The 57,438-nt window shown below is 69.8% G+C and carries 49 protein-coding genes, 1 other RNA gene and 3 pseudogenes (2 of these 53 running past the window's edge); 23 read left to right on the top strand and 30 right to left on the bottom strand.

Annotated features, from left to right (window positions below):
• A protein-coding gene (locus CES90_RS12865; protein WP_189784278.1) for a type I polyketide synthase crosses the window boundary here: on the bottom strand, positions 1-3,453 show its 5' portion. Its footprint begins 2,682 nt before the window's first position; the window shows 3,453 of its 6,135 coding nt (coding positions 1-3,453); it begins with the start codon at positions 3,451-3,453; its stop codon lies off the left edge, out of view.
• 348 nt (positions 3,454-3,801) lie between these two features.
• Between CES90_RS12865 and CES90_RS12860 the strand changes: the two genes are divergently transcribed.
• A complete protein-coding gene (locus CES90_RS12860) occupies positions 3,802-4,533 on the top strand; it encodes a DUF2306 domain-containing protein (protein ID WP_189784277.1) in 732 nt (243 codons plus the stop codon).
• Here the strand turns inward: CES90_RS12860 and CES90_RS12855 are convergent.
• Positions 4,515-4,760, bottom strand: coding sequence for a hypothetical protein (locus CES90_RS12855; RefSeq protein ID WP_189784276.1), 246 nt, complete (start codon positions 4,758-4,760; stop codon positions 4,515-4,517). The two genes, CES90_RS12860 and CES90_RS12855, sit on opposite strands and share 19 nt — an antisense overlap.
• Before the next feature lie 160 nt (positions 4,761-4,920).
• Between CES90_RS12855 and CES90_RS12850 the strand changes: the two genes are divergently transcribed.
• Together CES90_RS12850 and prcB are read left to right on the top strand one after the other, a co-directional pair.
• Positions 4,921-5,961, top strand: coding sequence for a ketoacyl-ACP synthase III family protein (locus tag CES90_RS12850; RefSeq protein WP_189784275.1), 1,041 nt, complete (start codon positions 4,921-4,923; stop codon positions 5,959-5,961).
• An 84-nt stretch (positions 5,962-6,045) separates the two neighbouring features.
• Positions 6,046-6,900: a proteasome subunit beta gene (prcB, locus tag CES90_RS12845; RefSeq protein WP_189784274.1), complete on the top strand. Its 855-nt coding sequence runs from the start codon at positions 6,046-6,048 to the stop codon at positions 6,898-6,900.
• An 83-nt stretch (positions 6,901-6,983) separates the two neighbouring features.
• Here the strand turns inward: prcB and CES90_RS12840 are convergent, their stop codons facing one another.
• The 11 genes from CES90_RS12840 to CES90_RS12790 form a co-directional block, all read right to left on the bottom strand.
• Complete coding sequence (locus CES90_RS12840) at positions 6,984-7,181, bottom strand: ferredoxin (protein WP_189784273.1); 198 nt, start codon at positions 7,179-7,181, stop codon at positions 6,984-6,986.
• A 437-nt stretch (positions 7,182-7,618) separates the two neighbouring features.
• Positions 7,619-8,827 carry a cytochrome P450 gene (locus CES90_RS12835; protein ID WP_189784272.1) on the bottom strand — a complete coding sequence of 403 codons (1,209 nt, stop codon included), beginning with the start codon at positions 8,825-8,827 and terminating at the stop codon, positions 7,619-7,621.
• Positions 8,828-9,008: 181 nt separating this feature from the next.
• A complete protein-coding gene (locus CES90_RS12830) occupies positions 9,009-9,893 on the bottom strand; it encodes a PhzF family phenazine biosynthesis protein (RefSeq protein ID WP_229913958.1) in 885 nt (294 codons plus the stop codon).
• Positions 9,890-10,177, bottom strand: coding sequence for a DUF1330 domain-containing protein (locus tag CES90_RS12825; protein WP_189784271.1), 288 nt, complete (start codon positions 10,175-10,177; stop codon positions 9,890-9,892). The genes CES90_RS12830 and CES90_RS12825 overlap by 4 nt, the downstream gene beginning before the upstream one ends.
• A 31-nt stretch (positions 10,178-10,208) precedes the next feature.
• On the bottom strand, positions 10,209-11,198 hold the full coding sequence (locus CES90_RS12820) for an ornithine cyclodeaminase family protein (protein ID WP_189784270.1): 990 nt from the start codon (positions 11,196-11,198) through the stop codon (positions 10,209-10,211).
• A gap of 25 nt (positions 11,199-11,223) precedes the next feature.
• The gene (locus tag CES90_RS12815) at positions 11,224-11,841 is read right to left on the bottom strand and encodes a prephenate dehydratase domain-containing protein (RefSeq protein WP_208921420.1); all 618 of its coding nucleotides are present in this window, start codon (positions 11,839-11,841) and stop codon (positions 11,224-11,226) included.
• Positions 11,838-12,824, bottom strand: a complete 987-nt coding sequence (locus CES90_RS12810; protein ID WP_189784269.1) for an aminotransferase class IV — start codon at positions 12,822-12,824, stop codon at positions 11,838-11,840. The genes CES90_RS12815 and CES90_RS12810 overlap by 4 nt, the downstream gene beginning before the upstream one ends.
• Positions 12,824-14,239: a phenylacetate--CoA ligase family protein gene (locus CES90_RS12805; RefSeq protein WP_189784268.1), complete on the bottom strand. Its 1,416-nt coding sequence runs from the start codon at positions 14,237-14,239 to the stop codon at positions 12,824-12,826. The genes CES90_RS12810 and CES90_RS12805 overlap by 1 nt, the downstream gene beginning before the upstream one ends.
• A gap of 145 nt (positions 14,240-14,384) precedes the next feature.
• Positions 14,385-15,380: a beta-ketoacyl-ACP synthase 3 gene (locus tag CES90_RS12800; RefSeq protein ID WP_189784267.1), complete on the bottom strand. Its 996-nt coding sequence runs from the start codon at positions 15,378-15,380 to the stop codon at positions 14,385-14,387.
• Positions 15,380-17,149, bottom strand: coding sequence for a fatty acyl-AMP ligase (locus CES90_RS12795; RefSeq protein ID WP_189784266.1), 1,770 nt, complete (start codon positions 17,147-17,149; stop codon positions 15,380-15,382). The genes CES90_RS12800 and CES90_RS12795 overlap by 1 nt, the downstream gene beginning before the upstream one ends.
• 179 nt (positions 17,150-17,328) lie before the next feature.
• Entirely contained in the window at positions 17,329-18,282 is a 954-nt protein-coding gene (locus CES90_RS12790; protein WP_189784265.1) for a helix-turn-helix transcriptional regulator, read from the bottom strand.
• 918 nt (positions 18,283-19,200) lie between these two features.
• Between CES90_RS12790 and CES90_RS12785 the strand changes: the two are divergent.
• Positions 19,201-19,856, top strand: a pseudogene (locus CES90_RS12785) (IS701 family transposase); the annotation flags it as partial.
• Between the two features lie 155 nt (positions 19,857-20,011).
• Here CES90_RS12785 and CES90_RS12780 read toward each other — a convergent pair.
• Complete coding sequence (locus CES90_RS12780) at positions 20,012-21,577, bottom strand: alpha-L-arabinofuranosidase B (RefSeq protein ID WP_189784264.1); 1,566 nt, start codon at positions 21,575-21,577, stop codon at positions 20,012-20,014.
• A gap of 405 nt (positions 21,578-21,982) precedes the next feature.
• Positions 21,983-23,407: a glycoside hydrolase family 43 protein gene (locus CES90_RS12775; RefSeq protein ID WP_189784263.1), complete on the bottom strand. Its 1,425-nt coding sequence runs from the start codon at positions 23,405-23,407 to the stop codon at positions 21,983-21,985.
• Between the two features lie 1,372 nt (positions 23,408-24,779).
• Here CES90_RS12775 and CES90_RS12770 point away from each other — a divergent pair.
• A complete protein-coding gene (locus CES90_RS12770; protein ID WP_189784262.1) occupies positions 24,780-27,083 on the top strand; it encodes a beta-L-arabinofuranosidase domain-containing protein in 2,304 nt (767 codons plus the stop codon).
• A gap of 158 nt (positions 27,084-27,241) precedes the next feature.
• A pseudogene (locus CES90_RS12765) lies at positions 27,242-27,766 on the top strand (IS701 family transposase); the annotation flags it as partial.
• Between the two features lie 108 nt (positions 27,767-27,874).
• On the opposite strand, the gene CES90_RS12760 reads toward CES90_RS12765, so the two are convergent.
• The 3 genes from CES90_RS12760 to CES90_RS12750 are packed head-to-tail and all read right to left on the bottom strand — an operon-like array spanning position 27,875 to position 29,270.
• Positions 27,875-28,291: a YeeE/YedE thiosulfate transporter family protein gene (locus CES90_RS12760; RefSeq protein ID WP_189784261.1), complete on the bottom strand. Its 417-nt coding sequence runs from the start codon at positions 28,289-28,291 to the stop codon at positions 27,875-27,877.
• Entirely contained in the window at positions 28,291-28,956 is a 666-nt protein-coding gene (locus tag CES90_RS12755) for a YeeE/YedE family protein (protein WP_189784260.1), read from the bottom strand. The genes CES90_RS12760 and CES90_RS12755 overlap by 1 nt, the downstream gene beginning before the upstream one ends.
• A complete protein-coding gene (locus CES90_RS12750) occupies positions 28,953-29,270 on the bottom strand; it encodes a hypothetical protein (RefSeq protein ID WP_189784259.1) in 318 nt (105 codons plus the stop codon). The genes CES90_RS12755 and CES90_RS12750 overlap by 4 nt, the downstream gene beginning before the upstream one ends.
• A 335-nt stretch (positions 29,271-29,605) precedes the next feature.
• On the opposite strand from CES90_RS12750, the gene CES90_RS12740 reads away from it, so the two are divergent.
• From CES90_RS12740 to CES90_RS12730, 3 genes are all read left to right on the top strand, one after another.
• Positions 29,606-29,995, top strand: a complete 390-nt coding sequence (locus CES90_RS12740; RefSeq protein ID WP_189784258.1) for an ATP-binding protein — start codon at positions 29,606-29,608, stop codon at positions 29,993-29,995.
• A gap of 211 nt (positions 29,996-30,206) precedes the next feature.
• Entirely contained in the window at positions 30,207-30,884 is a 678-nt protein-coding gene (locus CES90_RS12735) for a TylF/MycF/NovP-related O-methyltransferase (protein WP_189784257.1), read from the top strand.
• 767 nt (positions 30,885-31,651) lie between these two features.
• A complete protein-coding gene (locus CES90_RS12730) occupies positions 31,652-32,143 on the top strand; it encodes a GAF domain-containing protein (RefSeq protein WP_189784256.1) in 492 nt (163 codons plus the stop codon).
• A 348-nt stretch (positions 32,144-32,491) separates the two neighbouring features.
• Here the strand turns inward: CES90_RS12730 and CES90_RS12725 are convergent, their stop codons facing one another.
• Complete coding sequence (locus tag CES90_RS12725; protein ID WP_189784255.1) at positions 32,492-32,854, bottom strand: group II intron maturase-specific domain-containing protein; 363 nt, start codon at positions 32,852-32,854, stop codon at positions 32,492-32,494.
• A gap of 662 nt (positions 32,855-33,516) precedes the next feature.
• Between CES90_RS12725 and CES90_RS12720 the strand changes: the two genes are divergently transcribed.
• Positions 33,517-34,275, top strand: a complete 759-nt coding sequence (locus CES90_RS12720; protein ID WP_208921419.1) for an amidohydrolase family protein — start codon at positions 33,517-33,519, stop codon at positions 34,273-34,275.
• Positions 34,241-34,465, top strand: a complete 225-nt coding sequence (locus tag CES90_RS51235; protein WP_208921418.1) for an amidohydrolase family protein — start codon at positions 34,241-34,243, stop codon at positions 34,463-34,465. The genes CES90_RS12720 and CES90_RS51235 overlap by 35 nt, the downstream gene beginning before the upstream one ends.
• Positions 34,466-34,745: 280 nt before the next feature.
• Here CES90_RS51235 and rnpB read toward each other — a convergent pair.
• The 3 genes and pseudogenes from rnpB to CES90_RS12695 all read right to left on the bottom strand — a co-directional run bounded on the left by rnpB (position 34,746) and on the right by CES90_RS12695 (position 36,903).
• An RNA gene (gene rnpB, locus CES90_RS12710) (RNase P RNA component class A) lies at positions 34,746-35,161 on the bottom strand.
• Between the two features lie 118 nt (positions 35,162-35,279).
• Positions 35,280-35,996, bottom strand: a pseudogene (locus tag CES90_RS51945) (DMT family transporter); the annotation flags it as partial.
• Positions 35,997-36,078: 82 nt separating this feature from the next.
• Complete coding sequence (locus CES90_RS12695; protein ID WP_189784254.1) at positions 36,079-36,903, bottom strand: helix-turn-helix domain-containing protein; 825 nt, start codon at positions 36,901-36,903, stop codon at positions 36,079-36,081.
• A gap of 127 nt (positions 36,904-37,030) precedes the next feature.
• On the opposite strand from CES90_RS12695, the gene CES90_RS12690 reads away from it, so the two are divergent.
• Positions 37,031-37,807, top strand: coding sequence for a MerR family transcriptional regulator (locus tag CES90_RS12690; RefSeq protein ID WP_189784253.1), 777 nt, complete (start codon positions 37,031-37,033; stop codon positions 37,805-37,807).
• Positions 37,804-38,463: a hypothetical protein gene (locus CES90_RS12685; RefSeq protein ID WP_189784252.1), complete on the top strand. Its 660-nt coding sequence runs from the start codon at positions 37,804-37,806 to the stop codon at positions 38,461-38,463. The genes CES90_RS12690 and CES90_RS12685 overlap by 4 nt, the downstream gene beginning before the upstream one ends.
• On the opposite strand, the gene CES90_RS12680 is transcribed toward CES90_RS12685, so the two are convergent.
• Positions 38,414-39,904, bottom strand: a complete 1,491-nt coding sequence (locus tag CES90_RS12680; protein WP_189784251.1) for an RNB domain-containing ribonuclease — start codon at positions 39,902-39,904, stop codon at positions 38,414-38,416. The genes CES90_RS12685 and CES90_RS12680 overlap by 50 nt on opposite strands.
• A 163-nt stretch (positions 39,905-40,067) precedes the next feature.
• Between CES90_RS12680 and yaaA the strand changes: the two genes are divergently transcribed.
• Together yaaA and CES90_RS12670 are read left to right on the top strand one after the other, a co-directional pair.
• A complete protein-coding gene (yaaA, locus tag CES90_RS12675) occupies positions 40,068-40,850 on the top strand; it encodes a peroxide stress protein YaaA (protein WP_189784250.1) in 783 nt (260 codons plus the stop codon).
• Positions 40,851-41,040: 190 nt separating this feature from the next.
• The gene (locus tag CES90_RS12670) at positions 41,041-41,682 is read left to right on the top strand and encodes a bifunctional 4-hydroxy-2-oxoglutarate aldolase/2-dehydro-3-deoxy-phosphogluconate aldolase (protein ID WP_189784249.1); all 642 of its coding nucleotides are present in this window, start codon (positions 41,041-41,043) and stop codon (positions 41,680-41,682) included.
• On the opposite strand, the gene CES90_RS12665 is transcribed toward CES90_RS12670, so the two are convergent.
• Genes CES90_RS12665 through CES90_RS12655 form a run of 3 tightly spaced genes read right to left on the bottom strand, consistent with a single transcriptional unit; the run spans position 41,668 to position 44,547 of the window.
• A complete protein-coding gene (locus CES90_RS12665) occupies positions 41,668-42,915 on the bottom strand; it encodes a bifunctional RNase H/acid phosphatase (RefSeq protein WP_189784248.1) in 1,248 nt (415 codons plus the stop codon). The two genes, CES90_RS12670 and CES90_RS12665, sit on opposite strands and share 15 nt — an antisense overlap.
• Before the next feature lie 22 nt (positions 42,916-42,937).
• Positions 42,938-43,681, bottom strand: coding sequence for a zinc ribbon domain-containing protein (locus tag CES90_RS12660; protein ID WP_189784335.1), 744 nt, complete (start codon positions 43,679-43,681; stop codon positions 42,938-42,940).
• Positions 43,678-44,547 carry a Nif3-like dinuclear metal center hexameric protein gene (locus CES90_RS12655; protein ID WP_189784247.1) on the bottom strand — a complete coding sequence of 290 codons (870 nt, stop codon included), beginning with the start codon at positions 44,545-44,547 and terminating at the stop codon, positions 43,678-43,680. The genes CES90_RS12660 and CES90_RS12655 overlap by 4 nt, the downstream gene beginning before the upstream one ends.
• 231 nt (positions 44,548-44,778) lie before the next feature.
• Here CES90_RS12655 and CES90_RS12650 point away from each other — a divergent pair, with 231 nt between their 5' ends.
• Together CES90_RS12650 and CES90_RS12645 are read left to right on the top strand one after the other, a co-directional pair.
• Entirely contained in the window at positions 44,779-46,140 is a 1,362-nt protein-coding gene (locus CES90_RS12650) for a hypothetical protein (protein WP_189784246.1), read from the top strand.
• Positions 46,141-46,274: 134 nt separating this feature from the next.
• Positions 46,275-46,436: a hypothetical protein gene (locus CES90_RS12645; protein ID WP_189784245.1), complete on the top strand. Its 162-nt coding sequence runs from the start codon at positions 46,275-46,277 to the stop codon at positions 46,434-46,436.
• 107 nt (positions 46,437-46,543) lie between these two features.
• Here the strand turns inward: CES90_RS12645 and CES90_RS12640 are convergent, their stop codons facing one another.
• The 3 genes from CES90_RS12640 to CES90_RS12630 form a co-directional block, all read right to left on the bottom strand.
• Positions 46,544-47,488: a 3-oxoacyl-ACP reductase gene (locus CES90_RS12640; RefSeq protein ID WP_189784244.1), complete on the bottom strand. Its 945-nt coding sequence runs from the start codon at positions 47,486-47,488 to the stop codon at positions 46,544-46,546.
• Positions 47,489-47,497: 9 nt separating this feature from the next.
• The gene (locus CES90_RS12635; protein ID WP_189784243.1) at positions 47,498-48,574 is read right to left on the bottom strand and encodes a Zn-dependent alcohol dehydrogenase; all 1,077 of its coding nucleotides are present in this window, start codon (positions 48,572-48,574) and stop codon (positions 47,498-47,500) included.
• 114 nt (positions 48,575-48,688) lie between these two features.
• Positions 48,689-49,549, bottom strand: a complete 861-nt coding sequence (locus tag CES90_RS12630; protein ID WP_189784242.1) for a MaoC/PaaZ C-terminal domain-containing protein — start codon at positions 49,547-49,549, stop codon at positions 48,689-48,691.
• A 271-nt stretch (positions 49,550-49,820) separates the two neighbouring features.
• Between CES90_RS12630 and CES90_RS12625 the strand changes: the two genes are divergently transcribed.
• Together CES90_RS12625 and CES90_RS12620 are read left to right on the top strand one after the other, a co-directional pair.
• On the top strand, positions 49,821-51,305 hold the full coding sequence (locus tag CES90_RS12625) for an MFS transporter (protein ID WP_189784241.1): 1,485 nt from the start codon (positions 49,821-49,823) through the stop codon (positions 51,303-51,305).
• Between the two features lie 193 nt (positions 51,306-51,498).
• Entirely contained in the window at positions 51,499-52,149 is a 651-nt protein-coding gene (locus CES90_RS12620; RefSeq protein WP_189784240.1) for a class I SAM-dependent methyltransferase, read from the top strand.
• A 10-nt stretch (positions 52,150-52,159) separates the two neighbouring features.
• Here CES90_RS12620 and CES90_RS12615 read toward each other — a convergent pair whose 3' ends face one another.
• Positions 52,160-54,262, bottom strand: coding sequence for a restriction endonuclease (locus CES90_RS12615; RefSeq protein WP_189784239.1), 2,103 nt, complete (start codon positions 54,260-54,262; stop codon positions 52,160-52,162).
• Positions 54,263-54,482: 220 nt separating this feature from the next.
• On the opposite strand from CES90_RS12615, the gene CES90_RS12610 reads away from it, so the two are divergent.
• From CES90_RS12610 to CES90_RS12595, 4 genes are all read left to right on the top strand, one after another.
• On the top strand, positions 54,483-55,166 hold the full coding sequence (locus CES90_RS12610; RefSeq protein WP_189784238.1) for a hypothetical protein: 684 nt from the start codon (positions 54,483-54,485) through the stop codon (positions 55,164-55,166).
• A gap of 10 nt (positions 55,167-55,176) precedes the next feature.
• Positions 55,177-56,148 (top strand): N-acetylmuramoyl-L-alanine amidase, encoded by a 972-nt coding sequence (locus CES90_RS12605; RefSeq protein ID WP_189784237.1) that lies wholly within the window; start codon positions 55,177-55,179, stop codon positions 56,146-56,148.
• 173 nt (positions 56,149-56,321) lie between these two features.
• Entirely contained in the window at positions 56,322-57,161 is an 840-nt protein-coding gene (locus CES90_RS12600) for a hypothetical protein (RefSeq protein ID WP_189784236.1), read from the top strand.
• A gap of 131 nt (positions 57,162-57,292) precedes the next feature.
• Positions 57,293-57,438, top strand: the start of a protein-coding gene (locus CES90_RS12595; protein ID WP_189784235.1) for an LLM class F420-dependent oxidoreductase. It continues 865 nt past the right edge of the window; 146 of the gene's 1,011 nt are visible here — the first part of the coding sequence; its start codon is at positions 57,293-57,295; the stop codon falls past the right edge of the window.

Here is a 57,438-nt window from a genome sequence, read left to right as displayed (position 1 = left end):
GACGAGCGCCACGGGTGCGACGCCGAGATCGGTCCACAACCGGGCCAGGGAGACCTGGAGGGCGAACAGCACCGGCTGCTGGATGTCCCCGTCGTACAGCCGTGACGTCTGAGGGGGCGCCAGCATCTCGTCCAGCACCGACCAGCCCGTCACCGTGCGCACGGCGGCGTCGCACTCCTCCATCCGCTCCCGGAAACCGGTGTGCCACTGGAGCAGTTCGCGGCCCATACCCGGCCATTGGGTGCCGCTTCCGGAGAAGACGAACGCCACCCGCCGCTCGCGGTGCCCCTCGACCACGCCCCGCGTGACGGCGAGGTCCGGCTCTTTGGCGCTCACCCGCGCGAGTCCGTCCAGGAGATCCTGCCGGTCGCGGGCCAGGATCGCCACGCGGTGCCTGTGGTGGGTGCGCCGCTCCGCGAGCGTGTGGGCGAGGTCGGGCAGCCAGAGCCCGCCATCTCGTTCGACGTGCTGGGACAACGCCCGGCAACTGTCCAGCAGGGCCTGCTCCGAGTGGGCGGTCACGGGGACGAGCTGCATCCGCTCGGTGGGCACGGACGCCTGGCCGGCGTGGGTGAGCGCCGCCCGCCGGCCCGGCTCCAGATGGCGTCCCCGAGTCCCGGAGACGGAGGGGCCGACGGTGACGGGGAGCCCGGCGGCGTGCAGTTCGCCCAGCGTGCGGAACATGCTCCGGCCGTCGTCCACGCCGCGCTGGAGCGAGGGGAGGCAGCGGACCTCCCGCTCGTCCAGCGTCTCGCGCACCGGCTTCAACAGCACCGGGTGCGGGCTGAGTTCCACGACGGCGTCGACACCCTGCTCAGCCAGCGTGAACACGGCACGCATGAGCTTGGTCCCGCTCCGGACGTTCCGCGTCCAGTATTCCGGGCCGAGGAGGTCGTCCGGCCCGATCAGCTCGCCGGTGACGGTGGAGATCAGGGGAACACGAGGCCGGACCGGTCTGATCCCTTCGAGCGCGGCGCGCAACGGCTCCAGTACGGGCTCCACCTGAGGCGAGTGCGACGCGTAGCCCATGCGTACGCGATGGCAGGTCACGCCCTCGGCCGTCAGCAGCTCGGTCAGCGCCTGCAGCTCCGCGCTCCCGCCGGAGACCAGCAGGGACGTGGGGCCGTTGTGCCCGGCCACCGTGAGGTCGCCGCCCACGGCGGCGAGATGCGGCGCCACCCGCTCCTCGTCGGCCGCCACCACCATCGTGTCGCCGCGGCCCACGGCGAGCCGCTGCACGAGCCGCGCGTGGTGCACCGCCAGCAGCGTCGCGTCCTCGAAGTCGAGCGCCCCCGCGACATGGGCGGCGGCGAACTCGCCGATGCTCTGGCCGAGCACGACGTCGGGCTCCACGCCCAGTGAGCGCCAGGCGTCCGCGAGGCCGATCTGCACGGAGAACAGCAGCGGTTGGACGATCTCCATGTCGTCGAGCCGCGCGTGTGCGGCGTCCGCGAGCAGTTCGTCGACCACGGAGAAGCCGGCCAGCTCCCGAATACGCGCGTCCGAGCGCAGCAGGGACCGGCGGAACGCGGGCATGCCCGCGAGCAGCCGCCGCCCCATCCCCACCCACTGGCTGCCGGTCCCGGAACACAGGAACGCCACCCGCGGCCGACCCTCACCGCCCTCGCCCGTGGCCAGGCCCGGGTGGGGGCGGCCGGCCGTGAACGCGTCGAGCTGGGCCCGCAATTCGGCCCGGTCGTCGGCTGTCGCCGCGAGCCGGAACCGGCCGCTGCCGCGCGTACCGGACTCCTCCCGGCACAGGGCCGGCAGGTCGGCCGGGGTGTCGTCGTCCAGCTCGGCGCGGAGCGCGGTGACCCGGTCGGCGAGTGCCTGCGCGGAGTCCTCGCCCAGCAGCAGGAGGGAGTTCTCCGTCTGGGGGAACTCCTCGGCGACGACATGGCAGTTGGTGCCGCCGAAGCCGAACGCGCTGACTCCGGCGCGCCGCACGTCCGAGCGCCGGGGCCACAGGGTGGTCCGGTCCTGCACGCGCAGACCGGCCTCGGCGAACGGGATCCGTGGATTGGGGCTCGTGTAGTGCAGGCTGGCCGGGAGAACTCCGTTGCGCAGGGCGAGGGCCACCTTGACCAGGCCCGCGATGCCCGCGGCGGGTTCGAGGTGCCCGATGTTCGTCTTCACCGAACCGATCCGCAGGGCGTCCTCGGGCGCACGGCCACGGCCCAGTACGGTCCCCAGCGCCTTCGCCTCGATCGGATCGCCCAGCGGGGTGCCCGTGCCGTGGCACTCGACGTAGTCCACCAGGTCCGGTGCGACCCCGGCCCTGCGGTAGGCGGTACGCAGCAGGGCTTCCTGGGCGCGGGGGTTGGGAGCCGTGAGCCCGTTGCTCAGACCGTCGTTGTTGACGGCGCTGCCGCGGATGAGGCAGTACACGGGCAGCCCGCGCTCCAGGGCGACGCGCAGCGGCGCGAGAACGACCACCGCCGCCCCCTCGGAGCGCACGGCGCCGTCGGCACGGGCGTCGAAGGCCTTGATCCGGCCGTCCGAGGACAGGGCTCCGATCTGGTCCATGGCCAGGAAGTGGTCGGTGAAGAAACTCAGATTGACCCCACCGGCGAGGACCAGCTCGCTCTCGCCACTGCGGATCGCCTGGCAGGCCAGGTGGACCGCGACGAGCGAGGCCGAACAGGCGGTGTCCACGGCCATGCTGGGACCTTGCAGCCCGAGGGTGTACGAGACCCGGTTGGCGATGATGCTGTCGTGCGTGCCCGTCGCCGTATGGGGTCCGATGTCCTGCCGGAAGCCGGACTGATGCGCCATCGCCGCGTAGTCGCTCCAACTGGAGCCCATGAAGACACCGGTGTCGCTGCCGACGAGGCTGCCCGGCGGAACACCGGCGTCCTCCAGCGCCTCCCACGCCAGCTCCAGCACCAGACGCTGCTGGGGGTCCATGGCGACCGCCTCACGGGGTGAGATCCCGAAGAACAGCGGATCGAACATGTCGATGTCGTCGAGGTAACCGCCCCAGCGGAACGAGGCCGCCACGTCGTCGGGCCCCAGCGCGCGCCGCGCGGATCGCACCCTGTCCACGGCGTCCCCGCCGTCCACGAGCAGCCGCCAGTAGGACGCCGGATCCGGCGCTCCCGGCAGCCTGCACCCGATCCCCACGAGGGCGACCGGCTCCTGGGGGCCGTACGTCCTCGCCGGGCGTGTCGCCCCGTCCGCCGCGGCACCGGTGTCGTCCGGGCCCTTTGCGAGTGCGCGGCACAGTTCCTCCGGCGTCGGGTGGTCCCACACCAGGGTGACCGGAACCGTACGGCCGAGGAATTCCGACAGCGCGGTGACAAGTGCCGTGGCCTTCACCGAGTCCAGGCCGAGGCGATGCAGGGGCGCCCGTGGATCCACCTCGTCGCGGGGAACGCCGAGCGACTCGGCGAGCCGGGAAAGAAGAAAGTCTCTGATCCCATGGATATCGAGCGGACTGGAATCAGTCGGCATATCTCTTCCTCCGTCGTTCGGATGGCCCGCTCACATCATCAGCGAGAGCAAGTGGGCCTTCAAACGCGCTTTTTCGATGCCATGGAACACCTGACGTGATGCCCGGCCGAACGCATTCGGGACAACCGCATATCCGTGTACGCGTTCCGAGTCATCTGATCAATGGATCCACGGCATCGGGAAATCGCGATTGAAGCGGGTGAAGGGAGCCGACATGCTTACCGCGAGGACTTCCGCCACAGAGATCTCGCTGTTGGGACGCCCAGTGTGCTGTGAGGTAGTGCCCGCACCGTCATGCCCTCTCCATACGAGCTTGTTGTCCTAACCGTCCGTCAGGAGCGCGACATCATGACCTCTGGCCTGGTTCCCGGTAAGTCGGCCGTGGAGACGCCGTCGTCTGCACGTACGCGGAAGAAATCCACCGGCTACCTTGTGTGGTTGGGGTTCGCCGGCTTCGTTTCCTGCGCGGTGGCGGTGTTCTCCGTGAGCGCCTATGTGACCTTGGACATCGACCAGAGCAGAACGCCAGTCCGCGGCATGCTGGACTACGGGCTGCTGGTGATGCACGTCGCCACCGCCGTTGTCGCGCTCGCTGTCGGTGTGCTGCAGTTCGTGCCGTCGTTGCAGACCCCTCGCCGACCAGTGCACCGGTGGGTCGGCCGCCTCTATTTCGCGTGCGTCATACCCGGCTCGATCTTTGCACTGCCCGTTGCAGTCATGTCGCTGCAGGGGCTGGCCGCCAGCGCGCCCCTGTCCGTTCTTTGCGTGCTGTGGTTCATTACTGGCGTCCAGGGGCTACGTACCGCACTTCGCCGGGACTTCCGTATGCACCGCATCTGGATGATCCGCTCATTTGCCCTGACCGCGGCGGCAATCACCGGACGCCTTTACATCGTAATAATGCTGGCAATCATCCCGGACAGTTACGGAGCGACCGACCAGGACATCTCTGCCGCGGCGAACTGGTTTTCGTTCGTGGGGAACCTGCTGATCGCGGAGTGGTGGATTCAGCGCGGCAACGCACTGGGACGCCCAAGGAACGAAGGACAGCGGCGACCGGTTCAGGGAAGCGCGAAGTAGGAGGGCTCGTCGGCAATGACTACCTCAACCACAACATCCTTCCAGCCCTCTGCCGCAAGGCCGGCGTCCCGCAGACCGACTCCCGCGGTGCGCTGACCAGTCACCGGGTCCTGTTGGACGCCCTTGGTGTCAGGGATGAGATGGTCGGCGTCGGTCGGTTCGATGCACGTTTCCCCAAAAAACTCAGTCCGGCGTGGACCGGCTCCGGTGACCTGTGTGTCCACCACGGACCTCCACCGTCAGGACGACTCTTCGACAGTCCGCTGGACGATCCTCCTGTCCCCTTCCGTACGTTCTGGGTCAAGGGGAGGGCGAGGGAGTCAAATGCTCGCCCGCAGGATCTGTGGAAAAAACAAAACGAGAGCCAACTGGGAGGATTCGCCCCCCATGCGATGGAACGACATCTGGATCGCGGGAACCGGCGCTTGTCTGCCGGACCGGGTGACCGTGGAGAGGGCGATACGTGATGGTCACTACGCCCAAGAGGACGCCGACCGTACCCAATATGCCGGGATCGCCGTCGCCGACGAGGGCCAGAGCGCCCCTGACCTCGCTGTCGCAGCGGCACGTACGGCACTGAGGAGGTCCGGGTCCCGGCCCGAGGACATCGGGGCGCTGCTGCACGCCGTCGTTCTGCACTCCGGCCTCGATATCTGGAACGCGGCGGCCTATATCCAGCAGAAGGTGCTGACCCCCCAGTGTCTGCCGACCGAATTGCGCGGCGGCTGCAATGGACTTGTGGCTCTGGAGTGGGCCTGCTCCCATCTCAATTCGCATCGTGACCAGTCCGCTGTCATGGTGACCACGGCGGACCGTTTCCAGCCCGCGGCCGTGATCGATCGCTGGCGGGCCGATAGCGCGGTCGTCTTCGCGGACGGCGGGACGTCTTTGGTCCTCTCCCGGGACAAGGGCTTCGCGCGGATCCTCTCCCTGACCACGAACGCCCTTCCCCAACTGGAGCTGATGCACCGAGGGGACACACCCATGGCACCTGCCGCACTGAGTGACGCGTACCCCGTCGACCTGGCCGGACGCATCCGTTCGTTCTTCGGGGGCGGGCCGATGTCGGTGGACGAGTTCTGGCACCGGCAGGAAACTCTGGTGCGCACGACCGTCGAGCAGGCGACGGCGGAAGCGGACGTCGACATGCGCAAGGTCGACCACTTGGTGCTGCCGTTCATCGGAATCGACGTGATCCAGCGGCTGTTCATCGACGCGTTCGGACTGGATGCCGCGCGCACGGTATGGGACTTCGCCCGGCAGACCGGTCACCTTGGTGCCGGGGATCCTTTCGCGGGGCTCAACCACCTCGTCGAATCAGGGCGGCTGGCCCCCGGAAACCGGGTGCTGCTGGTGAGTCAGGGAGTGGGCATCATCATGACCGCGATGGTTCTCGAGGTGACGGAGGATCCGGCCGACCGGCTCTGAGCCGCCCGGGAGTCGGCCTGGTTTCCCCGACAAACCGATCATGCTAACTTGCGACGGTTGAACCATGGACCGAGGGGACGCGTTATGACATCGCGCGAGAGCGCAGGCCATTTAGGCACGGATCTGTTCGCGACCGGAAGTTCTTCTTTCATCGAGTTCCTCCAGACCCATCGGCCCGAGCTGCTCGGCACGGAAGGGCTCCTGCCGGACGGCGTCCGGGCCGCACCCGACCAGGTCCCGCACGGCACCACGGTGCTCGCCCTCACCTACCGCGACGGTGTGATGATCGCCGGCGACCGTAGGGCCACCATGGGCAACCTCATCTCCCAGCGCGATCTGGAGAAGGTGCACCCGGCAGACGACTACACGGCCCTCGCCTTCGCCGGCACGGTGGGCCTCGCGCTGGACCTCGTGAAGCTCTACCAGGTCGAGCTGACGCACTTCGAGAAGATCGAGGGCATTCCGATGACCCTCAGCGCGAAGGCGACCCGGCTGGCCCACCTGGTTCGGCAGAACCTCGGCCAGGCCATGCAGGGCCTCGCCGTGGTGCCGCTGCTCGTCGGATACGACCCGTCGGCCCCCGAGGGCGAGCGCGGCCGGGTGTTCGGCTTCGACGTCACCGGCGGCCCGTACGAGAAGACGGACTTCCATGCCGAGGGCTCCGGATCGCCGTACGCCCGGGGCTCGTTGAAGAAGCTGTACCGCCGAGGCATGTCCCGGCGTGAGGCGGCCCTGGCCGCTCTTCAGGCCCTGTACGACGCGGCCGACGACGACTCGGCCACCGGTGGCCCGGACCTCAGCCGCCGGATCTTCCCCATCATCTCGGTGATCACCGACGACGGCTTCGAGCACCTCTTCGAAGAGGAGACGGAAGGTCTGGCGCGCGAGATGGTCGAACAGCGCCACAATCAGCCGAACGGGCCGGTCGCCGCGTTCTGAGCCCACGCACATGGGCCGCTGGGCAGTACGTGCCCAGCGGCCCATGTGTGCTCGCGGGTCTCACGGCAGTGTCTGCGGCAGGGTCACCCCTCGCGCAGGGTGATCACCCCACCGGGGCAGAGCGTGGCGGCGTCGCGGACCCCGTCGTGGAGCTCCCGCGGTGGGGCCTCCGCCAGCAGTTCCACGAGGGCGTCCTCGTCGCTCTGGTCGAACACCTGCGGTGCGTACAGCTGGCACTGGCCGGCCCCCAGGCACTGTTCCTTGTCGATCTCGATCCTCATGGGTGCTGCTCTCCTCCGTGCTCTTCTGCGCCACCAGGTGACGGGGATGTCGTGGACACCGAGGAACAGGTGATTCTCACGGAAGTCACGGCGTCGGGACTTCGTCGGCGCTGGGCAGGGGACAGCCCGGGCCGGTCACGCTCGGAGCTCAGCCGGTTGGCGCCGTGGGCGGTCCGTGCGTCCTCGTGGCGGGTCACCAGCCAGGCCGTGCGGCCGCCCGGCACCGAGATCCGGCGAACCGGTTCCTCCTCCCGCCACCTGGCGAGAGCAGGGGGCGGAGCCAACGGAGAGGTGCCCTCGTCGCCGGGGTTCGGCAAGGTGTCGAGGGTGGCGTCGGCTGTGGCGAAAGGGCAGGTGCTCCGGTCGCCGGGATGCAGCGGGTTATCGCGGGCGACAACGGTCATACGAATCTCCGTGGGCGATGCAGGGCGCGGCCGTCACCAGGCGACGGGAAGCTTGTGCACGCTGAAGAACAGGGCCTTGTCCCGGAAGTCGATCTCCTCGAAGGGGACGGCGAGCCGCAGCCCGGGGAACCGCTCGAACAGGGCCGGCAGAGCGATCTGCAACTGGGCCCGCGCCAGCGACTGCCCCAGGCACTTGTGAATGCCGTGTCCCCAGGCCAGGCTGGAGCGCCCGACCCGGTCACGGTCGAAGTCGAGCCGGTCGGCCCGGTCGTGGACCCGAGGGTCGCGGTTGGCCGCGTTGAGGGCCATGATCACGCCCTCGCCCGCCCGGATCGTCACCCCGCCGATCTCCAGGTCGGCGGTGGCGATCCGGCGTACTCCGGTGTGCAGGCCGGGCAGATAGCGGAGCAGCTCCTCGACGGCGCCGGGGACGGTGTCGGGTTCGGCGAGCAGACGGCGCAGTCGGTCGGGCTCGCGCAGCAGGGCGATGGTGCCCAGGCTGATGCTGGTGGCGGTGGTGTCGTGGCCGGAGATGAGCAGCAGCGCGATGACGCCGATGGCCTCCACCTTCGTGAGTTCGCCGGTGGCCACCCGCTCGACGGCGAGTTCGCTGACGAGGTCGTCCTGCGGGGCGAGTCCCTTGGCGTCGAGCAGTTCGCCGATGTAGGCGAGCATGCGCTCGTAGGCGGCGGTCACCTCGGCACCGGGGAGTCCGAGGTTCAGGATGGCCTGGGTGTTCTCCTGGAAGACGGCCCGGTCATCGTAGGGAACACCCAGGAGTCCGCACATCGTCAGCGTGGGCAGCCGCAGCGCGAAGTCGCGGTACAGGTCGGCGGGTTGCGGCTGCCGCTCCATCGCGTCCAGCAGCTCGTCGACGGTCTCGCGGATGAGCGACTTCAGCTTCTCCACGTTCTTCGGCATGAACGCCTTGGTCAGCATGCGCCGGATGCGGGTGTGCTCGGGCGGGTCGTACTGGGCGAACGTCCCCGGCGGCATCGGGGGTTCGTCCGCCCGGAGGTGGGGGAAGCCGGGCCGGTTGCGGTCGGCGCTGAGCCGGTGGTCGCCGAGGGCGGTCCGTACGTCCTCGTGGCGGGTCACCAGCCAGGCGGAGCCGCCGCTCTCCACGGAGATCCGGCGGACCGGTTCCTCCTCCCGCCACTTGGCGAGAGCAGAGGGCAGATCGAAGGGGCAGGTGCCCTCGTCGCCGGGGTTCGGCAGAGGTTCCAGGGCGATGTCGGTCATACGGGTCTCCGTGGGTGTTTCGGGCAAGGTGAGCGGGCTGGACGGGGGTGCCCGGGGGCTGGGGCGAAGGCGGGTCAACGGGATGCGAGGGCGACGGGGTGTCGCCGGGGACGGGAGTCGGCGGCGGTTCTCCGGGGTCCGGAGCCGGCGGGGTTCTCCGCCAGGCCGGAGCGGGCCGGTGTCAGATGTGGGCGGTGCCACGCACGCAGGTGATGCTCTCGCCGCCGATCCACACGTCCTGGCCGTGGGCTTCCGCGGTGACCACTCCATGCCGCCCGAGCCGGGCGCCCTGGCCCGCCCGGTACGACCGCGGAGCGGTACCGTCGCCGACCAGCCACTGGGCGACCCCGGCGTGCAGACTGCCGGTCACCGGATCCTCACGCACCCCGGCCGGCAGGCCGAACGCCCGCATCTCGAACCGCAGGGGCCCACCCTCCGGATAGGCACCGACGACACCGAGCATCAGGTCCCGCATGGACCGGTCGTCCGGCTCCAGCGCCAGCACCTCCGCCGCCGAGGCGAGGCGTACGGCGGCCCAGCCCGGACCGTTGTCCACCCACTGGTGGTCGACGATCCGCGCCCGGTCGATCCGCAGCCCCCGGGCGATCCGGTCGAGGTGCGCGGAGTCCAGCGGACCGGCGCGGGTGAGCTCGGGGGCACGGAAGGCGAGCCGGGTGCCGGACCGCCGTACTTCCACCACCCCGGCCCCGCACTCCTGCCGGACCGTCCCGGGTGTCCTCGGGACCCCGCCCGCTTCGAGCCACGCGTGGGCGGAACCCAGGGTGGGATGGCCCGCGAACGGGATCTCCCCGCCCGGGGTGAAGATGCGCAGCCCGTAGTCGGCCTCGTCGGACGAGGGCGGAACGAAGAACGTGGTCTCGGAGAGATTGGTCCAGGCGGCGAATCGCGCCATGTCCAGGTCGCTGATCCCGCCGCCGTCGAGCACGACCGCCACGGGATTGCCGAGCCAGGGGGTCCCGGAGAACACGTCGACCTGTGCGAAGGAACGCGCGCGCCGGTCCGACATGTCGGCCACGCCCTCCTCGACGAGGTCGGGCTGTGTCACTCCCCCTCCACCAGGATGAGGTCCATGTGGGTGCCCTCCCGGAGCGGGACGATGGCGCGGTACTCGGGCGAGGTGTACCAGCGGCGGGCGAGATTCGCCGTCGGGAACACCATCACCGACAGATGCGTGGGGATCCAGTCACCCTCCAGCGCCTCGAACTCGCCCCCGCGGATCATGAATCCGCCGCCGTACAGCTCCAGCGTGTGGAGCACTTTCGCGCGGTATTCCGCCATCCGCTGTTCGTCGCCGATCGCCCCGACGTTGCCGATCAGTAGTGCCGTCATTCGAAAGGTCAGCTTCCCCGTGTAGTAGTGGTCAGCAAGTGAAATCGGTCTCGGTGCCGATACCGAGGCGTCGCGCGGCGCGGGCCACGGCGAATCCGGACGCGACGTCCTGCGCGGCCATCCCCAGCGACTTGTAGAGCGTGCGTTCTGCCGGGTCCGTACGGCCGGGATGCTTGCCGAGCAGCACCTCGCCGATCTCGGGCAGGTCCCGGTCGGCCGGGACCAGCCCCTCCTCGACCGGCGCGGCCAGCTCGGAGGACTCCCGCAGGGCACCCGCCCTGCTGTCCACGAAGACCGAACAGGAGGCCACCGCGGCCGAGTCGAGTTCGCGCTTGCCGGGCACGGACGAACCGACGGCGTTGATGTGCACCCCTTCGGCGAGGTCCGCCGCCCGCACGACCGGCTCGGCCGTGTCCACCGTCGTACACACCAGATCGGCGCCGCGCAGCGCGTCGGCGGGCGTGTCCACCAGCTCGATGTCCACCCCGACCCGGGGCCGCGCCCACGTCAGGAACTCCTCGGCCCGCGAGGAGCCGCGGTTCCAGAGCCGCACCCGGCTGAGCGGCCTGACCTCGTTCATCGCGATGAGGTGGCTGCGCGCCTGGGCGCCCGCCCCGATCAGGGCCAGGACGCCGGCATCGGGCCGGGCCAGCGCGTCGGTCGCCACGGCCGACGCGGCGGCCGTGCGGAGCGCGGTCACCGCCGCCCCGTCCATCATGGCCAGCGGCTGCCCGGTCTCCGGATCGAACACCAGCACCGCGCCCACATGCGTCGGCAGTCCGCGGGCGGCGTTGCCGGGGGCGTGCAGGACCGCCTTGAAGCCGTAGCCGGAGTCCGTCTCACCGGCCACATGGCACGGCATGGCGGCGAAGAGAGAGGCGTCACGGCCCGACGCCAGCACGGTACGCACCGGCTGGACGACATCGCCCGCGCTGTAGCGGCGCATCACCTCGGCCACCACGCGGTACGCCTCCGACGCCGGGAAGACCTTGCGCACCTGGTCGCCGTTCAACAGCAGCATGGATCTCCTCCTTTCTGACGCGGACTCAGGCCGCGGGGTTGGAGAGGGCGTCCGGGACGGCCTTGGTGAACACCGACCAGACCATGCGGATGGGCCTGGTCCGCGAGACGAACTCCAGGCCGTACCGCTCCGCCGCGGGCACGGTGGTGAGCGCGAGGTCGGCGGTCCCGTCCACGGCCGCGATGGCGGCGGCGCTGGTCGAGTCGGAGTGCAGCACCTTGTACGTGACGTGCCTCGGCGACAGGAGCTCCGCGATGATCGGTTCCGGCGAGGGGTGACTCGCGATGGTGGGGGCGTCCGTGACCGGCACCGCACCCTGGGGTGCGGCGATGCCGTACAGCGGGGTGTCCATCACGAACACGTTGGTCAGTGCCAGCGAGGGGTCCATGTAGATGCGGTAGACCGATCGGTAGGCGTTGGCCACCACCACATGGGTCACCGCGTCGTCGCGCAGTGCGTCGACCGCTCCTTCATAGGTGTCGAACAGGTGGACGGCGGCGGGTGGTCCGGCCTCCTCGGCGACCTGGCGTGCGAACAGGGTCGCGGCCTGCTCGCTGCTGGTGCCGTGCGGGCCGAGGGTGCCCACGGCGGCTATTTCTTCCGGGGCCGGATGTGGGACCGTGCTGAAGCTGAGGAGCGTCATCCTTGTCTCCCTGAGGTCGGCGTCGGGTGGGGGGCGACGGGCGTGAGCCACTCGGGATGCGCTCCGTCGGCGGCGGTGGCCGCGGTGTAGAGCGCCACCGCCCGGGTCGTGACCGGGCCGACGGTCGCTTCTCCCACGTCCCTGCCGGACAGACCGACCACTGCGGCCACGCCCTTGGCGGTGGAGGAGAGGAAGATCTCGTCGGCGGTGAACAGCTCTGCCGGGCTGAGCACACGCTCCTCGACCTCCATACCGGCCTCCCGGCACAGCGTGATCAGGGAGTCCCTGGTGATGCCGGCCAGCAGGTCGCCGGTGGCGGGCGGGGTGACGACCCGGTCGCCGAACACGGCGAAGACGTTCGCGGTGGTCGCCTCGGCGACGTTGCCCGCGCGGTCCAGCAGGATGGCGTCGTCGTAACCGGCGGCCCGGGCCTCGTCACCGGCGAGCGCGGTGGTCGCGTAGCCGGCGGTGATCTTGGCCTGGGTGGGCAGGGTGTCGCGGGGCGGCCGGCGCCAGTTGCTGATCAGGCAGCGCATGGCCCGTACCGTCTTCGGGGTGGGGTAGCCGAACGTGGTGATGGACAGCCCGTCGGACACCCCCGCCAGCTGGACACCGGGGGGTGTGTCCGGCAGCAGGGAGAGCTTGTGCGCCAGCGGCCGCACATAGACGTCGCCGTCGTGGCCGTTGCGTCGCAGCAACTCGACCGTGAGACGGACGAGTTCGTCGACGTCATGTGGTATGTCGACGATGCGCAGGATCCGGCAGGCGCGCAGCAGGCGTTCGTAGTGTTCGCGCACCCGGAACAGAAGGAGCCCGGCGTCGGACCGGTAGGCGCGGATGCCCTCGAACGCGCCGGTGCCGTAGTGCAGGCCCTGCGTGGAGAGCGGCAGCCTCGGCGCGGTCGCCGGGACGAACTCGCCCCGGTCGTAGGCCCACTCGCCCAGTCCGAGCGCCGAGCGGGTGAGGTCGTCCTGATGTGCCATCAGACCCTCGTCGCGGCGATGCGCTCGGCCGAGGAGTCCTCGCCGGAGGGCGCCTTGCGCAGGTCCACGACCCGGGCCGCCTTCCAGCTCACCATGGCGCCGGTGCTGGTGATGGGACCGGGGTCGCCGAACTCGACGGTCAGCGGGGTGTCCAGGGCGACCAGGCACTCCCCGGCGGCCTGCTCGATGCCGTCCCGGTGGCTGTCGGGGTCGGCCTTCAGGGTCAGGGTGAGCAGATCCTTGCCGAGCTCGTCGCGGCTGACGGTGATCCGGTAGTCGTGGTAGCCGCGGAACCTGCGCAGCAGCAGGTCCTCCAGGTCGTAGCCGTTGACGAGGGTGCCGTTGAGGAGGAGCTGGTCGCGTACGCGGCCCACCACCTCCAGCGCCGGAGCCCGCACCGCGGCACCGGGCGCGGGGTCCGTCATCCTGACGAGGTCGCCGGTGCGGTACCTGATGAGCGGCTTGGCGCCCATGTAGAGGTTCGTCACGACGAGTTCGCCGTACCGCACCCCGTCGGCGTCCGGTTCGACCGGTGCGAGGGTCTCGGGTTCGATCACCTCGTAGTGGTTGATCAGCGGGACCGTGCGCAGCGAGCCGTCCGAGGTGGCCGCGGCCAGCACCGAGGCCTCCTGCGAGGCGTAGAGGGCGTTGCGGGCCTCGGCGCCCCAGAGCACGCCGATGTTGTCCAGCAGGCTGGGCGACATCAGTTCACCGGTGAGCATCAGGACGTCGAGCGAGAAGTCCCGCCGGGGGTCCAGGCCCGCCTCCACGGCTTTCTGGGCGAGCCGCATCGCCATGCCGGGCGTACAGAACAGCCCCGTTATCGGCAGCAGCCGCATGACTTCAAGGGCACGGTCGAACCCGATCACGGGGGAATGCGGCCACATCTTGGCCACCGAGTGGCCGAGGTTGCGGCAGACGTCCCCGAAGGTGTCGCCCGTGGCGTGCAGTTCGGTAGGACCGGAGACTCCGATGACCTGCCGGTCGCCGTGTACGGCGAGGACGTCACGGTAATACGCGGTGAGCGCGGAATTGTTGTGGATGGTGTCCGCGTTGGTGCGCGGGCACGGCGTCGCGGCGCCCGTCGTGCCGGTGGTCTCGTAGAAGATCCAGGCTTTGGCGATGGGCTGGGAAAGGATGTCGAACTGGGCCTGCCTCAGGTCCTCTTTCGTCGTGTAGGGCAGGCTCCGCAGGTCGTCGACGCGCAGCCCGGCCATGTGCTCGTCGGTGAGGCCCGACAATTTCTTTCGGTAGAAAGGGGAATTGGCGCGTGCGTACGCGAGAACCTCGCGCAGCTTCTGGTTCTGATGCGACGCCAGGAATTCGGCGTCCCAGCGTCCCGCTGTGAACGAGTCGAACTGGTCGCGCAGTTCGGCCGTGAGTGCTGCGGAATCGGGATCGTATTGCGTGAACACGGGAGCTTCCCATCGGATTGGCCGCCTCTGGCGCGAAGCGAGACGTGGAAGTTCTTCAGGAATGATCGTGCCGATGTCGTCGATACGTTTCAATCACGCTTTTTCGATGTGCTGGATCGAGCGATGTGGGGCGAGCCCGGTCCCGTCAGGGCAGCGCCACTACCTGGGCGGCGTAGGTCAGCCCGGCACCGAAGCCGACGAGCAGGGCCGGATCTCCGGAGGTGAGCCCGCCCTGGGACAGCAGGGCGTCCAGAGCCAGCGGGATCGAGGCGGCCGAGGTGTTCCCCGCCCGCACGACGTCCTTGGCCACCGCGGTGTGCGGCGCGAGCCCCAGGGACCTCGCGACGGAGTCGATGATCCGGACGTTGGCCTGGTGAGGGACGAACGCGGCGAGGTCTGTGATGTCCAGGCCCGTCGCCCTCACGGCCTTCCGCGATATCTCCGGCACCACACGGGTCGCCCAGCGGAAGACCTCGGGCCCGGCCATCCGCAGGGTCGGCCACGGCCCGGACCTGTCGCGTGTTTCCAGCCATGAGCCGTTGTGGGCGATCATGCCGTGCCGCTCCCCGTCGGAGCCCCAGACGACCGGACCGATACCCGGCGTCGCCGAGGGACCGACCACGACGGCACCCGCGCCGTCACCGAAGAGGAACGCACTGCCGCGGTCCTCCGGGTCGACGATGTCGCTCATCTTCTCCGAGCCGACGACCACGACGGTGCCGACCTCGCCCGAGCGGACGAGGGAGTTCGCCAGCGCCAGACCGTAGGAGAAGCCCGAGCAGGCGGCGCTGACGTCCACGGCCCCGGCGCCCGTCCCCAGCAGATGGGCGACCCGGGGGGCGGCGGCCGGCGACTGTTCCAGGAAGGACATCGACGCCAGTAGCACCATGCCGACGTCCCACGGGTCGGTGCCGGCCTGGGCGAGCGCCTTGCGGGCCGCCTCCGCCGCCATCGAGACGACGGTCTCGTCCGGTCCGGCGAAGTGCCGGGTGACGATGCCGGAGCGCCTGCGGATCCACTCGTCGGTCGAATCGATACGGGCACAGATCTCGTCGTTGCCCACCACCCGCGACGGCCGGTACGCGCCGACCCCGAGGATCCGCGCACCGGCATGGGCCGGGGGCACACTGAACCGCGCCATCACGCCTCCCGCCCGGCCGAGGCGACGGCGGCCAGTTCGCCGCGCCGGTACAGCGTCCGGCACGCGTGTCGCTGCACCTTGCCGCTGGAGGTCTTCGGCAGGGAGCCGCGGCGCACCACGAGCACGTCGTCCGGGGTGATCCCCTGTTCCTCCCTTACGGCGTCGTACACGCGCTTGCTCAGGGCCCGCGCGCCGACCGACTTCAGCACGCGCCCGTCCGTCTCGACGACCACCACCAGCGACTCCCGGTCGCCGTCGTCGTCGGCGAAGGCCGCCGCGCAGTTGGGTTGCAGGCCCGGCGCGGATCGTTCGGCCGACAGTTCGATGTCCTGCGGGTAGTGGTTACGGCCCTTCCTGATGATGACGTCCTTGAGCCGGCCCGTGACATACAGCTCACCGCCGTGCAGAAACCCCAGGTCCCCGCTGCGCAGATGGGCGAGGCCGGAACCGCCGTGCTCCTCGGCGACGCGGGCCCGGAAGGTGTCCTCGCTCGACTCGGGTCTGCCCCGGTAGCCGCCCGCCACACAGGGGCCGGTGATCCAGATCTCCCCTACGCGCCCCTCCGGACAGGCCTGCCGAGTGACGGGGTCCACGATCCGCACCCGGGTGCCGGCCACCGTGTGCCCGCTGCCGACCACCGGGACGGTGCCGTGGGCGGACGCTCCGCGGGGCTCCGCCCGGCCCTCTCGCAGAGCGTCGGAATCCAGCCACAGGACGGAGGGTTCCCGGTCCTGGGGGCTGCCGGTGACCTTGAGCGTGTTCTCCGCGAGACCATAGCCGGGGCACATGGCACGGGGGTCGAACCCGTACGGCGCGAACGCGGTGGTGAAGGACCGGATCGTGCTCCAGCGCACCGGTTCGGCGCCGTTGACGGCCACGCGCCAGGACGACAGATCGCCTACGCCGGTGGTCCTGCCCTCCTCCGCGGCACGCACGCACAACTCGTAGGCGAAGCTCGGCGCGGCCGAGTGGGTTCCGCGGAACCGGGATATCGCCTCCAGCCAGCGCGCCGGCCTGCGGATGAAGGACGCAGGGGCCATCAGATACGAGGGGATGCCCGCCCACAGCGGCAGTACGACGCCGAACAGCATCCCCATGTCGTGGAAGAGCGGCAGCCAGTTCACGACCGTGCCTCGGGGCTCGCACGGCCAGAGCGCGTCGGTCTCGACGACGTTGGCGAGGAAATTGGCGTGGCTGACCATGACGCCCTTGGGGGTGCCGGTGGAGCCGGAGGTGTACTGGAGCAGGGCGATGTCCTGCGGGGCGGCGGAAGCGGCGGTCACCGTGTGCTCCCCGGCGGGCAACGCGCGCGGATCGTCGGTGGCAACGAGGCGGAGGCCGTCGAGCTCGGGCAGATCACCGAAGCGCTCGGCCAGTTCGAGGATGACGTCCGTGGTCGTCAGGACGGTCGAGGTGCCCGCGTCATCGGCGATGCGACGGAGCCGGGACACCTCGCTGCGCCGGCGGGGGACCTGGACCGGGGCACCGGCCACACGTCCGTACATACAGCCGAGGAGAGTCCGTACGAACTCCAGACCCGACGGGTACAGCAGGACGACGCTGCGTCCGGCGAGCCCGGCGGCGGTGAGCGCTCCAGCGCGCAGGCAGGCCGCCTCATGGAGTTCCCGGTAGGTCATCGCCTCCTGGGGTTCCTCGCCATCGCGTAAGAAGACATAAGCAGTTCTGGTGGGCTGCTGCTCACTGCGGAACCTCAAGGCGTCGGGAAGAGTACGGACGTCCACGTGCGGATCCAGCCCGGTAGTGGTCACGTTTTAGAACTCCTTGCAGGCATCGGAGCGCCGTCTTCAAACGGAGGTCCCTGCGCGGCGAAGCGTCATGGGCCTTTTGAAACGATCATTCTGATGCCTGCGAAGGTTTTCAATCGTGAATCATCGATGCCATGAATTGAGTGATGTGATACGGCGGTGCGGGTTTCGTCGATCGCAGGTCAGCCCAGGTCCCCGCTGAGACGGGCTGCCAGGACGCCGGCCTGGAAACGGCTTTCGGCGCCGAGCTGTTTCATGATGTCGGCGATGTGACGACGTGTGGTTCGCAGGGACATACCAAGTCGACGCGCGATCGTCTCGTCCTTCAGCCCCTCCCCCAGCAGCTGGATAATGGTCCGGTCCAGTTCCTTGGCGACCTGTTCGAGGTCGTTCGACGTGGGGCCGCAGGGAGTCGCCCGCGTCCAGACCGTCTCGAAGTCATCGCGCAGAAAGGCGACGATGGACGGTTCGTGGATGATGACCGCCCCGTCCTTGTTGTCCCGCATCGGGATGAATGCGAGCTTGCAGCGGTCGAAGATGATGAGACGCCCGGCGAGTTCGTGTGCCGTGCGGTATTCGGCGCCGAGGGCGACGGCATCGCTGATGTAGGCCAGGCTGGGGCCGTTGAAGCGGGCCGTGTGATGGTAGATGGTGCGCATCGACACACCGCGGGAGAGTAGGGCGTGGTCCCGCTGGCGGGCCTCTTGAAGCGCTTCGGGGGCCCGGTGTCCGCCCGGCTGTATGCTCAGCATCTCCTCGCGGCACTCCGCCGCGGCCCGGGTGAGCGCGGCCCGCACCTCGTCGAGGTGGGGGACGACCGTGGCGTACCTCTTCTCCCTGTACCGGGGGCGCAGGAACCGGTCCCGGAGCCGGTTGAAGTCGACGGTCAGCCGGTCGAGTTTCTCCTGTTCGCGGCGGATGCTGTCATGCAGGGGCAGGGTGTGCCGCAGCGCCACCGCGTCGGGGTCGACGGCCCGGGCGCGCAGCTTGTTGCGCGGGTCCACCCGCACTAACCCGAGCAGGACCAGGCGCTCGAAGGTCGCGATGGCCTGATCCGGCGTCAGTCCCAGCCCATCCGCGGCGTCTCGCGGGTCGAAGCTGTCCTGTTCCAGGATCCACCCATACACCTCGAACATACAGTCATCCAACGACATTGCTGTGTCGGGCGTCATCGTCATCTGCCTATTCATTCTCAGTCCCTCGATCCGTCCCGGCCTTTTTTTCGACCGTGCGACGGTCGGGCGGCTCGTCGGGCCCCGGGGAGGAAGAGGACCCGTTCAAAGGGGAGCAGGGCGACTGCAGATGACGGTCGATGTGCACGAAATTGGCTTGATAGTGATGTCTGCGCGCACCGGTGGTGAAGCGGGATAACGCATGGGCTCGGGCACAACTCATTCCTGATGAGCTGCCGATGGTGATGGGGTCGCGGTCGCGGGTAAACGGGCCTGTGTGTTCCTCGCGGTCGAGCTGTGCCGCTTTCCCGGTCACGCGTATGACGTATGGGTCACTGGACATGGTAACTCCCCAAGAAGCCCCAGGTGGAGGGGAGAATCATAGATCGAAAACATGACCCGGAGGAGGGCGCCGCGTGGCGGGCCGCCCACAGTTGGCGGGTTCGTTCCGGTGCCGGTGAAGGGCTGAAGCGGGGGCCCAACCGAACGGCGCCAGTGCGGTGAATTCGGAGCCTTGCTCCCTGATTCGGTCCCTGCCCGCCTCGGTTGACCGTCGGCCGCGGCAGCTCACTGAAGTCCGGGGCCGGGCAGGATTCCCAGAACTTTGACTCTCTCAGATAATCCTTATTCCCATGAACTTTGACATCTCTTCGGCAGTCCTTGACGAGAAGTTGGGTCGTGCATGGGTCTCTCGGTGAGCATGCCAGAACTGCCCGACTGCCTCGTGCCGGGAATGGCCGCTTTCGTGTATGACACGAAAGGGCCCGATTCCGGCGTATCCACTCGGCGAAAGACGGCGGAATCGCCCCGCGGGTGCGGGGGCTGTTTGGCTGGTGGAGGTATCGCGTTGAAGCGCTCAGTGCGCGTGCAGTGCGGCGGCCAATGCGGGCACTGGCCTCGCCGCTGCCGATCGCCTGGGTGACCGCCGACTCGGCCTACGGCCAGGAGTGGCGGCTGCGCCGCATGCTGGAGGAAGCCGGCGTCGGCTACGTCCTGGCCGTGCCGAAGTCCCAGCACGTGCACGCCATCGGCCGCATCGACTTCGCCATCACGCAGGCACCCGAGGACGCCTGGGAACGCCACTCCTGCGAGGCCGGCGCGAAAGGGCCGCGCGTTTACGACTGGGCGGCAGCAAGGCTACCCGCGATCGACGATTTCGACGGCGATGCGCCCACTCACGACCGGTGGGTGCCGGCCCGCCGCAGCCCGGCCCGCCCGGACGAGATCGCCTACTACCTCGCCTACGCACCGGCCGGCACTCCCGTCGCCGAGCTGCTACGGATCGCCGGGGCGCGCTGGGCGATCGAGGAGGCATTCCAGGCCGCGAAGAACGAGTGCGGCCTGGATCAGTACGAGGTCCGCCGGTATCCGGGCTGGTACCGGCACATCACCCTTGCCATGCTCGCCCACGCCTTCCTCGCCGCCATGGCCGCCGCCGCGGGGGCTGAAAGGGGGGCCGCAGAATCGGTTCCGGCGATCTCGCCCGCTCACGGTGGCGGAAATCCGGCGGCTCATGGCAGCTGGGCGCCCCACGCTGACGCACATACGGCGCACACGCCACGCACTGAACAGGTCCCGCTGGCGCTGCCGTCACCAGGCCACCGCACACCGCTGTCACTACCGCCCCACCGTGGGCGGCTCCCGAACCCGTGAGCGGCCCGGCTTCGAGGCGCCCACGGGTTCGGTCCTTGGGTCAGCTCCAGGGAGATGCGGTGAGCCAACTGGTGTCCTTGGCCCACGCCGTCGTGGAGTCCCAGGCGTTGGAGCCGCCGTTACTGGCTATGTAGGCCACAAACCTGTAGTGGCGGATGTACTTCGTCGGGAAGTTGACGGACTTGAAGGAGGTGCCGACCCCGCTGTTGCCCGCCGTGGGGCAGAAGGTGACGTCGTTCGCGAACGAGGCCTCGCCGTTGTTGGTCTTCAGGTAGAGCTCGTAGTTGCGGTGGCGCAGGAACTGGCCGGGCTTGTTGGCGGACTCGAAGGACAGACAGGAGCTGTTGGCCAGGCCGGCACGGACGATCCAGGTGGCGTCGGCCTTGTCGGTGGCCGAGCTGGAGGAGTTGATGTTGGAGATGCCGACCTTGGCGTCGGCGCCGTTGTGGCGGAGGTAGTGCGAGGTGCAGCAGGGGTCGGTGGTGGCCTTCAGGGAGATCCGGGAGCCGGGCGTCAGCGAGCCGGTGCTGGTCGAGCCGCTGTTGTAGCCGGCGGCGGTGATGTTGGCCTGTACGGCGTTCTCGGTGGCGTCCGAGGGGTAGCCCGAGGTCATGACGCCTTCGTAGAAGGTACCGGCGCCGGTGTTGCTGTTGTCGCCGCCGATGCCGAGGATGATCGCGCCTTGCTTCTTCATCGGGTTGTAGCCGGGAGCGTTGGGGCGTACGCCGTTGTAGTAGGTGGACAGGCTGCCCGACCGGGCGTTGCCGCCGCGGATGGCCCACTGGTTCGGGCCGCCCTTGAGCGTGGCGGTCAGGAACCGGTGGCTGACGGAGGGGATGTCGTTGAAGCGGGTGTTGACCCCGGAGAACAGGCCGTTCTCGAAGTCGGCCATGACCCAGGGGCCGGTGCCGTTGCCGTAGCCCCAGCCCCTGCTGTTGCCGAAGTAGATGGCCTCCATGGTGCCGTTGCCCTCGTTGAAGCCGGTCGTCTCGGCGTTGCCGTAGTCGAAGCAGCAGCCGGCGTTGTAGTGGGTGCCGTCGAGGACCGCGTACATGCCCTCGGGCTGGTCGCCGGTGGCGATGCCGTTGGTGTTGTTGTTCCGGTAGCCGGTGCCGGGGGCCACGTAGACGCCGTACGCCTTGTGGCCGGCGATCGTGACCGGTGCCTCGAAGGCGTTGGCCAGGTTGTCGTTGCCGCCCTCGGCCGGCCCGGGCCATTGGCCCTTGAGCGCCTGGGTGAGCTTGTTGCCCTTGCCGGACTGGTCGTAGATGACGGTGATGAGGCAGCTGGTGTTCGCGCAGAAGGAGTCCTGCGCGGCGGCGTTGGCGTATCCGCCGGCGCTCAGCAGGCCGATGTCCCTGGTCGTGTTGTCGGAGGCGCGCTTGACCTGGTAGAGCGGGCCGTTGTACGCCCCGTACAGGGCGCGGGTGGTGCTGTGCGCGGCGACGCAGGGGGTGTTGCCCGCGGCGTAGATGTCGCACGGTCCCTGGGTGGCGGCCTGCGAGGTGGTGGCCGTGGCAGTGAGCAGGCCTGCGGAGAGCGCGGCGGTGGCAACCGCCGCGAGGAGTGCACGTCTGGCGCGGCGGATCCACGGTGGCTTGATCATGAGAACTCCTTCACAGGTGGGGTGTGAGCGTCGACGAACCCCCGGTGCCCGACTGTGCGGACGGTGCGGGTCGCGTTGACGCCTCCGTGCCGGTGCGGCTTCGGCCGTATCGGCACCGGACTCGGGGCGGGCTGCTCATCAGCTCCGGAGGCGGCGGCGAGCCGGCTGGTGTCCTGGCGCCACAGTGAGGTGGTGCCACAGGCGCTGGTACCGCCGTTGCTTGCGACTGGGGGTCACGTCATTGGGCTTGAGGTAGAGCTCGAATGTGTCTCCCCTGCCCGCCGTCACGTCGTCGCCGTCTCCAAGCGCGGAACGCGGAACGCGGGAAGACAGGGCGTTGGGCGGCGGATGCCAGGAGATGCCGGCGTTCTCCCTGGAGGCGCCGGCATCCCTCTCGGCGTCGGGTCAGCTCGTCACACGGAAGGTGGCGTCGCCGCGGGCCGTCGTGGTGGTGATCGGGTCGAGGCGGAGTGCGTAGGCGTAGTGGCGGATGTAGCGGTCCGGGTGGTTGTAGGACTGGAAGGACGACCAGCTCGAGTCGGCAAGTCCTGCGACCTGGCGGAAGGTGGCGTCGGCGGCGAACTGGGTGGTGCCGTCGTTGCGGACCAGTTGGAAGTCGTAGTTGGAGTGCCGCAGGAAGTACCCGGGGAAGTTGACCGACTCGAAGGAGACGGTGCCGGAGCCCGCCAGGCCGGGCCGCAGCCGGAACTGGGCGTCCGGGCCGGTGATGTTCTGGTCGATGCGCACGTCGAAGTTGGCGTGCCGCACGTAGCGGTCCTGGAAGTTGTACGACTGGAGCCGGTTGACCGGGGTGCTGGGCCAGCGTGCGAGCACGCGGCTCTCCTCGGCGGCCGTCAGCGTGAGGATCGAGCCCTGGCGCTTCTTGGTGCCGCCCATGGTGTAGCTTCCCGACGCCGGGAGCCGGTAGGTGCCGACATCGGTCGGGTTGGCCGTCACGACCGGGTGGTAACCGTGGTTCGGCTGGTCGACGAAGATGGTCCATTCATTGCGGTCCCTGAACTTCATCCACGTCGGGCCTTCGACGTTGGTGAAGGGCAGGCCGACGTTGCGGAGGTCGCCGATGCTCGTCCACGTTCCCAGGAGCGAGTTGCTGCCTTCGAGCGTGACCTGGCCGTCGGCGGATGCTCGTACGTAGCGGTAGCTGCCGACACCGGCCGGCATAGCGGTGATCGCGGGGTCGATGACGTTCTGGGTGCCGGGGCGGTCGATCCAGAGCTGCGGGGTGGTGATGGTGCGGAAGTCGGTGGTGCGGGCGTAGTAGATGCGGTGCTTGAGCACACCGTTGAGCGTCGCGTTCGTCGCCCAGTACAGGACGTAGTCGTTGGTCTCGGGGTTCCAGATGGCATCCGGTGCCCACGCGTTGCGCCCGTCGGGGATCGCGCCGGCGACGTTGAGCAGCCACGGTTGCGACCAGGTGACCAGGTCCGTCGACTCCCACACCACGAGGCTGCGGCTGCCGTTGGAGGTGGAGCCGGCCCACGTCGAGCCACAGCCGATGCACAGGTCCGTCGCGATGATCCAGTACCGGCTCCCGTCGGGAGAGCGCACCAGCGCGGGGTCGCGCAGCCCCTTCGTGCCCACCGTGGAGCGCAGGACTATTCCCCCGTCGTTGAGGTCGGTCCAGTGCCGGCCGTCCGTGCTGTGCGCGAGGTACAACGACTGACCGTCCGCCCCCTCCCCGGTGAAGTGCACCATCAGGTAGCCGGGGTCGGCGGCGGCGGCCCGCTGCGGTGTGATCAGGGCTTGGCCTGTCAGGAGTAGGCCGACGGCGACCAAAAACGCCGTCAGCCGGGAGAGAAGCCTGGGCATGTGCGTCTCCTGTCGTTCTGCGAATGCCGCCATCGCGCGAAAAGGACAAGCGGCGTAGCGGGGGAAGCTCGGTCTCGGTGCGGGAGGGACAGGATCGGCTACCGCACGATCCAAAAGGGGGCGGATCCGGGCAACGGTGTGTCTCGCGTGTGCGGGTGCATGTCGCCGTGGTGACGGCAGGGCCGGGCCACGCGAGCCGGTGCGTCGGTGGCGTGACGGCTTGCGGGATGACGGTTTGTGCGGCGAAGTCACGGCTGTCGCCCGAGTGGGGCGGTCGTGGTGCGGGCCGGACGACGGTTGGCGATCGGAGCGCGCGTGGGTACGGCGCGGTAAGACGGTCTGTCGTTTTTCGGCGCCCATGAAGCGCTTTATTTGTGCGCCGCTTCGGCGTCCTGCTCTCAAGGGCTCCTGTTCTCTCTGGGCCAGCCCGGCGGCGGCCTTCGCAGTGTGGCGGTATCAGTGGCGGTCGACCGATTCTCCGCCTCTCGGTGCTGACAGCTGTTGCGCCCGGCGGCGCTCCCTCCCCGCGCTCGGCCGGGGAAGCCTCTGTAGCCAACTCGCTGTCGACCAGCAGAATCGTTCGATATATCGGATGGCGTTCGTGAAATCGGGCAGACATTAGGTCCGGAAAACAGGGTGCGTCAATACGTCCGACGCCCGTAACCCTCGAACGGCCTGTCCGGCCAACGGCGTTAACTCGGGTGATTCAGGCCGAGTTTGCGACTCTGGCGACTCGCCGGTCCGTCCGACGGGATCCGGCTCTCACTACCGAGGACGGCCACGAGCCCGACCGCCGCGACGCAACAACCCCACCCTGTTTCATGGCTGTGATCCCAGGCGGCCGCGCTCTCGGACCCGAGTCCCGGACCCCGCCTGTCGGGTGGTTCGAGCGTGGGGGAGTCGGCCACCGGCGACAACGCGGCAGACGCGGGTGCCGGGCCCCATGACGTCGGCATGTTGGCCCAGGCCTGGGTGCGGTCGGACTCACCGGTCGCCGGTACGCACAAAGCACGCTCCGGTGGTGTCGGTGATCCTCACACCCCTTCTCGACACATCCCATGTATGGCTAGGCTGCCACGGCGCCGGTCGGACGCCCATCCGGAGGTGGACAAGGATTTTGTGCCGCAAGACTAGACAGAGGCAGCGTTCATATCCGTTAATCCATCCAATGTGTCAGCGAAGATTCTTGTTCCATATTTCGGACGACGTTTGAAACGTCGAACCTGGCGAGGAAGATGTCGTCGGTCTGTCGGCCGTAGGGCCGCCACGTCGGCAGCACACAAGGCCGTGACGCGCCGCGTCCGACCGTCGGACGTGTGAGCTGGCACATCAAAAGTCCAAGCAGCGGCTCTGCCCTATCGAAAGGTGCACAATGTCTTCCTCCGTTAGCAGACGGCGCCTCCTGCAAATAGCCGGGGCCACCGCCGCCGCCTCTGCCACCGGATCCTTCATTGGCGCATCTCCCGCCCACGCGGCGGTCGTCCCTCCCGCACGGGCCGACATCGGGGTCTTGGCGCACCCCTTCGAACTCGGCCAGGTCCGGCTCACCGCGAGCCGGTGGCTGGACAACCAGAACCGCACGCAGAACTACCTGCGGTTCATCGATGTCGACCGGCTGCTGTACAACTTCCGCGCCAACCACCGGCTGTCCACCAACGGCGCGGTTGCCACCGGCGGCTGGGAGGCACCGAACTTCGCCTTCCGCAGCCACGTCCAAGGGCACTTCCTCACGGCATGGGCACAGCTGTACGCCGTGACCGGGGACACCACCTGCCGGGACAAGGCCACCTACATGGTTGCGGAGTTGGCCAAGTGCCAGGCCAACAACAGCGCCGCCGGTTTCAACGCCGGGTACCTTTCCGGCCTCCCCGAGTCCGACTTCACCGCTCTCGAGCAGGGGACCCCGCGGGGCGTGCCGTACTACACCATCCACAAGACCCTCATGGGCCTGCTGGACGTATGGCGCCACATCGGCAGCACACAGGCCCGAGACGTGCTGCTCGCCCTGGCGGGATGGGTCGACCTGCGCACCGGCCGGCTGACCAGCCAGCAGATGCAGGCCACGTTGCGAACCGAGTTCGGCGGCATGAACGCCGTACTGACCGATCTCTACCAGCAGACAGGCGATGCGCGGTGGCTCACTGTCGCCCGGCGGTTCGACCACGCCGCGGTGTTCGACCCGCTGGCGGCCAACCAGGACCGGCTCAACGGACTGCACGCCAACACGCAGGTACCCAAGTGGATCGGGGCCGCGCGGGAGTACAAGGCGACCGGCACGACCCGCTACCGGGACATCGCCACCAACGCCTGGAACCTCACCGTCAACGCGCACACCTATGCCATCGGCGGCAACAGCCAGGCGGAGCACTTCCGCGCCCCGAACGCCATCGCCGGCTACCTGAACAAGGACACCTGCGAAAGCTGCAACACCTTCAACATGCTCAGCCTCACCCGCGAACTGTTCGCGCTGGACCCGAACCGGGCCGCGCTGTTCGACTACTACGAGCGGGCATGGCTGAACCAGATGATCGGCCAGCAGAACCCGGCCGACAACCACGGCCACGTCACCTACTTCACCCCGCTCAACCCGGGAGCCCGACGCGGTGTGGGCCCGGGGGTGGGCGGCGGCACCTGGAGCACCGACTACGGCACCTTCTGGTGCTGCCAGGGCACGGGCCTGGAGATGAACACCAGGCTGATGGACTCCATCTACTTCCGCAGTGACAACACCCTGATCGTGAACATGTTCGTGCCCTCGGTGCTCAACTGGTCCGAGCGCGGAATCACGGTCACCCAGACCACGTCCTACCCCGTCAGCGACACCACGACCCTGCAGGTCACCGGCAACGTCAGCGGAACCTGGGCGATGCGCATCCGCATCCCGAGCTGGACCACCGGGGCCACCATCAGCGTCAACGGCGTCGCGCAGAACATCACCACCACCCCCGGCAGCTACGCCACCCTGAGCCGCTCCTGGAGCTCCGGCGACACGGTCACCGTCCGCCTGCCCATGCGGGTCATCATGCGAACGGCCAACGACAACCCGAACCTCGTCGCGATCACCTACGGCCCGGTGGTCCTGTCCGGCAACTACGGCGACACCGCGCTCAGCTCCCTCCCGACACTGAACACGTCGTCGATCACACGGACCAGCAGCAGTTCGCTCGCCTTCACCGCCACCGCCAACGGCTCCACCGTCAACCTGGGCCCCTTCCACGACGCGCACGGCCACAACTACACCGTCTACTGGAACACCAGCGGCACCGTCCGTCTCGCCAACGTGGCCAGCGGTCTCGTGCTGGGCATCCAGAGCATGTCCACGGCCAACGGCGGCCGCGCTCTGCAGTGGCACGACTCGGGCACCGCCGACCACGACTGGCAAATGATCCCCGACAGAGACAAGGTCCGCTTCCGCAACGCCAACAGCGGCAAGGTGCTCGGCATCTTGGACATGTCCACGGCAGACGACGCGACCGTCCTGCAGTGGACGGACAACGGCACCGCCGACCACAGATGGACGCTGCTCGACCAGGGAGACGGGACCTACAAGATCCGCAACGAGAACAGCGGCAAGTTGCTCGCCATCGCGAACAACTCCACCGCCGTCGGTGCGTTCGCGGTCCAGGACTCGGACGATGGCACTGCCGACAACCGGTGGCGCATCTTGAGGAACTAGTACTCCATTCTGACTTCGCGATCTGTGGCCGTACCCGGCTGGGAACTGGTACGGCCACCGCGTGATCATCGGTTGGTGTGTGGACAAACGAAGATCGTGCGGTGGCCGCGGGCCATAGCGTGGACCCTGCCCGCTGGCGGGCGATGTTCGACCAGGCCATGGCCCGGATCGCGGGCCGCTTCGGCCGAGTTGAGCCCCGCGCGAGTGCCCGTGCCTATCTGCTCGGGCTGCTGTCGAAGGCGGAGCGGAAGAACTGCTGGCAGCTGGCCGAACAGGCCGGCCTGGCCCGGCCGGGGCCGATGCAGCGGCTGCTGCGCTTCGCCCGCTGGGACGCCGACGCCGTCCGTGACGGCCTGCGTGCCTATGCCGTCGAGCACCTCGGCACCGACGGCGGTGTCCTGGTCGTGGACGAGACCGGCTTCATGAAGAAGGGCCACGCCTCGGCGGGAGTGCAGCGCCAGTACACCGGCACAGCCGGGCGTATCGAGAACGCCCAGGTGGGTGTATTCCTCGCCTACGCCACGAGCCGGGGGCGGGCACTGGTCGGCCGCCGGCTCTACCCGCCCGAGCAGTCCTGGTGCGGCGATTCCGAGCGCCGCCACGCTGCCGGGATACCCAAGGAGATTCAGTTCGCGGCCAAACCCCGCCTGGCCTGGGAGATGATCGCCGCCGCGCTTGAGGCCGGGGCGAAGGCGCTGCGTTGTACCGATCCTACGGTCGTCCGAATGCCGAGCATCGCCCGGCACCCGGCGGAGGCCGACGCCGCGAGGGCCCCGCCCGGGCCCCGCCGCTCACCCTTCGCAGGTGCCCCTGTCGATACGGAAGAACCGGGCACTGGCCCAGCGGCACAGCCTGACCCCGACGACGATGCCCGCGATGGTGACCAAGGCGGGCAGGTAACCACTGGCGACCTGGATGATCGGAATCGCCGGGCATCCCCCGGAGATGGCCCAGCCGATACCGAACAGGACCGCGCCGGGGACGACGCCGGCGTGGAGGCGCCCCGCGCCCCGGCGCACCCGCAGCAGGGCGAACACACCCGCGATGATCACGACGGCGCCGAAGAAGGAGAGGAGCATCCGCAGGTCCTGGAAGGTGAACATGCGGTTCAGTTCGGCGTAGTCGCCGAACCCGATACGGGTCACGATGAAGCCGAGAGCGAGCCCGGTGAAGAGGTTGGCGAGCAGGACTCCGCCCCGGCTACGCATCAGATCACCTTCCACAGGAGGAACGACACCGCGACTGCAGTACCGAAGAATGTGGCCGTCGCGACGAGACTGACAGGGCTGAGCCGACCGCAGCCGTTGAGCCCGTGCCCCGAACTGCAGCCACCGGCCAGCCGGGTGCCGAAGCCGACCAGTACGCCTCCCACGAAGAGCAGGGCGACCATGGCGACCGGGTTGCCGGTCACCAGATGCCGGTAGCCCGCGCCCATGTCGAAGCGGACGTCGAACCGCCCGGAGGTGACGGCGGCGATCAGTCCGCCCACGAAGATCGAGACCAGCAGGACGGCCTGGGTGACCAGCGGAGCGGGGCGCAGGTACCCGCCTCGGCGGCGTCCGTCCGTGACCGGTACGGCGGGCGGCCCCGGGGGCGCGGCAGGGACGGGCGCGGCGGGCACGGGCGCGGCGGGCACGGGCGCGGCGGGCACGGTGCCGAAATGTTCGGCGGTGGCCGCACCGAGGGCGGCGACAAGAGCCTGTTCGTCGGTGAACTCCGCCTCCCTCCGCTCCAGTTCGGCTTCACGCCGCCAGTGCAGCACTCGCTCCCAGGCCCCCGACACCCCGAACGACCGGTCGGTGGCGAGGGTGTAGCCGATGGTCAGTACGGCGAGTCCGACAGCACCCGCCCACCAGGGCCAGTAAGCGGTCATGCGTTGCCTTTCATCCACTCGGCCAACCGGGCCCACCAGCCCCGTTCGGGCTCGTCGGGGGCCGCCGGCGGCTGTTCGGCAGGGCCGGGACCGCGCCTCTCGGAAGCGGTGGGCGCGGGTTTCGGCGCCAGATGACGGGCGTGCCGTCCGTTGGGCAGCAGGGTGATCGGCACCCGCTCGCCGGTGAGTGACACCTGGTAGCGCGCGCAGTCGCGCCAGTTGGCCTCGTTGTCGCAGTAGTAGCTGCGCCAGCCCGCCAGACTCTGGTTGAGATGGGGGAAGAGAGGACACGTCGAAGCATGTAAGCAACCCACAGGGTGATCCAACCATCATCCCAATCTGCCTACAAGCGTGGGTAGTTGATGGCTGAGGCGCCGCCTCACACGGTGAACATCGCGTCGCGTGTGCCCAGTCCCGGACGAGCTCGTCCGGCTCACTCCGGCAACCCGGGCACGGCGTCGGGGCGCCCCCGTGCCGCCCACGTGAGCCTGCGCACTGAGAGCGCGGCGGGGGAACGTAGCCGCCTACTCCGACAGCCAGGCCGCGAACGGCACGTTCAGCACGGTCGGATGAGCGATGCCACGGCCGTGGTAGCCGTCCTCCCCGAAGGCGTCTCCGTGGTCGGCGCACATCCGAACGCGAGTTCACCATGCGCTTCACCTCGACCCCGCACGGCGCCCGCCTCGCCCGCCGACTCGTCTCACACCGCCTGAACGACTGGGGCCACCCCCACACAACCCCGGCCAACGAGACGCTCACCCTCATCACGGCCGAACTCAGCGCCAACGCCGTACGCCACGACCACGTCCCCGGCCGGGACTTCCATCTCCAACTCATCCTGGCCGAGGCCACGTTCCGCTTTCAGGTGACCGACACCCGCGCCGAGAAGCAGCCTCCATCCACACTTCCGAACCCCGACTCGGCATCCAGGTCCGGCCGCGGCCTCCACCTCCTCGCCACCCTCGCGGACGAATCGGGTGTCACTCCTCACCCGACCGCCCCGGCAAGACGGTATGGGCCGAGCTGCGCGGCGGCGTGACGGCGTGACGGCCTCGGGTTGCGGCCGGGGGACGCCATTGGGGCGCAGTGTCCAGCGCCCGCTGTACGTTTCAGGAGGCCGGACTGATTGACAAGTACGTCCAGGCTTGCGACAAAATGATGAGTGATCTTGACACCGTGATAGCTTCGACCAGCGCTCTCACCACCCCCCTTGACAGCCTCTGCTGAAACCGTCGGCTCATGGAGGTCCCGTGAACGTCATCGAGACGATCGAGTTCCTGCGGAGTAACTCGCTCACCTTCTCAGTCAGCCCGGGCAAGCTGGAGGTATTGCACGACATGGCCGCCCGGGTCGAATCCGCCAACGTGCCGGGCATTTTCCTGGAGGCCGGCGTGGCTATGGGCGGGTCGGCGATCGTGATCGCGCAGACCAAGGCGGCCGACCGGCCGCTGCACCTGTACGACGTGTTCACGATGGTACCCGCGCCCGGTGACGAGGACGACGACAAGTCGCGCGCCGATTACCAGGCGCTGGTGAGCGGCGTTCTCGAGCGCGAACACGACCGGACCTTCCAGAACTACCAAGAGCACATCGACGACCTGCTCGCCTTCACCCAGGAGAACATGCGCCGGGTCGGCATCGACCCGGAGAAGTCCCGTATCACCTTTGTCAAGGGGCTCTACGAGGACACCCTGTTCGTCGACGAGCCGGTCGCCTTCGCCCACATCGACTGCGACTGGTACGAGTCCGTACGGCTGTGTATGGAGCGGATCGCGGACCGAGTCAGCGTCGGCGGCATCATTCTCTTCGACGACTACGTCATCCACGACGGGTGTCGCAAAGCCGTGCACCAATGGCTCGGCCGGGACGAGCGTTATCGCGTCATTCACGCCGACCGGACACTGGCCGCCCAGCGGATATCCGCGTGACGCTTACTTCGGCCATGAGACCGGTGCGGTAGCCGAGTTCAATTTCTCGCGTCGTTGGGCTGCCGCGGAATCGGGTCTTTGCCACCAGCCGGCAGCCTGACTTGGACACGTCGAGTCGTTCACACATGAACTCGACGGAATACGCGTACTCCACAGGATCGAGCCTCATCGTCTCGGTGAGGCTCGATCCTTGCTTGCTACCGGGAACCCTTCGCGAAGTACGCTGCCCCGGATTCAACTGGTCACAGCAACACGACGGTGAAGTGGGCCTTCTACCGCACGGATGCACCGGTACGTCTCACGCCCACCGCGTGGGCGGTGGCTGTCGGGCCGGGCGACCAGATCCACGACGGCGCCTGAATCGCCGAGCTCGACGGCGACGTCCTCAGGAGCCGGCCGAAGATGATGCGGCCGGTGGCGACACCGGCACCGCGCTGCGGGCCGGCTCAACCACCCTGGTGCGCAGTTGCGGTTCACGGATGCCGACGGGCTTCGGCTCACGGCGTTCGCCACCAACACGACCGGCGTTCCCGATCGCCGCACGCGAACTGCGGCATCGCCGACGGGCCTGCACGATCCAGCGCGGCACACTGCACCGACCAGATACACCCTTCAGATATCGTTGCGCAGTGGCCGACCCAGACGTTGGTCCAGGCCGCATCCGGTCTCGGCTTCCTGCTCGCAGCCGCATCCGAAGACGTGGCCCTTTCCATGACTCCCGTCCACGGCATGTACAACCTCTCCTTCACCCACCAAAGGAGCTCCACATGTCTACGCAAACCTCAGCAAACGAACTGAGTGAGACCGTTCAGAAAAACGCACGCCGCGACATTGCTGCCTGGCTCGCCACCTTCGTTGAACGCCATGGCGGCTTCGTCGGCTCCGTACATCTGGCCGAGTCTGCTTCCGCAGGCCAGATATTCCTGGTCGCTGCCTACAATCTCCCCGCCCGAATCCAGAACGCCGCCGCCGTCGTCCCCATCGGCAAGGGCGTCGCCGGAGTCGCCGCGGAACGCCGCGAGCCCGTCGTGATGGTCGATCTGCAGACGGACACCTCAGGAGTCGCACGCCCGCTGGCCCGTGCTTCCGAGTCGAAGAGCTCTGTGACCCTGCCCGTCTCCTCGCCAACCGATCCCGAGACGCTCCTGGCTGTCGTGGGACTCGGCTTCGAGCACAGCCTCGAATTCACAGACGACCAGATTGCCTTGTTCATGCAAGACGCGGCCACCATCCCCGTCGAGCCCACTGCGAACGGCTGAGCTCACCGAGCCTGCCCGCAGGACCAACCCTGGGTATGTCACCGGAATTGGGTGATCTGACGCCCCGATAGGGGACTGCCCGATCAACGGCCCGTCTCAGGTTCGGTGTTGACGGAGCGTTGAAGCTTCCCCTTGATCATGGACACCTGGAGACTGGGACGTGTGAGCCCCGACGGCTGACACGAATGCCTGGCCCAGAGGCCTCGCCCGCCCCTCCACGCCTGGAACTTCTCAGGGACTACCAGCGCTGTGAGGGACTTCCGAGTGACCTTCCGCCACCTAATAGTCGGGTCGCCCGGGGGAATCTCACCCCCGGGCTCCCACGGAACCGTACGTGACGGTCTCCCGTCATACGGCTCTTGTCGTTCTGAGCCTCGCCCCTGCCGGGGCCGCCCAGGTCCAGTGAGCGAAGTACTTCGGGCGTGACGTGTGGCCTCGGGCCAACCGTCGCAGGGCTTGTTTCGTCCCAACCCGGTACTTCTTCTGGATCCACCGCAGCAAGTAGGTGTTGATGCGGTCGAGCAGCGGATACAGCGCTGAGCGGTAGAAGCGCCCGTAGTAGTTCATCCATCCCCTGACCACCGGATTGACTGTCCGTGCCAGGTCAGATGACTCCTGCGCCGTGCGCCGGTGCAGTCCCCAGGACCGCACCGTCTTGCTCAGCCTCTTCAGGGCTTGGTTACTGATCGCGGGCAGGAACGCGGTGAACATCACCCCGTGCTTGTCCTTGGCTCCTCGTGGCCGGAACGTGAACCCCAGGGCGGCCTGGTGCGGCTCGGCGCGGACGGCTCGGCGCGGACAGCTCGGTCTACGCGGTCACCGGCGGGGGCGCCTTCGGGCAGGGCCATGAGACCACCGTTGCGCAGGTCGTGGCGGACCTCCTCGGTGTCGGCTACGGTGACGACCGGACCGGACGGCTCGGTGCACGCGCTGTTCAGCCCGACCACGCCCTTCGGACGGCTGCCCCTGCACACCCGTATCCGCGCCGAACACGCCGACGAGGGCGGCACGGTGCTGGCCGTTCACGCCCGGCGGGCCCAGCATGCCGTCGACGTCCGCATCGAACTTGCCTTCCTGCCTTGCGAGTCGGGAAGCCGCGTCACCTGGTCCGCCGACCTGATCGTGCGCGGCCCGGCCGCCAGCGTCGGGCAGCGCGTTGCCCCGGGAGGTCGCCGGCCGGGCCATCGGCGACGTGCTGCAGAGCGCGGCGGCCCTGGCCTGATCCCGTCCTCCCGAAGCCGGAGCTTGGCCGAGCCGAGGCTCCCTGCACCGGCCAGGGCCCGGCCAAGGTCCCTCCTGAACGCGGTGCGGCGCTGTCGGCGGGCGCCGCAGCGCCCCGTCTCTCTCCTGTCTTTCTTTCATCTCCGGATCGGATGGCCACCTTGCCCGGTGTCGACCTGCACAGCCATCTCGCCCCACAACTCGACGGCTGGGCCCGGAACGCCAACGGCCTCCTGCTGATCGACGGCCACCTGGTCGGACCGCCCGCTCTGTTCCGACCCGATCGCCTGGAGGACTATCTCGACGCGGCCGACCTGGACGAGGCGATCGTGACGATCCCGCCGCCGTTCTTCCGGCAGGACCTGAGCCGACCGGACGCGCACGGCTGGGTCCGGGCCGTCAACGACGGTCTGCTGCGCGCGCTGGACGGCCACGACCGACTCACTCTGCTCGCTCATCTCCCCCTGGAACACCCGGAGGTCGCGCTCGACGAGTACACCCGGCTGCGTGACGAGGAGGCGTGGGCCGGGCTGACCGCATCGGCCGGGGGCGGCTCCGTCTCTCTGGCCGACCCCGCGCTCGCCCCGCTCTGGAAGGTACTGGACGAGGACGGCCGCACCCTCCTCCTGCACCCGGGAACCTCCCCGGACCCTCGGCTGAGGCCGTTCTACCTCTCCAACCTCCTCGGCAACCCGGCAGAAACCGCACTGGCCGCCGCTCAGCTCGTCTTCGGCGACGTCCTCGCCCGGCATCCCCGGCTCCGGTTCGTGCTGGTCCACTGCGGCGGGCTGCTTCCCACCGTGGTCGGCCGCCGGCAGCGCGGCACCGACACCTGCCGCCCAGGCCTCCCCCCTGACCGAATCCCCGCGAGACGCGGTGCGCCGCTTCTACGTCGACTGCCTCGCCCATGACCCCGCCGTCGTCGACCTGGCGGTGACCACGTTCGGGGAGGACCGCATGGTCCTGGGCAGCGACTGGCCCTTCCCGATGGGCACCCAGGATCCGCGCGCCCTGATCGCCCACCGCGGCCAGGACTTCGTTCGGCGAACGGAAGCGAGGACGGCGCTGTCAGCACTGGGACGTCTGCATCCAACGCCGTGATCACAACCGGCGGTCATCCGGCAGCCGGCGTCATGCCACAGGCAACAAAGGGCCTGGAGCCGACTGCCGCTCCAGGATGGCGACGCCTTCCAAGGTCCGCCGCAGGACGCACCATCGGTGATCGAGTTCAGCCAGAGCGGGTCGACAAGAAGACACCTCGTACATGTACTTCACGCAGGCCCGAATGCGACCCGGATTCGACCCGGATTCGACCCGGATTCGACCCGGACGCTTTGTTCAGCGAGAAACATGGCCTCTGACCCACGGAACTAATGAGCGGCAGACGAGTCGGGCTGTACGCCGGGTTCTGTTCCGGAGGGGTCTCGCGAACCCTCCGGCGACGGCCATCCATCTAGGGCCGGTGTTGCCACCGGCCTCGTGCGGTCTACCCGCGGACTCGGGCGGGCAGCCCTCGAACGTCCGCGCAGGAGCCCTTTCCTATCCCTGGAAGTGACTCCCTCTTGACCTTGCTCCGGGTGGGGTTTACCTAGCTGCCCAGGTCACCCTGGGCACTGGTGGTCTCTTACACCGCCGTTTCACCCTTACCCAGCACCTGAGTGCTGGGCGGTTTGTTTTCTGTGGCACTGTCCCGCGGGTCACCCCGGGTGGCCGTTAGCCACCACCCTGCCCTGTGGAGCCCGGACGTTCCTCGGGAAGCCCCCTAGGGGGACTCCACGCGGCCGTCCGCCCGGCTCGTCTGCCGTGTCGACCATGCTACCGGGCGTGCGCCCCTCCTCGGTCCCGCGGGCGCCGTCGCCAGGAAGGAGCCCGCCAGGATCAGGGCGAAGGAGGCGAGGACGGAGGCGGTGAGGGGTTCGCCCAGGAAGAGCGCTCCGGCCGCTACCGCCACCGCCGGGTTGACGTACGTGAAGACCGTCGCCCGGGTGGGGCCGACCTCTCGGATCAGTTCCAGGAAGGCGACGAAGGCCAACGCCGTGCAGATCACGCCCAGGCCCACGAGCGACACCAGTACGGGGGTCGAGGGCATCGTGGTCGGCCAGGTCAGGGCCGCCGCGGGGGCGTACACGACTGCTGCCAGCAGGAGGACCGGGGCTATCAGTTGCAGCGTGGGGACCTGCTTCAGGTGGCGGGCCATGATCAGGGGCGCAGTGGCGTAGCCGACGACCGTGATCGCGACCTCCGCCAGGGAGCGGGCATCGCCTCCCGTCAGGTGCGGGACCGTGAGGACCGCTACCCCTGCCAGGCCCAGGGCCAGGCCCACCGCACGTCGGGCGCCCAGCCGTTCCGTGTCGCCGAAGAAGCGGGCAAGAACGACCCCGACGATCGGGACGCCCGCGATCAACAGGCCGGCCGTGGAACTGGAGAGGTGGCGTTCGGCGTCGGTCAGCGTCCACCACGGGCCGATGACCTCGATGACCGCGAACGCCAGCATCGGGCGCCAGTGTGCCCGTACGGTCGCGGCCAGTCCGCCCTGACGGATCGCGAAGGGGAGGAGGAGGGCCGCGCCCAGGGCGCAGCGTACGAACACGACCATCGACGGGGAGACACCGTCCACCGCCACTTTGATCATCAGGTAGGGGATGCCCCAGAGGACTCCCATCAGAGAGAAGAGGAACCAGCCGCGTGCAGTCATGGGGGGAGTTTCGGCCGGGTCAGCGACCTACGTCTTGAACGCTGTTGCGGTACGCCGCCGGCGTCACCCCCAGCACCTTCCGGAACCACCTCGTCATATGGGCCTGGTCCGCGAAGCCCACCTGGCCGGCCACCTCCGCCGGGCGGCCGCCGAATTCCAGCAGGGTGCGGGCCCGGGCCACGCGGTGCTGGGCGAGCCAGGCGTACGGGGGCATGCCCATGGTCGTGCGGAAGGCGCGGAGCAGCTGGTAGCGGGAGAGGCCCAGGTCGGTGGCCAGGTCGGCCAGGGAGGGTGGCGCCATGAGCTCGTCGGCCAGGCGGTCTCGTACGGCGTGGGCGATCGTGCTCGCGCCGGGGACCGTGTCCGGGGTCGGACGGGACGTGGAGTGGCGGCGGGCCAGGGCCGTGAGCAGCCAGGGGAGGCGGGACTCGGCCTCCAGGGGATCGGGGCAGGTGCTCAGCTCGGTGTGGGCGGTGCGCAGGGCGGCGGCGAGTTCGGGGTCGTGGAGCAGGGGCTCGCGGAAGTGCGGGATGCCGCCGAGGATGCCGTCGGTGAGGAGGGCCGGGGCCGGGTAGAGCGCGCGGTAGGCGTAGGTGCCGTACGCCGACTCGCCGGTGTGGACCTCGCCGGGGGCCAGGACGACGATCGAGCCCTCCCCCACCTTGAGGGCACCGCCCCGGTAGTCGATGCACGAGGCGCCCAGGACGCAGATGCCCACGCTGAACTCCTCGTGCGTGTGCGGGGCGTAACGGTGGCGGTCGAAGCGGGCGGTGAGGAGGTCCAGGGGGCGGTCGGGGCGGCCGAGGGTGGCGCGGGTCCAGCGGGTCTCGCCGTGTTCGTTCACTTCGTGCCCCGCTCCCCCGGCCCTCGTGCTTCGCCACCGGTTCTCCAGGTTACGCACACGTCATGCTCTCGCCCCGCCGGAGGCGCTCGCTTGACCCTGCCGCAGCGTCAACGTTTCTACTGGTCCCATGCGGATCGGAGAGCTGGCCGCGGCCGTCGGGGTGACCACTCGGGCTGTGCGGCACTACCACCACCTGGGGCTGCTGTCGGAGCCGGAGCGGCGGGCCAACGGGTATCGGGACTACACCTTGCGGCACGCGGTCGTGCTGGCGCGGATTCGGCGGCTCACGGAGCTGGGGCTCGGACTCGCCGAGGTGCGGGACGTGCTCGCGGACGACGCGGGGCGTGAACTTGCCGAGGTTCTCCGGGAGTTGGACGACGATCTGGCCCGGCAGGAGACGGCGATCCGGGAGCGCCGGGATCGGTTGCGGGTGCTGATGGAGGAGGCACGGCAGGGGCGGCTGCCGGCCGAGGGGCCCGTCTCGCCCGAACTCGCCGCCCTCTTCGGACGGTTCGGGCCCGCCCCGGAGTCCGCGATGGCCACCAAGGACCGGGAGGTGTTCGCACTGCTGGAGACGACCGCGACGCCCGAGGTGCGGACGGAGATGATGACCTGGCTGGAGGCCATGATGGCGGCGCCCGGCGCCGTCGAACGGGCCCACGAGACATACGCGCTGCTCGACGCGCTCGCCGACGCCGAGCCCGACGACCCCCGCGTGGCGGAGGCGGCCCGGATGCTGGCCGAACTGATCCCCGCGGACATGGTCCCGCTGGACATCGACATCGACATCGACGAGGACGGCGGCAGCAGCAGCTTCCTGCGCGCCTTCTACGCCGACCTCGCCCCGGCCCAGGCGGAGGCCATCCGCCGCACGCTTCGGACACTGACGGAGGACCGTCGATGAGAGGCACTTTGACGAGCACTTTCCGGATCGCCCGCATCCTCGTTCGCCATGAACTCCTACTCCTCACCAGCCTGCTGCGCTGGATCGCCCGGCGTCCGCACGGCGTCGGGGCCCGTGACGGGGACGGTGACGGTGACGGGCGGGCCTTCGGGTACGCGCGTGGGCAGGGAGCCCTCATGCTCGGTTTCGGGTTCGTGTGTGTCATCGAGACGGTGACGATGTCCGTGCTGCTGCGCGATCTGCCGACCGTGCACCACGTCTTCCTCGTCCTCGACGTCTACACGGTCCTGATCATCGCCGGGCTCCACGCGGCCTCGGTGACCCGTCCCCACGTTCTCACCAGCACCACCCTGCGTCTGCGTCGCTTCATCGCCGTGGATGTGCGGATACCGCTGACCGCCGTCGCGTCGGTCCGCCGCGAGCTGCGTACGACGCACGAGAAGCGGGACGGCGAACTCAACCTGGACATCGCCTCGCAGACCACCATCGCCCTGGAACTGTCCGAGCCTGTCGAGTACTTGACGCTCTTCGGTCGGCGGAGGGCGGTACGGCTCGTGCGCTTCAACGCCGACGAGGCAGATCAACTCGCATGTGCGGTACGGGAGTTCATGCCGGAACGAAGCGAACCTTCGCCGTCCCCGGGTGTGCCCGCGTGAGTCGTACGCGTAGCCGCTCACCCAGGGGCAGCCGCTCACCTTCGGGCGCGTCAAGGCGGCCGATGATCGCCGGGGATTCCAACTGCACGGTTCCTACCGCTGGTTCACGCTCCTCCACGTCCACCACACAGCCCTCGAAGACCTCCCCGACCCGGTCCTTCAGCAGCGCGGCCTCGACGATGTCCACGCATTCGCGTTCCACGCTACCCGCCCGGCGGGTGCCGTCGGCCATCTCGTCGGGGAGTGCGTCGAGGGCGGCCAGGACCCACTCGGGGGGTGGTTCACCGGCCGTCGCCGCGAGGCAGATCTCCGAGGCGTAGCGGTCGACGAGGCGGCGGAGGGGGGCCGTGCAGTGGGCGTAGGGGGCGGCGACGGCGGAGTGCGTGGTGATGTCGGGGAGGTCGCCGTCCCGGAAGACCGTGTAGCGCGCGCCGCGCAGGAGGGTCGTGCACTCCAGGAGGAAGGCCGCGTGGCGGGGTTCGTGCGGGTCGAGGGAGCGGACGAGCCGCGCGTACGAGACGTGGTGGGGCCAGTCGACGCGCAGGGCCCTGGCGGTACGGCGCAGGCGGCCGACGGCTCCATCAGGGGCGGCGGGGATGGTGCGCAGTACGCCGGTGCCGTGGGCCAGCATCAGGTCGGCGGCGGCCATGCCGGTGAGCAGGGAGATCTGGGCGTTCCAGCCGTCGGCGGGGAGGGGGACGCGGTACGCCAGCTCGTAGCTCTCGTCGCCCTCGACGTGCTCGACGTGCTCGACGTGCTCGACGTGCTCGACGTGCTCGACGATCTCCTGTTCGGGGACGTTGAGGGAGACGCCGCCGCGTTCGACCTCGAGTCGCTCGCGCAGCTGTCCGATCTCCTTCAGCAGGGCGAGCGGTTCTTCCGCGGTGCCCGCGTCGATCTCCTTCTGTACGGCCTCGTAGTCCAGCTTGGCGCGGCTGCGCACCAGGGCGCGGCGGACGTCGACGGCGGCGGTACGGCCGTCCGTGTCGAGGTCCAGCGTCCACAGCACCGCCGGGCGGATGTGGTCCGGAAGCAGGCTGGCGGCGCCTTCGGAGAGGCAGGCGGGGTGCAGGGGGACCTTGTCGTCGGGGAAGTACAGGGTCATCACCCGGCGATGGGCCTCGGCGTCGAGCGCGGTGCCGGGGGTGACGAACGCGGCGACGTCGGCGATGGCGTACCGGACGCAGTAGCCGGCGCCCGGGCGGCGGGACAGGTGCATCGCCTGGTCGAGGTCGGTGGCGGCGGGAGGGTCGATGGTGCAGAAGGGGATGTCCGTGGCGTCATACGACGGGAGGCGGGGCGACTTCGCCGCGTGCTCCGCCTCGACGAGGACCTGGAGCGGGAAGGCGTCGGGCACACCGAGTTCACCGCGCAGCGCGCGCAGGGCCGCCCGCAGGGGAGCCTCGGGGGCGCCCATGACGCGGATGTGGCGGCGGGGCATGGGTCGAGCGTAGGGCGGGGCGGGCGGGACGGCACCCCGGCCGCACCCCGGCCGCACCCCGGCCGCACCCGGCCGCACCCGGCCGCACCCCGACCGGCGCTGCGGAAGCCCCCCTTCCCACCCCGTACCCTGTCGCGGAGCCCTACAGACGCAAGGAGTACCCGTGCTCGTCCTGCTGCCCCCGTCCGAAGGAAAGGCCCCCTCGGCGGGTGGCACTCCGCTGAAGCTGGAGGGCCTTTCCCTGCCGGCGCTCACCGGGGCGCGCGAGGCCGTGCTCGGTGAGTTGGTCGAGTTGTGCGCGGGCGACGAGGACAAGGCCCGGGAGGTGCTCGGGCTGAGCGAGGGGCTGCGGGGCGAGGTCGCCAAGAACGCGGAACTGCTGACGGCGGGGGCGCGCCCGGCCGGGCAGATCTACACGGGGGTGCTGTACGACGCCCTCGACCTGGCCACGCTGGATGCCGCCGCGAAGAGGCGGGCCGCGCGCTCGCTGCTGGTCTTCTCCGGGCTGTGGGGCGCGGTTCGGGTGACGGACCGTATCCCCTCCTACCGCTGCTCGATGGGCGTGAAGCTGCCCGGCATCGGCGCGCTGGGCACGCACTGGCGTACGCCGATGGCGTCGGCGCTCCCCGAGGCGGCCGGCGACGGTCTCGTCCTCGACCTGCGGTCCTCCGCGTACGCCGCCGCCTGGAAGCCGAAGGGTGAGGTGGCCGGGCGGACGGCGACCGTACGGGTGCTGCACGCGCCGACCCGGAAGGTGGTCAGCCACTTCAACAAGGCGACCAAGGGCCGGATCGTACGGAGTCTGCTGTCGGCCGGGATCGCGCCCAAGGGTCCGGCGGAGCTGGTGGAGGCGCTGCGGGACCTCGGGTACGTGGTGGAGGTGGAGCCGCCGGCGAAGGCGGGGGCGGCTTGGACGCTGGATGTGCTGGTGGACGAGATCCACTGAGGCCACCCGCCGGCAGTCATGTGAGGCCATCCACCGGCAGTGAGACCATCCACCGGCCGTGAGACCATCCACCGGCAGTGAGCCATCCACCGGCAGTGAGCCATCCACCGGCAGTGAGGTCATCTGCCCACTCATTGCAACATGCGCAACGATCTTTGCGCATGCTGAATCATGTGGGCAGGATGGCGCCATGTCCCTGTCTCTGCTGGACCTCGCCCCCGTCGTGCCCGTCGTCGTCATCGAGGACGCCTCCGACGCCGTGCCGCTCGCTCGGGCGCTGGTCGCGGGCGGGCTGCCCGCGATCGAGGTGACGCTGCGGACGGAGGCCGGGCTCGACGCGATCCGGGCGATCTCCGGCGCGGTGCCGGAGGCGGTGGTCGGCGCGGGCACGGTCGTCACGCCGGAGCAGGTGACGGAGTCGGTGCGGGCCGGTGCGCGGTTTCTGGTGAGCCCGGGCTGGACGGACGCGCTGCTGGCGGCGATGCGGGCGTCCGGGGTGCCGTTCCTGCCGGGAGTGTCGACCACGTCGGAGGTCGTGGCGCTGCTGGAGCGCGGGGTGAGGGAGATGAAGTTCTTCCCGGCGCAGGCGGCGGGCGGTACGGCGTATCTGCGGTCGCTGGCCGGGCCGTTGCCGCAGGCGCGGTTCTGCCCGACCGGGGGAATCGGTCCGGCCGACGCGCCGGAGTATCTCGCCCTCCCCAACGTCGGCTGTGTCGGGGGAACTTGGATGCTTCCGGCGGACGCGCTTGCCGCGCGGGACTGGGCGCGGGTCGAGACGTTGGCGCGGGAGGCGGCGGCGCTGCGCCACCACCTCCGGTCAGCGCAGGTGTGATGTGTCGTTGAGGAGGCGGAGGGTGGCGTTGCCGTCGGCGTAGTACGCCAGTGCCGACAGCGAGGCCGCCGACACTTCCATGCGGAACAGGGACTCCGGGGGTGCGCCGAGGGCCAGGCGTACCAGGGTCTTGATCGGCGTGACGTGCGTGACGAGCAGGACCGTACGGCCCCGGTACGCCGCGACGAGCTCGTCGCGGGTGGCGGCGACGCGCTGGGCCACGGCCTCGAAGCTCTCGCCGCCGCCGGTGGGTCGGGCCTCCGGCGAGGCCAGCCAGGCGTTCATGTCGTCCGGGTACCGCTCCCGCACCTCACCGAAGGTCAGCCCCTCCCAGGCACCGAAGTCGCTCTCCCTCAGCCCGTCCTCGACGGCGACCCGCAGCCCCAGCCGGGCGGCGACGATCTCCGCCGTCTCGCGGCAGCGGGCCAGCGGCGACGACACGATCACCTGAATGGTGCCGCGAGCGGCGAGGGCCCCGGCGACGCGCTCCGCCTGATGTCGCCCGACCTCCGACAGCGCGGGATCCGACCCGCCGCTCCCCGAAAACCTCTTCTCCGGCGTCAACGGGGTCTCGCCGTGCCGGAGCAGCACGAAGGTGGCGGGGGTGCCGAGATCAGGGCCGGCGGAGGCGACGTTCTTGGCGGCACGGATATCGGCGGCGGCTTTACGCGAGGCTGTGGTGGGGCCGGCGGCCGGCGCGGAAGTCGACGCCACGTCGCCGGGTGGACCGGAGGGCTCGGAGACCGTGGCTACCGTGGCTGCCCTCCCCCTCGCCGTCTGGGCGTCCAGCTCCGCCGTGGACGTCGAGGCCGACCACCGCTCGCCCCGCTTGCCCGCGTCCATCGCCTCGTTGGCGAGGCGGTCGGCGTGCTTGTTCTGCTCTCGCGGGATCCACTCGTAGGTGACCTGGCCGGGTGGGAAGACGTGGGCGGCCTCGGTGGCCAGGGGCTGCATGGCGGGGTGCTTGATCTTCCAGCGGCCGGACATCTGCTCGACGACCAGCTTGGAGTCCATGCGGACGCGGACGGTGGCCGTCGGGTCAAGGGCGTGGGCCGCCCTCAACCCCGCGATGAGCCCTCGGTACTCGGCGACGTTGTTCGAGGCGACGCCGATGTGCTCGGCCGCCTCCACCAGCGTCTCGCCCGTCACCGCGTCGAGGACGACCGAACCGTAGCCCGCGGGCCCCGGGTTGCCCCGGGAACCGCCGTCGGCCTCGACGATGAACTCCCGCACCACGTAACCCTCTTGGTGTCCCTTACAGACCCGACTCCGACGTGCGCACCAGGATGCGGCGGCAGTTCTCGCAGCGGATGACCGTGTCGGCGGCGGCATTGCGGATCTCATTGATGTCGGTGATCGACAGCTCCTGGCGGCAGCCCTGGCACGTGCGCTGGTACAGCTTGGCCGCGCCGATGCCGCCCTGCTGCTCGCGCAGCTTGTCGTAGAGCTTGAGGAGGTCGGCGGGGACGGAGCCGGCGATGACCTCGCGCTCCTTCGTCACCGTCGCCACCTCGCCGTCGATCTCCTCGAACGCGGCGTCCCGGCGGGCGGTCGCGTCGTCGATCTTCCCCTGGACGGCACCGACCCGCTCGGTCAGTTCGGCGACCCGCTCCTGCGTGGCCTCCCGGCGCTCCATGACCTCCAGGACGATGTCCTCCAGGTCGCCCTGCCGCTTGGCGAGGGAGGCGATCTCGCGCTGGAGGTTCTCCAGGTCCTTCGGGGAGGTGATCGCGCCGGAGTCCAGGCGCTGCTGGTCGCGCGTGGCGCGCTGGCGCACCTGGTCCACGTCCTGCTCGGCCTTGGTCTGCTCGCGGGCGGTGTCGCTCTCCTCGGTCTGCGCGGCCACGAGCAGGTCGCGCAGCTGCGTCTGGTCCTTCGTCAGCGACTCGATCTCGGCGTGCTCGGGCAGCGACCTCCGCCGGTGCGCGAGCTGCTGCAGGCGTACGTCGAGGTCCTGGACGTCGAGGAGTCGGATCTGGTCGGCGGGCGCGGCGTTCAGTTGGGGGCTCCTGCGGTTGATTCGGGGGAGGCCGCGTGGGCCGTCCAGGGGTCGGTGACCGTCTTCGAGACGTGGACGCGCAGTCCCCATCCCTTCCGGTCGGAGATCTCGTCGAGCTGGGCGGCGGCCAGCTCGCACCAGGGCCATTCGGTGGCCCAGTGCGCAGCGTCGAGCAGCGCGAGAGGGGTTCCGGATGCTTCCGTCGTACGGGCGACGGCCTCGGAGGCCGGATGGTGACGCAGGTCCGCGGTGAGGAAGGCGTCGACGCCGGCCGAGCGTACGTCGTCGAAGAGGCTGTCGCCGGAGCCGCCGCTGACGGCGACCGTGCGGACGACCGCGTCGGGGTCACCGGCGACCCGGATGCCCTGCGCGGTGGCGGGCAGCCGCTCGGCGGCCCGCGCGGCCAGCTCTCGTACGGTCACGGGGTGGTCCAGCTCGCAGACCCGGCCGAGACCGCGCCGGCCTTCGGGGTCGGAGGGGTCCGCTACGAGCGGCCGTACGACTCTCAGGTCCAGCGCGCCCGCCAACGCGTCGCTGACGCCCGGGTCGGCGGTGTCGGCGTTGGTGTGGGCGACGTGCAGCGCGATGTCGTTCTTGATCAGGGTGTGCACGACCCGGCCCTTGAAGGTGGAGGCCGCCACCGTCGTCGTACCGCGCAGATAGAGCGGGTGGTGGGTGACCAGCAGATCGGCACCCAGCTTCACCGCTTCCTCGACGATCTCCCGGACGGGGTCGACGGCGAACAGGACCCGCGTGACCTCCTGGCCGGGGTCCCCGCAGACCGTGCCGACCGCATCCCATCCCTCGGCCCTCTCGGGCGGCCAGAGGGCGTCGAGCTCGGCGATGACTTCAGACAGACGGGGCACGCACCAAAGGCTACCTGCACTGCTCCCCTCCCAGACCTGCCACGGGTCACTTGACCAGCCGCCCCTCCCTTCCCACCGGGCCGGCCGCTCACCCGACGCATCGGCCAGCACATCCACCGCCGTTCCCTCAGGCGAATCGCGGGATGAGCACCCTTATGTGTGAAAGGCGAGCCCGGTTGTCTCCCGTCTGTGCGTACGAAAACTAGCTTCGTCGCTGGAGGTGATCGAACGATGACGGCCTGTACATCCCCATCACCCACGACGGGCCACGGGAATGACGGGAATGAGACGGGACGGGGGGACCAAGGGATCGACAGCTACGGCGGGAACGGCGGAACCGACAGCACCGGCGGGACTGACCACGTCGACCGGCCCACGCCCCCGCCCGGCTGCGTGATCACCGCCGACGGGTCGTACGCGGCACGCCTCGCCCTCGCCGGCGAGTCCTGGTTCCCCGAGCGCTGGACCCTGGACGGCCCCGAGCCGTACGCCGTCCCCCTGCCCGGCAACCAGCCCGAGGAGCCCGGCACCGAAGTCCTCCCCATGACCGACGGCCGCGTCCTCATCCACCGGCTGGCGGCCGACCGGCACCTGTTCTCGCTCCTCTACCCGACCGGCCCCGGCACCGGTGAGCTCGAACTCGGCTCGGTGGAGTACGCCGACCCGGCGACCGAGTTGCGGCTGCTGCGGCCCGGTCCGTGCGGGGAGCGGGCGTACGCCCTCGCCGTAGGGGCCCGTTCCACGACGGTGTGGATGGTGGTGGGCGGGACCTACGGGCCGGAGCGGCTGGCGGAGATCCCGGGGCGCTGTTCGGGTGGGGTCTGGCTGGACGGGACGGGCCGACTGCTCGCACTGGACCAGGAGCTGGACGGCCGGACGAAGACGGTGGCGGTGGACCTGGAGCTGGACGGCGAGCTCTCGCCGCTGCTGCAGATCTCGGACCACAGCAACGACCGTCTGCTGCTGGCCGACCCCGACAGCGGACTGCTGCTGATCCGCTCCGACGCGCCCTCGCCCGGCCAGGACAGGCTCGGCTGGGGCGTGTTGGGCAGCACCCTGCCGGTCCGCTTCCCGGAGTGCCTGCGCGTTCCCGACGGCCACCGCGTCACGCCCTTCGCCATCCAGCCGGGCCAGATCCTGACCCCCGAGAGCTGCGCGGTCGCCCTGCGCGTCGACGGTGCCCGGACCTCCTGGGTCGGCGTCTGGCGCCCGGCCTCACGAGAGGTCCACCATCTGGCCGCTCCCGAGGGGTGGTTGACGGGGGCCGGGCTGTGGAGCCGGGACGGGGTCCTTCAACTGCCGTACACCAACGGGGCGGTGCGATGCGGAGTGGCTCGGGTGGGGGTGGCGTGGGAAGGATCCGTGGAGGTTTCGCAGGAGATCTCGCAGGAGGGATCTCAAGGGGGATCACACGAAGGTTCCCCAGCGGCGGAGCCGGGGTGCGCCGGGGCCCCGGGCGCCGAGGAGCCCGCGTCGGCGGGGGATTCGCCTACGTCAGGGGCGGTTTCGTCCGCACCCGTCGCGACGCGGCCCGTGCCGTTGCAGCAGGCGCCGCTGGAAGGGCGGATGCCGGAGGAGGTGACGGTCGGATAACGATGACCGTGCCCGTGCGAAGGCGAACGGGAAGGTGGCGGGGCGACACGCCCTTCGGCGCCTTCGGGCCCTGTCGGGCGGCCCGTTAAACTCACCCGCCGTAAGAAGATCATGCGACGGGGTGAACACTTCCTATGAGCGACGCGCACACAACCCAGCCGCCCACCGCCGACCTCCATGAGGCGGAAGGCCACGGCAAGCACCGCGGCCGGCTCTCGGACCACGAAGCCGAGACGACGCCACGCGGACGTCACCGCAAGCCGGCCGAACAGACGGAGTCGACGACGGCTGCCTGAACGGCGGCGCGATTCACATCTGGCGAAACGTCAATTCACTGACGTGACCCGCCACTTCACCACCATGGGGCCCCGCTCGTCATCACGGACGAGCGGGGCTTCTGTTGTCAGACCTGCCGCTTCAACCCCAGTACTTCCACCGCCGCGAACGTCTCCCCCTCCGGCCGGTCGACGTAGTGCGGCGTGAGCAGTGCGTCCAGTTCGTCGTACGTGAACGCGTCCTGCTTGGTGTCGAACTTCGCCTGGACGCGGGGGCGTTCGACGATCGCGACCATTCCGCCGTGGACGACGAGGAGCTGCCCGTTGACCTGTGCGGCGGCGGGTGAGGCCAAGTAGCCGACGAGCGGGGCGACATGCTCGGGGGCGAGGGGGTCGAGGGGGGCCAGGTCGCCGGAGGCGGGCTCGCCGAACACGTCCTCGGTCATCCTGGTCCGCGCTCGGGGGCAGATCACGTTCGCCGTGACGCCGTACTTGGCGAGTGCGAGCGCCGTGGACGTGGTCAGTCCGACGATGCCTCCCTTCGCCGCCGCGTAGTTGGGCTGGCCGGCGGAGCCCGCGAGGAACGCCTCCGACGAGGTGTTCACAATCCGCCCGTACACCGGGCCTCCCACCGCCTTGGAGCGCTGCCGCCAGTGCGCGGCGGCGAAGCGGGTGGTGTTGAAGTGGCCCTTGAGGTGGACGCGGATCACCGCGTCCCACTCCTCCTCGGACATGGAGAAGACCATGCGGTCGCGCAGGATGCCGGCGTTGTTGACCAGGATGTCGAGCTTGCCGAACTCCTCGACCGCCCGCTCGACCAGCTCATGGGCCTGTTGGAAGTCGGCTACGTCCCCCGTGTGGGCGAGCGCCTCGCCGCCCGCCGCACGGATCTCGGCGGCGACCTCCTCAGCGGGAGCGGCGCAGGCCTCACCCGAGCCGTCCCGGCCGGGCTGCCCGTAGTCGTTCACGACGACGGCCGCGCCGAGCCGGGCGAGCTCCAGTGCCTCGGCCCGGCCCAGGCCCCGGCCGGCGCCGGTGACGATCGCGGTGAGTCCCTCAAGTGGCAGCGACATACGGGGCCCTCAGATCTCGATGCACGTACGGAGTGAGGTCCCCGTCCGCATCTGGTCCAGCGCCTCGTTGATGTCGGCGAGCGGCACCCGGTGGGTGATCAGGCCCTCCAGGTCGATACGGCCGGCGCGCCACAGGGTGATGGCCCGCTCGTAGGAGCGCAGGACGTCTCCGCCGCCGTACAGGGAGGGCAGGATCCGTTTCTCGTCGAAGAACAGCTCGAACATGCTGAGCTGGAGGAAGTCGTCCATGGCGCCCGCGCCGACGACGACGAGGGTGCCGCCGCGCCGGGTGTTCTCGTACGCGGTGCGGGCGGTGGCCGAGCGGCCGACGACCTCGAAGACGTAGTCGAAGCCCTCGCCGCCGGTGACGGACTGCTTGGCGTCGGCGAGTTCGTCCGGCGAGACCGCCTTGGTGGCGCCGAACTTGAGGGCGGCCTCACGGCGCGAGACCACCGGGTCGACGGCGACGATCTCGGCGGCGCCCTTGAGCCGGGCGCCCTGGATCGCCGAGATGCCGACGCCGCCGCAGCCGATGACGGCGACCGACGAACCGGCCTCCAGGTCGGCGGTGTTGAGCGCGGCGCCGAGCCCGGTGGTGACCCCGCAGCCGATGAGGGCGGCGACGTCGAACGGCACGTCGTCCGGTATCGGGACGGCGCAGCCGGCGTCGACCACGACCTCCTCGGCGAAGGTGCCGGTGCCCGCGAAGCCGAAGATGTCACCGGCGGGCCGCTTGAAGTTGGGCGTTCCGGCGTTCAGGAACCCGGCGAGGCAGAGTTCGGTCTGGCCGCGCTTACAGGCGGGGCAGGTGCCGCAGGCCGGGAGCCAGCAGAGGACGACACGGTCGCCGGGCTTCACGTGGGTGACGCCCTCCCCGACGTCGAGTATCTCGCCGGCGCCCTCGTGGCCGGGGACGAACGGCCCGGGCTGGGGCAGCACCCCGGCCATGGCGGACAGGTCGGAGTGGCACAGCCCCGTGGCCCGCACCCGGATCCTCGCCTTGCCCGGCCCGAAGCCCGCCGCCTCGACGTCGTCGAGCACCTCCAGCTTGTCCTGGCCGATCTCGTGCAGTACGGCTGCGCGCATGGTGCGGCTCCCCTCAGGAGTGGCTGTCGTACGGTCGTGCCGTCGCGGTCCGGTCGTGCGCTTGTTGTCTTCAGGAGTGCGTCTTCAGGAGTGCGCTTCAGGAACTCGGCGTCTTCAGGAGTGCTCGACGATCGTGTCGGCCAGTACCGGCGCGTCGTCCCGCTCCACGGCCGTCACCTCCACCCGCACCGCGCCGTCGCCCGGCCGCCACATGCGGATGCGGAGGGTCTCGCCCGGGAAGACGACCCCGGCGAAGCGGGTGCCGTAGGAGCGGACGCGGCCGACGTCCCCGCCGAGCACCGTGTCCACGACCGCCTTCAACGTGATCCCGTACGTGCACAGCCCGTGCAGGATCGGCCGCTCGAACCCGGCGCGGGCCGCGAACTCCGGGTCGGCGTGCAACGGGTTCCAGTCGCCGGAGAGACGGTAGAGCAACGCCTGGTCCTCGCGTACGGTGCGCTCGACCTCCTTGTCGGGGTCGGTCGTCGGCGCGTCCAGGCGGGCGGAGGGGCCTCGGTCGCCGCCCCAGCCGCCCTCTCCCCGTACGAAGATCTGTGCCTCGTTGGTCCACAACGGGCCGTCGCCGTCCGCGACTTCGGTGCGCATGACCAGGACGGCCGCCTTGCCCTTGTCGTACACCGCCGCCACCCGTGAGGTGGCCGTGGCCCTGCCCTCGACCGGGATCGGCCGGTGCGATGCGACGCGCTGGCCGCCGTGCAGGACCTTGGCGAGGTCGACGTCCACGCCGGGGGCGTTCAGGCCGCCGATGACGTCCGGGGAGCCCGCGCCGGCGACGGTGGCGAAGCTCGGCAGGACGTGCAGCCGGGACTCCAGGGTGTAGCGCAGCTCGTCGGGGTCGGTCGCGGGGGCGCCGGCGCCGATGCCGAGGTGGTAGAGCAGGACGTCCTTGCGGGTCCAGGTGATCTCGGCGGAACGGGGCTCAGCCGCGAGGGCCTTGGCTGCGTCGATGGGCATGGGGCTCCTGTCGAGGGTGCGTGGCGCGGCTGCGTCGGGAACCTCGGTACGACCGTCCGCACCAGCGGCCGCACCGAGGTCGTCACGGGGACTCGGAACGCGCCTCTCGCCTTCTAGAACGCGTTCCAGTCCGGCGCACCTCTGTATAGCCGAGGGGGGTGTAGTTGTGAAGACTCCTGACGGCCCGTCACTTCCCCATGGATAGGTCAAGTTTTCGTTAGTCAGCCGAAACAACGGAATAGTTGCCCTGGCGTACGAGGTTCACCGCTCCATGGCCCAACCGCACAGAACCACGCCCTCCGACCAGCCCGGCACGACGAGAGCGCCCGGAGCGATCGTCCCCGTACTGGCCTTCGCCGGGATCGTGGTCGCGGTGATGCAGACCCTGCTCGTCCCGGTGATCAAGGATCTGCCCCAGTTGCTGGACACCACGCCCAGCAACGCCACCTGGGTCCTGACCTCGACCCTCCTCTCCGGCGCCGTGGCGACGCCGATCATGGGGCGGCTCGGCGACCTCTACGGCAAGCGCCGCATGCTGCTGACCAGCCTGGCCGTGATGGTGGTGGGCGCACTGATCAGCGGGTTCACCAGCGAGCTGATCCCGATGATCGTCGGCCGTACCCTCCAGGGCTTCGCGATGGGCGCGATCCCCCTCGGCATCGGCCTGATGCGCGACGAACTCCCCCGCGAACGCCTCGCCTCCGCCATGGCCCTGATGAGCTCGTCCATCGGCGTCGGCGGCGGACTCGCCCTGCCGCTGGCCGCGCTGGTCGCCCAGAACACCGACTGGCACGTCCTCTTCTTCGGCGCCGCGGGCCTCGGCGCCCTCTCGATCGTCCTCACCCTCGTCGCCGTACCGGAGTCGAAGACCCGCGCGGCAGGCTCCTTCGACTACCTCGGCGCCTTCGGTCTCTCCCTCGGCCTGGTCCTCTTCCTCCTGCCCATCACCAAGGGCAGCGACTGGGGCTGGGCATCCGCGACCACGCTCGGCCTGTTCGCCGCGTCGGCCGTGGTCCTGTTCCTGTGGGGCCTGCTGGAACTGCGCATCCCCGCGCCTTTGGTGGACCTGCGCACGACCGCCCGCCGCGAGGTCCTCCTCACCAACCTCGCCTCGATCATGGTCGGCGTCTCCTTCTACGTCGTCTCCCTCGTCCTGCCGCAGCTCCTCCAACTCCCCACCTCCACCGGCTACGGCCTCGGCCAGTCGATGGTCGTCGCGGGCCTGTGCGTGGCCCCGCTCGGCCTGACGATGATGTTCACGGCGCCGGTCTACGCCCGTATCTCCGCCAAGTACGGCCCCAAGAGCACCCTCATCCTCGGCCTGCTGATCATCGCGATCGGCTACGGCGCCGGCCTCGGCCTGATGAGCGCCGCCTGGCAGACCGTGGTGGTCTCGGTACTCCTCGGCACGGGCATCGGCCTCGCGTACTCGTCCCTCCCGGCCCTGATCGTCGACGCCGTGGACCCGTCCGAGACGGGCGCCGCGAACGGCCTCAACACCCTCATGCGCTCCATCGGTACGTCGGTGTCGAGCGCCGTCATCGGCATGGTGCTGGCCGACACCGCGCACCACGTCGGGGGCGTCGCGATCCCCACCATGCACGGCTTCCGGGTCTCCTTCCTGATCGCCACGGCCGCCGTCGCCCTCGGCCTCCTCCTGGCCCTGTTCCTGCCGGGCCGCGACCGCCGGGCGACCGGCCACCGGCTGCTCGCGAGCAGCGAGACCCCGGAGCGGGTCGGCGAGCGGGTGGCCTGAGCCCGGCTGGGGGTGCGGTGAAAGTCCAGTGCGGTGCCCGCGTCCGCCGCGGCAGCGGCTGGTGTCACAGCCGGTGCGGCGAGGGTGCGTGCCGGGCGCCGTGGGTGCTGTGCGGGACGTTCACCACACCCCCTACCCCCGTGACAGCATGGGGGCGCCCGCCCACAGGGACGTACGACACACGGAGGACCGCATGCCCGCCGCCCCCAAGCCGGAGATCCTCGCCGCGTTCGAGTCGGCCAAGGGGTTCATGCCCGTACGGGAAGGGCTCGCCCTCCATGCGGCGGCCGTCGAGGCGGGCCGCCTCGGCCTCCCCCTGCTGGAGGTCGGCACATACTGCGGCCGCTCCACGATCCTGCTCGCCGCCGCGGCCCGCGAGGCCGGGGTCACGGCCATCACCGTCGACCACCACCGGGGCAGCGAGGAGCAGCAGCCGGGGTGGGAGTACCACGACGAGTCCACGGTCGACCCCGAGGTGGGCCGCATGGACACCCTCCCCACCTTCCGCCGCACCCTCCACAAGGCGGGCCTGGAGGACCACGTCGTCGCGATCGTCGGCCGCTCCCCCCAGGTAGCCGCCTTCTGGGGCACCCCCCTCGCCTTCGTCTTCATCGACGGCGGCCACACCGACGAACACGCCACCGCCGACTACGAGGGCTGGGCCCCGCATATCGCCGAGGGCGGCCTCCTCGTCATCCACGACGTCTTCCCCACCCCCGCCGACGAGTTCACCGGCCAGGCCCCGTACCGCGTCTACCTCCGCGCCCTCGCCTCCGGCGCCTTCACGGAGGTCTCGGCGACGGACTCGCTGCGGGTGCTGAGGCGGACAGGTGCGGGATCCTGAGCCGGCGGCCCTACGCCACCTCGATCCCGTAGTCCTGAACCAGTTCCTCCAAGCCACCCCGGTATCCCTTGCCACCGAGGACGAAGTCCCAGTCACCGCCTGCTCGGCGGCGGAAGGAGCCGAGGACCAGCGCCGTCTCATCGGAGCGGCCGTCGGAGACCTCCAGTCGGTCCTGCTCGGTGCGTGAGGGGTCCAGCAGACGGATGCATGCGTCGGTGAAGCCGGACAGGTCTGCTTCGGGGTTCACGGCCGGGTCGACCGCCGCCACGAGGACGAGTCGGTCCGCGGTGTCGGGCAGGGCGTCGAAGGACACCTGGATCGCGGCCTTGTCGGGCGCGGTCGGGGGAAGCGCGCGGACTGTGCCGTCGGGGGTGCGGAGGTTGTTGAAGAACACGAAGTGCTCGTCGCTGAGGACCCGGTTGCCGTGGCAGACGAGCGCGCAGATGTCCAGGGCGACGCCACCGGTCCAGGACATGCCCAGCACCCTGTAGTCGCCCGTGTCCGGGTCCGCTCCGGGCCGGGGGTCCGGCGAGGTCCGCTGAGCGGGAGGAGCGGCAGCGGAGCCCTCACCCGTCCCGAGGCGGCCGCGCAGCCCGTGCCGGTGGAGCAGGTCGACGAGTTCGCTGCCCGAGACGAGTTCGAGCGGCTTGCCGCCTGCGAAGGTGTGGGAGCCCGGTCCGAACTTGGAGGTCGTGACCAGTACGCCCTTGTTGGCGCCGGCGTGCTGCACGGTGCCGTAGAGGTCCCGGACCGCTGTCGGCGGGACGGTGTTCCGGTAGCGCTTGACCTGCACGACGATCTTGCCGCCGCGGATGGGCGTCGGATCCAGGGCGTCGACGTCCACACCGCCGTCGTTCGACCGCTGGGTCGTCACCGCCTGCATGCCCATGGCTCGAAACAACTCGGCGATCAGCGACTCGAAGGCGATCGGATCCATCTCCAGCAGGTCGGGCTCCACGTCGCCCCCGTGAGTGACGACACCGTTGCCGACGTCGTCGGGCCGCCTGCCCGGCCGTACGGCGGCACGCTGGTCCGGCCGTGACGACAGCTGGCCCCGAAGCCCGTCGAGCAGACAGTCGACGGCGCTGACCTGTTCCAGGTTCAACCCGGAGAACACCGATCGCGAAGCCATGACGGTGGCCAGGAAGATCTGTGCTCGTCTGCCGGTCGCCGGATCGTGGTCATCGACGAATCCGTTCAGCGTGACCGACTCCAGGGCGCCGAACTCGTCCGCCGCGAAAAGGTCGTGCAGCACCAGCAGGACACTCTGCGCGAGGACGTCGCGGTAGAGGGCCCGACGCTGGGTGACCGGACGGGCCGTCTCCTTGTCCTGGTCCGCGGCGGCCACGTACCGCACGGACTTCGCCTCGGGGACGACGTCGTACCTGGGCAGTTCCCAGTCCAGTACGAGGTGCCGGGCGGCCGAGTCGTAGGCGGCGGAGACCTGCCGTGGGAAACCCTCGGGCCACGCGGCGGAGGCATAGAGCGCGGCGGAGAAATACTCGACGGCGGCCTCCGGATCGCTTCCGTTCCGCAGGGCCGTCGTCATCTCCGCGATCCCCGCGTTGTGCCGACGGATGTCCGACAGCTGGGCCTCGGCCCACTGCTGGTACTGCCGCTGGTACTGGGCGAGTTGCTGCTGCCGCTGGGCCTCCGCGGCCTGCGCCGCGTGCCAGTCGTACTCGAACCGGGACCGCGCCTGCGCCTGCGCCTGCGCCCGTCGGCTCGCGGTCCAGCCGCCTTGCGCCTGGTAGTGATGCGGATCCGGCATGGGTATCGGATGGGCGAGCACCCCAGGAGCGAATGGTTCCAGATGTTCGGAACGACTGAGGGAGGTCACCCGGAACGCCGGGGCCCGGCAGCCGACCGCCAACAACTCCTGCAAGGTCGCGACCTGTGCGTCCAGTTCCTCCGTACGTCGCCTGGCGTCCGCCTCACGCTGCTGCTTGTACGCCTGCTGCTGCTCGCGCTGGTTGCGCACCAGTTGCTGCTGGTACACCCGCTGCTGCCGCTCGTATTCCCGTTGCTGCCTGGCCCGCGCCTCCAGTTGACGCTGCTGTTGGCGCTGCGCCTCAGCCCAGATACCGACCAACCCGTTGGAGCGACGACTCATGTACGACAGGCCCTCCCCCAGGACTTGGGCACCCCTCGCCGCCGCAAGCCCTGCCCCCACAAACCAGCAGTAATTGACTGACTCTATCCCGCGACCACGCATGCGCTCATCCGCTCTCACCAGCTACGGCGGCGGTCACCCCCGAGGTGGGTCATGTGGGGGGTCGTGCGGGGGATGCGGCGGGTACGGAGGGTAGTGAGGAACGGGGACCGGGCGGGGCGTGCGCAGCGCCACGATGACCGCCGCGACGCCCCCGCACACTCCGCCGACGGCCGAGATCGCCCCGGAGACCGCCGTGATCGTTTCCGCCGTGGTGTTCGAACCCGAGAGGCCTCGGCGACCGGTGTCGGCGGCCCAGTCGTCCTCGTCCGGAGGAGCGTGCTCCGGCGACGACGAGCTCGGGGTCAGTGAGGGAGAGGGCGGGGACGGCGAGCTCGAAGTCGGCTGCGGGGACTGGGGCGGGGAGTCCGGCGAGGACGGTTCCGGAGGTGCGGACAGCGTCGACGTGGACGTCGGATCCGGTGACTCCAAACCTGTGCCTGAACTCGGATCCGTACTCGGCGGCACGGCATCCGTCAGTGTCGGTCGGGCCGAAGCCGTGGGCGGCGGGCTCCCCACCCTGTCGTCCCCGTCGCCCGACATCGACCCCAGCAGCGCCGACCACCCCGACCACACCAGTAAGGTGACCCCGACGACCAGGGCCGCCGCCGACCCGATCGCCAGCCCACGAACCCGCTTCGCACGCGCTGACAGTCCGCCCATCCCGTCCCCCTTCGGCGTCCGTATCCCATGGTGCTCCTCAAGGGCGCGGAGTGTGCTCTTGAGTGGGCGGATCGGCGACGGTGTTGTGATACGGCTCAGCCGGACGCCCCACGCTCCCGCGCACACCGGGGCCTCCCCGTAAGGTGGCAATCGTGTCGTACGTAGGTCCGGACTTCGATCCGCCCCAGCCCCGTCGTTCCGCTCTTCGCCGTCCGCTCACCGTGGCGGTGGCCGCTGTCGTGGTGGGGGCGGTGGCCGGGTGGGGGGTCTGGCAGGCGGTGGGGGACTCGGGCGGCGGGAGCGGCGCAAACCAAGCAGCCGGGCAGACGCCCCGCTCGGCGACGAACGCCCCCGCGACCTCCGCCGGCAGCCCGTCCGGTGAGCCGACCGCCTCCGAGGACGGCAAGAAGGCGAGCCCCTCCGCCTCCTCGTCCTCCCCCGCCACCGACGGCCCTCTCAAGGGCAAGGTCGTCGTCGTCGATCCGGGGCACAACCCGGGTAACTTCCAGCACACCACCGAGATCAACCGCAAGGTGAACATCGGGACGGGCACGAAGGAGTGCGACACGACGGGGACGACTACCAACGACGGTTATATGGAAGCCGAGTTCACCCTGGACGTCTCACGGCGGCTGCGGGCACTCCTCGAACAGCAGGGCGCCACGGTCAAGTTCACTCAGGACGAGGACCGGCCCTGGGGGCCGTGCATCGACGAGCGCGCGCGGATCGGCAACGAGGCGGAGGCGGACGCGGTGGTGTCGATCCACGCGGACGGCTCGGGCACCGGCAGCCGCGGCTTCCACGTGATCCTCCCCGGTTCGGTGAACGAGGGCACGGCCGATACGCGCCCCATCGTCGGCCCTTCCCGCGCTCTCGGCGAGCGCATCGCGGGCAAGTTCGTACGCGCGACGGGCACCGCCCCCTCCAACTACGTCGGCGACGGTACCGGTCTCGTCACACGTCAGGACCTGGGCGGTCTCAATCTGTCAACGGTTCCCAAGGTGTTCATCGAGTGCGGCAATATGCGCGATAGCAATGACGCGGCACTGTTGACCAGTGGTGCCTGGCGGCAGAAGGCCGCGCAGGGGATCTCTGAGGGAATCGTGAGTTTCCTGCGCGGGTAGGGGGCGGGTCGTGATCATCGGGGCAATCCCGGCGGACAGCCTCGTCGGACGGGCGATAAGGTCGTCTTTACGATGAGGGGCCACCCCCGCGCTTCCCACCACCAGCCTGACGGCGACATGGTGACAGCGATGCCTCCACACCGATGACGAGACGACTGACGAAGGACCCTGAAGTGAATATCCGCTCCCTCACCAGAGGCGACGGCGTCGTGATCGGAGCAGCGGTATTGCTGTTCATCGCGTCGTTCCTCGAGAACTACTCGTACGACGGTGCTCCCTCCGGGATCGACATGCCCAACCTCTGGGAGAGCGGGCCCGTCCTGCTCAGTGTCGTCCTGGCGGGCGTCTTCGGCGCCGCCTTCATCGTCATCGCCCGTGGTCTGCCCCAGGCGCCCAAGGTCGCCGGCATCGACCTCGGCCACTTCGGCATCGCGTTCACGGTCTTCGCCGCGTGGAGCGCGCTCGGGAACATCTTCGACCCGGCCGGCGCCGCGGACAACTTCGGCAACGAGGCCAATGGTCCCGACGCCGGCACCGGCCTCATCATCGCCCTGATCGCCACCCTGATCATGGCCGCCGCCGCCCTGGCCACCCCCATGGTCCCCGCCCTCAAGGCCGCCCTCATCGGCGCACCCCGCCCGGCCGCCCCGCAGCCCTACGGCGCCCAGCCGCCCGGTGGTTACGGCTACCCGGGCGCCGGTGCCCAGGCCCAGGCGCCGTACGGTGCGAGCCAGCCGCAGCCGGGGCAGCCGGGGGCGCCGTTCGGTGGGCAGCAGCCGCCGCAGCAGGCTCAGGCTCCGCAGCCGCCGGCAAGCGACTTCTCGCCGTTCTGGTTCGCGGTGCCGGTGACGCGGCCGCTGTTCGCGGAGGACGGTTCGCAGTCGACGATCGCCGAACTGGCGCCGGGCACCTGGTACTTGGCGGTCGAGCAGCGCGGCCCCAACCTGGTGGCCCAGACGCAGGACGGCCGTCGTGGCGTGCTGCAGGACACCAGCGGCATCCAGCGCGGCTGACCCGGAACACACGGGCACCCGTACGGCCCCTCGCTCTTCCGAGCGGGGGGCCGTTGGCGTACAGTCGCCTCCCGGCGCGCTCAGCTGACGTACCGTCAGATAACGTCAGCTGTCAGAACGGAGGCAGGCGTATGCGACTCGGTCTCGCGCTCGGCTACTGGGGACGCGGCCCCTCCCCCGACCATGTCCCGCTCGCGCAGGAGGCGGAGCGGCTGGGCTACGACTCGGTGTGGACCGCCGAGTCATGGGGCTCGGACGCCTTCACCCCGCTCACCTG

The sequence above is a fragment of the Streptomyces capitiformicae genome (assembly GCF_002214185.1).
GTDB classification, from domain to species: domain Bacteria; phylum Actinomycetota; class Actinomycetes; order Streptomycetales; family Streptomycetaceae; genus Streptomyces; species Streptomyces capitiformicae.
This window is presented reverse-complemented; position numbering and strand designations above follow the sequence as displayed.

Coding starts and splice junctions, on each gene's coding strand:
- CES90_RS12860 (WP_189784277.1), top strand. CDS start 3,802: ATGACCTCTGGCCTGGTTCCCGGTAAGTCGGCCGTGGAGACGCCGTCG.
- CES90_RS12850 (WP_189784275.1), top strand. CDS start 4,921: ATGCGATGGAACGACATCTGGATCGCGGGAACCGGCGCTTGTCTGCCG.
- prcB (WP_189784274.1), top strand. CDS start 6,046: ATGACATCGCGCGAGAGCGCAGGCCATTTAGGCACGGATCTGTTCGCG.
- CES90_RS12840 (WP_189784273.1), bottom strand. CDS start 7,181: ATGAGGATCGAGATCGACAAGGAACAGTGCCTGGGGGCCGGCCAGTGC.
- CES90_RS12835 (WP_189784272.1), bottom strand. CDS start 8,827: ATGACCGACATCGCCCTGGAACCTCTGCCGAACCCCGGCGACGAGGGC.
- CES90_RS12825 (WP_189784271.1), bottom strand. CDS start 10,177: ATGACGGCACTACTGATCGGCAACGTCGGGGCGATCGGCGACGAACAG.
- CES90_RS12820 (WP_189784270.1), bottom strand. CDS start 11,198: ATGCTGCTGTTGAACGGCGACCAGGTGCGCAAGGTCTTCCCGGCGTCG.
- CES90_RS12815 (WP_208921420.1), bottom strand. CDS start 11,841: ATGACGCTCCTCAGCTTCAGCACGGTCCCACATCCGGCCCCGGAAGAA.
- CES90_RS12810 (WP_189784269.1), bottom strand. CDS start 12,824: ATGGCACATCAGGACGACCTCACCCGCTCGGCGCTCGGACTGGGCGAG.
- CES90_RS12800 (WP_189784267.1), bottom strand. CDS start 15,380: ATGGCGCGGTTCAGTGTGCCCCCGGCCCATGCCGGTGCGCGGATCCTC.
- CES90_RS12790 (WP_189784265.1), bottom strand. CDS start 18,282: ATGTTCGAGGTGTATGGGTGGATCCTGGAACAGGACAGCTTCGACCCG.
- CES90_RS12780 (WP_189784264.1), bottom strand. CDS start 21,577: ATGATCAAGCCACCGTGGATCCGCCGCGCCAGACGTGCACTCCTCGCG.
- CES90_RS12775 (WP_189784263.1), bottom strand. CDS start 23,407: ATGCCCAGGCTTCTCTCCCGGCTGACGGCGTTTTTGGTCGCCGTCGGC.
- CES90_RS12770 (WP_189784262.1), top strand. CDS start 24,780: ATGTCTTCCTCCGTTAGCAGACGGCGCCTCCTGCAAATAGCCGGGGCC.
- CES90_RS12760 (WP_189784261.1), bottom strand. CDS start 28,291: ATGCGTAGCCGGGGCGGAGTCCTGCTCGCCAACCTCTTCACCGGGCTC.
- CES90_RS12755 (WP_189784260.1), bottom strand. CDS start 28,956: ATGACCGCTTACTGGCCCTGGTGGGCGGGTGCTGTCGGACTCGCCGTA.
- CES90_RS12740 (WP_189784258.1), top strand. CDS start 29,606: ATGCGCTTCACCTCGACCCCGCACGGCGCCCGCCTCGCCCGCCGACTC.
- CES90_RS12730 (WP_189784256.1), top strand. CDS start 31,652: ATGTCTACGCAAACCTCAGCAAACGAACTGAGTGAGACCGTTCAGAAA.
- CES90_RS12725 (WP_189784255.1), bottom strand. CDS start 32,854: ATGTTCACCGCGTTCCTGCCCGCGATCAGTAACCAAGCCCTGAAGAGG.
- CES90_RS12720 (WP_208921419.1), top strand. CDS start 33,517: ATGGCCACCTTGCCCGGTGTCGACCTGCACAGCCATCTCGCCCCACAA.
- CES90_RS12690 (WP_189784253.1), top strand. CDS start 37,031: ATGCGGATCGGAGAGCTGGCCGCGGCCGTCGGGGTGACCACTCGGGCT.
- CES90_RS12685 (WP_189784252.1), top strand. CDS start 37,804: ATGAGAGGCACTTTGACGAGCACTTTCCGGATCGCCCGCATCCTCGTT.
- CES90_RS12680 (WP_189784251.1), bottom strand. CDS start 39,904: ATGCCCCGCCGCCACATCCGCGTCATGGGCGCCCCCGAGGCTCCCCTG.
- CES90_RS12670 (WP_189784249.1), top strand. CDS start 41,041: ATGTCCCTGTCTCTGCTGGACCTCGCCCCCGTCGTGCCCGTCGTCGTC.
- CES90_RS12650 (WP_189784246.1), top strand. CDS start 44,779: ATGACGGCCTGTACATCCCCATCACCCACGACGGGCCACGGGAATGAC.
- CES90_RS12645 (WP_189784245.1), top strand. CDS start 46,275: ATGAGCGACGCGCACACAACCCAGCCGCCCACCGCCGACCTCCATGAG.
- CES90_RS12640 (WP_189784244.1), bottom strand. CDS start 47,488: ATGTCGCTGCCACTTGAGGGACTCACCGCGATCGTCACCGGCGCCGGC.
- CES90_RS12635 (WP_189784243.1), bottom strand. CDS start 48,574: ATGCGCGCAGCCGTACTGCACGAGATCGGCCAGGACAAGCTGGAGGTG.
- CES90_RS12630 (WP_189784242.1), bottom strand. CDS start 49,549: ATGCCCATCGACGCAGCCAAGGCCCTCGCGGCTGAGCCCCGTTCCGCC.
- CES90_RS12625 (WP_189784241.1), top strand. CDS start 49,821: ATGGCCCAACCGCACAGAACCACGCCCTCCGACCAGCCCGGCACGACG.
- CES90_RS12620 (WP_189784240.1), top strand. CDS start 51,499: ATGCCCGCCGCCCCCAAGCCGGAGATCCTCGCCGCGTTCGAGTCGGCC.
- CES90_RS12615 (WP_189784239.1), bottom strand. CDS start 54,262: ATGAGTCGTCGCTCCAACGGGTTGGTCGGTATCTGGGCTGAGGCGCAG.